Here is a 57,198-nt window from a genome sequence, read left to right as displayed (position 1 = left end):
GGTGTGGGCCTCGCCCAGACCGCTCCGCAGATCGGCGGCGAACCGTCCGAGGTCGAAGCGTTCGACATGGCCGCCGAGCCGGTAGTCGCGGGGCGTGGGCGCGTACAGCACCACCGTGTGCCCGGCGGGGATGCCGAGCCGCTCCCGGACCGCCGCGCCGGCGTCCGGACCGGCGTTCACCAGGACGTCGTTGCGCGGACTGCCGGTGCGCAGCGAGGTGAAGCCGCACGGGTACGCCCTGCTCCACACCAGCTCGGAGTGGCGGTTGGCGACCAGGCCGTGGTCCCAGCGGTCCGCCCGGCGCAGCAGGCCCGGCACGTCCACGCCGAGCCGGGCGCCCGGCTTGTGCAGCAGATCGGCGCCCATGAACTTGAGCGGCGTGCCCTGGTGGGTGTGGATGTGCACGCTGCCGGGCCGCTTGGTGAGGGGGCCGGGCCAGCCGACGTTGTTCACGAAGTACGTCGCCCGCGCGGCCAGCCGCAGATGATCGGGCGAGCCCGGTGTCACGTACTCGACGCCCGGCGGCAGCGCCGCCGCGCGCTCCGGCCGCACCACCCACACGCCCCGGATGTGCGGCGCGAACTCCCGGGCGGCCTGGTAGACGGCCGCCGGGTCCCCGAGCACGCCCCGGTGCGAGAACGCCGAGTACAGGGCCAGGTTCGGGTCCAGCGGCAGCCGCTCCTGGACCAGCGACCAGCCGCGCCCGATCAGCTCGGCACCGGCCGCGCGGACACGCCCCGCGCGTACGCCGAGCGCGTCACGGACCCAGGCTGCCTGCCGCCGGGTCCGGTAGGCAGCCCAACCGCCCTCCAGCACCCGGTACTCGGGGGCCACGGGCTCGTCGTCCGACCGGTGCTTCCGGTACAGCCCCGCCGTCCGCCGGAAGAACTCGGCCCGCTCGCCCGGCGGCACCCGGTCCGGCTCGGCGAGGATCTCCAGACAGTGCGCCGCCATCCGGTCGCGCAGCGACGGCCGCAGACCCGCCGCCTCCGGCCGGGAGTCCAGGAGACCGAAGACCCGCTCGTACTGGTCGTGCACGTCGAAGTGCCCCCGGCCGGAGATGGACGGGCCGGTGCCCCGCCGCCGCTGCCGGTGCGTCACACAGATCCGGTCCAGCGTGGCGATCCGCCCGGCGTCCAGCAGCACGGGGAGCGTCCAGGGCGTGTCCTCGTGGCGGCCCGGCGGGAAGCGGAAGCCGTGCGCCTCGACGAACTCCCGGCGGTAGGCCTTGTTCCACACCACCGTCGGCAGGTCGAGGACCTCCGGGTGCTCGGCGACCGTGAACGTGCCCTCGCCGGCCGAGACCAGGAGGCGCGCGTGCGCGTCCCGGCGCGTCTCGCCCCACCCGTACGCGCGGACGTGGTCGAACAGCAGCACATCGGGGTCACCGGCCTCGTCCAGCCGGTCCGTCAGCGCGCGCAGGGCGCCCGGCGCGAACGTGTCGTCGCCGTCCAGGAAGAGCACGAAGTCCCCGGTGGCGTACGGCAGTCCGGCGTTGCGGGCGCGGCCGGGGCCCACGTTCGCGGGCAGATGCAGCACCCGTACGCGCGGGTCGCGCGCCGCGTACGCGTCGAGGATCGCGCCGCCGCCGTCCGACGAGCAGTCGTCCACGGCGATCACCTCCACGTCCCGGTACGACTGCTCCAGGACCGAGTCGAGGCACTCGCGCAGAAAGCCCCGGACCTCGAAGACGGGGACGATGACACTGAAACGGGGCATGTCCGTCAGCTCCTCACGAGGGTCGCGGCGGCGGGCGAGGAGGCGTGCGCGGCGGCGTGCGCGAGGGGCGCGGCGTCGGGGGCGGGCGCCGGGGTGCGCTCGGCGAGCGGCACGACGGGCGGCAGCGCCTCCGGCCGCTCACCGAGGAACACCCGCCGTACGACGCGCTCGGCCGCCCGCCCGTCGTCGAACTGGCAGAACCGCTCCCGGAAACCGGCCCGCAGGGCGTCTGCCTCCAGGTCCGTGTACGAGCCGTCGCGGAACAGGTCCGCCAACTCCCGCTCCGTACGCGCCACATGACCGGGCGGACCGGCCGGCAGATCGAGGCAGACGCCCCGGGTCTCCCGGTGGACGTCCCAGCCGTCCGCGAGGATCACGATCGGCCGGTCGAGGTTGGCGTAGTCGAACATCAGGGACGAGTGGTCGGTGATCAGCGCGTCGGCCGCGAGACAGACCTCCTCGGTGGAGGGGTGCCCGGTGACGTCGATGATCCGGCCGCCGCTCCTCCTGGCCGTGCCGCCGGGGTCGTGGAGGTGGCGGGCCCGCAGCAGCACCACGAACTCCTCGCCCACCGCCGCGCAGAACGCCTCCGGATCGAGCCGGGCCGTGGCCTGGGCGGAGGCGGAGGCGGAGGCGGGCGTGGGGGCGGGGGCGGGGGCGTACAGGAGGGCTTTCTTGTTCTCGGGCACGCCCAGTTCACGTCGGGCGCGCGCCACGTCCTCGGCCGTCGCCGTGCAGTAGACGTCGTTGCGCGGAAGGCCGTACTCCAGCTGCTCGTACCCGCCGGGGAGGGCCCGCTCCCAGGTCTCGGTCGTGTGCCGGTTGGCGGAGAGGCCGAAGTCCCAGCGGTCCACACGCCGGAAGAGCGCGGTGAAGCCGCCGGACGTGGCGGCCACCACCGGGTACGGGGACCGGTCCACGCCCGTCGCCGTCAACGGGGTGCCGTGCTGGGTCCGCAGCTGGACACCGCGGGGGCGTTTGACGATCCCGTCCGGGAAACGGGCGTCGGTGCCGGTACCGTCGGTGCCTGTGCCTGTGCCTGTGCCTGTGCCTGTGCCTGTGCCTGTGCCGAGGCCGGCGTCGAGGTCCGTGTCGTCCACGAGGAACTTCGCGCGGGCCAGCGCCCGCCAGTGCTTCCGGCTGCCGACGACGGCGTACTCGACGTCCCCGGGGAGACCGTCCACCGCGTCGGGCTCGACGAGGAACACCGAGCGCAGCCGCGGGGCGAGTTCCCGTGCCTTGGCGTGGAGCGCGGCGGGGTCGCCGGTGACGCCGTCGCCCCGGCGCGCGCGGTACACCACGAGATCGCGGTCCAGTGGCAGACGGCGCTGGACGGCGTACAGGGCGCGGGTCAGGGGCGCGCGGGGCCGGGGGAGCGCGGCCAGGGCGCCGGCCGCCGCCCGGCCGGCGGCGCACAGGACCCGGAAGCCGGCGTACGAGCCGGTCGCGAGCAGTCGGTGCTGGACGCCGAGGGTGCCGCCGGGCGGCTGGAAACCGGCCGGGCAGTGCTGGCGGTAGAGATGCGTGGCACGGCGGAAGAAGGCGCGGCGTCGATGGGCGGGCAGCCGCTCCGGGTGCGCGGCGCCGTGCAGCACGACCGCGAAGAGCCGCGCGAACAACGCCTCCGACACGCCCTGTTCGGCCGCGGCCCTGGCGAGCACCAGCTCCACCTGGTCGAGCAGTTCGAGCTGGTGCTCACCGGGCGTGTGCAGCCGGCTGCCCTGCCGGCGCAGCAGATGCCGTACACAGACCGTGTCCCGCAGCTCGGCCGTACGGTCGGCGGCGAGCGCGACCAGGCCGCTCCAGCCGAGGTCGGTGAAGTGGCCGATGGGGAAGGTGAGTTGGCGCTCGGTGAGGAAGTCCCGGCGGTAGGCCGCGCTCCACGCCGGGGCCTGCGGGCCGGACGGGCGCACCACGGTCGTACCGCCCTCCCACCAGTGCGCCCGTTCATGCGCGAAGTACAGGACATCGGGGTCGCCGGCCTCGCGCAGCCGGTCCGTGATCGCCTGCAGCGCGCCCGGCGCGAGCGTGTCGTCCCCGTCCAGGAACAGCACGTACGTACCGTGCGCCGCGGCCAGCCCCGCGTTGCGGGCGGCGCTCAGGCCTCCGGCGGGCGGGGACTCCACGGGGGCGACCCGGGTGTCCCTGGCGGCGTACGCGGTGCCGACGGCTCCCGCCGGGGAGTGCGGGGCGTCATGGACCGGGATCAGCTCGAAGTCACCGAACGGCTGTCCGAGGACCGACTCCAGAGCGAGGGGCAGCCGCCCTTCGACACCGTGTGTGGGGACGATGACGCTGAAGCGGGGCATTCTTTCCTTTCGGGGACGCGTATTTCGTCTGCGGGTGAGTGGGGGCTTCTCGCGCAGTTCCCCGCGCCCCTTAAAAGCACGGGGGTGCGCCCGGGTTGCCAAGGGGCGCGGGGAACTGCGCGAGAAGCCCCCACCGGACCCGCGGATGCGGGTCGAAGGGGCGCAGTCCCTGGTGGATGGGATGGGATGGGTAGGGGCGGCGGGGGCGAGGAAACGCCTACGTCCCCAGCACATCGTCCGCGCCGCCCGGATGGGCCGCCGCGGCGGACGGGACGGGGTGGCGGTCGGCCGGCGGGACGAAGTCGACCGGGGAGGTGTCGCCCAGGACCACCCGCCGCACCACCCGCTCCGCCGCCCGCCCGTCGTCGTACGGGCAGAACCGGTCCCGGAACGCCGTCCGCAGCTGCGCCGACCGCGACCCGCGCCAGTGCCCCGTGGCGAAGATGTCGATCAGCTCGTCCTCGCTGCGGGCGACCGCGCCCGGCGGGAAGGACCGCAGATCGAAGTACGTCCCGCGCGCCGCCTCGTACGCCTCCCAGTCCTCCGCGTGGATCACGATCGGCCGGTCGAGGTTGGCGTAGTCGAACATCAGGGACGAGTAGTCGGTGACCAGCGCGTCCGAGGCGAGGCAGAGGTTCTCCACACTCGGGTGGTCGGTCACGTCCAGCAGCCGGCCGTGCGCCAGATCCGTCAGCGGCGAGTCGTACGCGTGATGGGCGCGGGCCAGGATCACGAAACGCGGCCCGAGCTTGCGCAGCACCCGCTCCAGATCGAGGTGGGCGCGCTGCGAGTGCCGGTAGTCGCGGTGGGTGGGCGCGTACAGGACGGCGACCGCGCCCTCGGGGATGCCGAGGTGCTCGCGCACCCGGGCCACGTCCGTCGAATTGGCCCTCAGGAACACGTCGTTGCGCGGGGAGCCGTATTCGAGGGTCGTGTACGCGGACGGGAACACCCGCTCCCAGACCAGGGTGGAGTGCCGGTTGCCCGACAGGACGAAGTCCCACTGGTCGCTGCCGCGCAGGGCCGCCGCGAAGTCCGTGCCGCGCGCCGCCGCCGGCCGGTCCTGGAGGTCCAGGCCCATGTGCTTGAGCGGAGTGCCGTGCTGGGTCTGGAGGAGGACCTGACCGGCCCGCTTGACCAGGCGCCGGTCGAAGTCCGTGTTGTGCACGAGGTACTTGGAGCGGGCGAGCGCCGTCCAGTACGCCATCGAGTCGGGCAGCACCCGCCGGGTCGCCACCGGGAGCGTGTGGTGGTGCTCGGGGCGCGCGACCCACGCCGTGCGCATCGTGGGGACGTATGTACGGAACGCGTTCTCCAGCGCGGCCGGGCCGCACACATAGCCCCGGCCGTCGTACGCGCCGAACACCGCCCGGTCGGCCCGCAGCGGCAGCAGGCGCTGCACGCGGTAGTGGACCCGGAGGCCGCCGGCGCGCAGCAGCCGGGCGAGGCCCCGCACCAGGCGGCCGGTGCCCCGGCCCAGCCGGGCCAGGGCCCACAGTGCCCGGTACGTACGCGGGCTGCCCAGCCGCAGGAGCGCGTGCCGGACCCGGGCGCGGGCGCGGATGGGGGCGCCCGGCGTGTGATAGCGGGCGCAGTGCGCGCGGACCGTGCGCAGGAACTCGGCGCGCGCCTCGCGCGGCAACCGGTGGCGCTGGGAGAACACGGAGGTGAGGTGGTCGAGCATGCGCCGGAACAGCACCGGGCGCCACTGCGCCAGCTCCGGCCGCTCGTCGATGTACGCGAACACCCGGTCGTACTGCCCGAACACGTCGAAGTGGCCGCGGGTGGTCGCCCCGAGCAGGCTGCCGTGGCGGCGCCGGCGCTGGTGGACACAGACCCGGTCGAGGGTGGCCACGGACTCGGCGGCCATCAGGACGGGGTACGTCCACGCCGTGTCCTCGTAGACGCCGGACGGGAACCGGAAGTCGTGGTCCTCGACGAACTCCCGCTTGTACGCCTTGTTCCACACCACCGGGCGGATGTTCAGCAGGCCCGGACGGTCGTCGAGGCGGAACGGGGCCGGGCCCTGTTCGGTGAGCCGGGGGTCGTGTGCGACGCGGACCGGCGCGCCCGACCAGGAGGTGCGGGCGAAGTCGTGGACGAGGACGTCGGGTTCGCCGGTCTCCTTGACGCGGTCGGCGATCGCCTGGAGCGCGCCCGGCGTGAACGTGTCGTCGCCGTCGAGGAAGAGGAGGTAGTCGCCCCTGGCGTACTCCATCCCCTTGTTGCGGGCGGCACCCGGGCCGGCGTTCTCCCGCAGGCGCACGGTCCGCCGTACGCGCGGGTCGCGCGCGGCGGTCTCGTCGGCGATCGCGCCGCAGTTGTCGGGGGAGGCGTCGTCGACGACGATCACTTCGAGGTCGGTGAAGGACTGGGACAGCACGGAATCCAGGCATTCGTGCAGGTACGCCTGAACCTTGTACGCGGGAACGATGACACTGAACCTGGGCAAGGAGGACATCCATGGGTCGGCGCGGGCATACTGCCCGGAAACGGCCGATGGGATGATTTGGTTACGGTGCGTGTTCCATACGGGGGATTTCTGGGGGAGTTGGGGGCGTGCGGGTGTGTAATTCGGGTGCGGGTGCGCGGGGGTTGCTCGCGCCCACGCGGCGGAGCCGCACATCGATACAGCCCCGCGCCCCTGAACGGCGGGGGCTGCGCCCCCTGCCGTTCAACTCTTGAGTGCCCGGTGCCTACTTCACCGCCCCAGCCATCACCCCCGACACGAACTGCCGCTGGAACGCGAAGAACACGGCCAGGGGGATCACCATCGAGATGAACGCGCCCGGCGCCAGGATCTCGATGTTGCTGCCGAACTGCCGTACCTGCTGCTGGAGTGCGACCGTCAGCGGCTGGGAGTCGGAGCTGGAGAAGACCAGGGCGACCAGCATGTCGTTCCAGACCCAGAGGAACTGGAAGATGCCGAGGGAGGCCAACGCCGGTGCGGCCAGCGGCAGGACGACCGTCGCGAACAGCCGTACCTCACCGGCCCCGTCCAGCCGCGCAGCCTCCAGCAGCTCCCGGGGGATCTCCGCGAAGAAGTTCCGCAACAGGAAGATCGCGAACGGCAGTCCGAAGCCCACGTGGAAGAGGACGACCCCGATGATGTCGCCGAAGATCCCGAGGTCCCGGAAGAGCCCGGACAGCGGGATCAGCGCCACCTGCACCGGCACCACCAGCAGCCCCACCACGAGCATGAACCACCAGTCGCGGCCCTTGAAGTCCAGCCAGGCGAAGGCGTATCCGGCCATCGCGCCGATCAGGACGACCAGCAGGGTGGCCGGCACCGTGATCCAGATCGTGTTGAAGAGGGCGTTCGTGATGTCGTCGTTCTCCAGGAGCGACTGGTAGCTCTTGGTGGTGAGTTGGGCCGGGGCGGAGAACACCTTCCACCACCCGGAGGTGGCGATGTCCGTGGGGTCGCGGAACGACGACACCAGCAGCCCGAAGGTCGGCACCAGCCAGAACAGCGCCACCAGCAGCAGGAACACACGCAGTGCGCCCCCCGCCGCGCCGCTCGCGAGCCGGGAGGCGACGGAGCGTTTCCCGACGGTCGTGGGGCGTTCGGCCGTGGGGCGTTCCTCGACAGTCGTCACCGCTGGCGCTCCTTCCTGAGGCGCCGGATGTTGACCCACATCACCGGCAGCACGAGCAGCAGCAGGACCACACCGATCGCGCTGCCGAGACCGAAGTCGCCCCCACCGCCGTACGACACCAAGTACAGCTGCAGCGCGAGGACGTTGGCCTCGTCCTGGGTGGGCTGGGGCGCGATGATGTAGACGAGGTCGAACACCTTCATCACATTGATCATCAGCGTGACCAGGACGACGACCAGGACCGGCGCGAGCAGCGGCACGGTGACCTTCCGGAACACCTGCCACTCGTTCGCCCCGTCCACCCGGGCCGCCTCCAGCAGATTCCGGTCGACCCCGGCGAGCCCCGCCGCGATCAGCACCATCGCGAAGCCCGCCCACATCCAGATGTACGAGCCGATCACGGCCGGGGTGACGAGGGTCGGGCCGAGCCAGTCGATACCGTTGTAGGGCGCCGCGAAGTTCGAGCCGGGCAGCCTCAGTCGGGCCCCGTCGGCGGCTTCCGGCAGGCTGAACGTGCCGTCGGCGCCGCTGCGCGCGGTGGCGACGACCTTCCCGTCCTTCACCGCCTCGACCTCGACGCCCTCCAGAGCCTTCTCGCCGGGGTCGATCACCCCCTTCTCACCGCCGCCGCCCAGCTTGAAGTCCAGCCAGACCGTGCCGGTGACCTTTCCCAGCTCGGGGGGCGCGGCCTTCGCGTCCTGCGGGGTGCCCGGCAGCCGGTTCGGGGCGATGCCCACCAGCGGGAGCCGCTTCGAGTCCCCGTACCGCACGGTCCCCTCCGTGGTGAACGACCCGCCGCCGGACGCCTTCAGATCGCTCACCTGGGCATGGGGCCGGGCCTTCGGATACACCGACTCGTCCACGAACACGTCGTGCACGGACGTCACGACCGCGTTGGCGACGCCCTGGTCCGGATCCTGCTCGTACACCAGCCGGAAGATGATCCCGGCGGCCAGCATCGAGATCGCCATCGGCATGAAGACGATCAGCTTGAACGCCGTTCCCCAGCGCACCCGTTCGGTCAGCACCGCGAAGATCAGCCCGAGCGCGGTGACGAGCGCCGGGGCCACCGCGACCCAGATCGCGGTGTTGCGTACGGCGACGAGGGTGGAGTCGTCGGAGAAGATGTCCGCGTAGTTGTCGAGGCCGACGAAGCCCGAGCCGTCCGCGTCGAACAGGCTCCGCCAGATCGAGTACCCGATCGGGTAGACCACGAGCGCGCCGAGCAGCACCAGCGCGGGCAGCAGAAACAGCACCGCCACCCACAGCCGGGTCCTCGTCACGCTCTTGCGCGATGCGGCGGGGGGCGTCGGCGTCGCGCCGGCGCCCCCCGCCGTCTTCGTCACGGCGGACGGCATGAGGCGGCCGTCAGCCGTTCCCGTAGGCCTTCGCCGCGTCGGTCTCCAGCTGTTTCTGGGCACCGGCCACGTCGTCGGGGTTCTTCAGGAAGTCCTGCAGGTCCTTCCACTCGCCGACGCCCTGGGTGCCGCCGAACGCCGCCGGGGCCTGGTCGGACATGTCGAAGCGGAAGTCGTCGCCCGCCGCGAGCAGCGCCTTGGCGATCTCCCGGGTGACGTCGTCCTTGTAACTGGCCTCGTCCATCTCCTTGTTGGGGGAGAGGAAGCCGCCCTGCGCCGCCCAGATCTCCGCCGCGTCGGTCGAGGCGAGGAAGGTGAGCAGCGCCTGCGCGCCCTCGCCGTCCTTCAGCGCCACGGCCGCGTCGCCGCCGGTGACCACGGGGGAGTCGTCGCCGACCGCCGGGAACGGGAAGACCTTGGCGTCCGTGCCGATCTTCGCGTCCGTGTCACCGTTGACGGTGACGGCCACGAAGTCGCCCTCGAAGACCATCCCGGCCTGGGTGTCCCCGGCGAAGGTGTTGGTGATCGACTTGATGTAGTCGGTCTGCAGCGCCCCGGAGGAGCCGCCCGCCAGCAGATCGTCCTTGCCCCACAGCTCGGCGAGCGTGGTGAGGGCGTCCCTGACCGAGGGATCCGTCCACTTGATCTCGTGCTTGGCCAGCTGGTCGTACTTCTCCGGGCCGGCCTGCGAGAGGTACACGTTCTCGAACCAGTCGGTGAGCGTCCAGCCGTCGGCGCCGCCGACGGACACGGCGGGCGTACCGGCGTCGGAGAGCGTCTGCGCGGTCTCCAGGAACTCGTCCCAGGTCTTGGGCTCCCCGGTGATCCCGGCCGCCTCGAAGGCCCCCGCGTTGTACCAGACCAGGGACTTGTTGGCGGCCTTCGCGTAGACGCCGTACTGCTTGCCCTCGTACGCGCCGAGGTCCTTCCAGCCGGCCGAGAAGTTCTTGTCCAACTGGGCCTGGGCATCGGCCCCGAGCGGTTTCACCCAGCCCTTCTCGGCGAACTGGTGCAACACACCGACCTGCGGCAGGAACGCGACGTCCGGCGGCTTGCCGCCCTCGATCTTCGTACCGAGGAACGTGGAGGTGTTGTTGCCGGTCGGTACGAACGTCACCGAGGCGCCGGTGCGTTTCTCGAACTCGTCCAGCACCTTCTGGAAGTTGTCCAGTTCCGGGCCGGTGAAGACGGCCGCGACCTCCAGCTTCTGGCCGTCCAGCTTGGGGAGTTGGACGCCGGCCTCCTTGCCGCCGGTGCCGGTGTCGCCCTCGTCCCCGTTGTCGTCGTCACCGCCGCCGCAGGCGGTGAGGGAGAGGGCGAGGACGCCTGCGGCGAGGGCCGCGAGGGCGTTGTGCGTGGGGGGATGGGCCCGCTTGTGCGGGGTGTTGGGCTGGTGTGCTGTACGAAGCGTGCGAAGAGTGCGACGAATGCGGTGGATGTTGCGCATCACTGACCCCGTTCTCCGTGCGTCGTCGAACGTAGAGCGCTGTCCCGTGCGCTCTGGTCTACGCCGGGTGGGAGGGGGCGGCAAGGGCGCCTGCCGGGTGTACGTCTTGATCGTGACCGCGTCGTGACCATGGAGTGGGGTCGGGGGCCGGGTGCCTGATCGCCGTGGGGGTGCCTCGTCGTCGGCGGGTGACCGGTCCGTCGTGGTCGCTCGCGACGTTCCCCGCGCCCCTTGAGGGGCCTGCGGCCCCCTCCCCGCTGCCGCTCAGAGCAGGGACGGGACCTCCGTCGCCGAGACCTCCCTGGCCGCGCGGTCCAGGGCGCTGGCCAGCAGCGCCAGGTCGGTGGGGCCGTTGCCCAGCTCGCGGACGGGGCGGCGGGCCGGCGGGTCGCCCATGCGGGCCCAGTCGAGCGGGACGACGGTCGGCCGGAGGGTCGCCGTACGCGGGATGCGCCCCGTGACGCGGCCCGCCTGGAACGCGGTCGTACGCTCTCCCTCGCCCAGCAACTCCCCCCGCCCGGGAGCCGGTTCGTCCGGCCCCGGCACGGGCGCGCTCAGCACGACCCGCCCACCGGCCGCCCGCCCCAGCTCACCCTCGCCCGTACGCCCACCGGCCCCGGTCGTGGCGACCAGATGCACCCCGAGCCGCTCGCCCTCCCGGGCCACCGCCTCCAGGGCCCGTACGACCGACCCGGCCGCCGGCCGCCCCGTGGAACCCAGCGGGGGCGACAGCAGGGCGTCCAGGTCGTCGACGATGACGACGAGCCGGGGCAGCTCCGAGGCCGGGCTCTTCCCGGCCGCCCTCCTGCCGTCCTGGTCGGCGCTCCTGCGGCTCGCCGCCGGCCGCAGCCGCAGCGTGGAACTGGAGGACGAGTCGAGATCGGCCGCCCCGGCCGACCCCGCCTGGGCGGCCCCGGACCCCGAAGCCCCCGCCCCCGGGGCTCCCGACGCCGCCGAACGCTGCGGGACGATCCGCCCGGAGACCGCGCGCCGGGTGTGCCACTCCCCGAACCCCAGCCCGCCCAGCAACTCGTACCGCCGCTTCAGCTCGGAGATCAGCGACTGCGCGAACTCCCGCATCCGGACCGGGTCGTTGGCCGTGAGATGCGTCCCCACATGGGGCAGGTCCGTACAGACCGCGAGCCCCTCCCCGGTCCGCGCCCCGCCGGTCCCGGCGGCGCCACCTGCCCCGCCGTCCCGTCCGTCCACCAGGGCGATCCCCAGCCGGTCGGGCCGCTCGGCGGCGGCCAGCGACGCGGCCACGGACCGCAGCAGCTCCGTACGGCCGCTGCCGACCGGCCCCTCGATCAGCAGATGCGGGCCCTCGGCGACGAGGTCCACGGAGACCGGCCCGCGCGGGCCCGCGCCGAGCACGGCCCAGGCCCGCCCGCCGAGCGCCGTCGTGTCGTCGGCGGCGTCCGCCCACCGGGCCATCAGCGACGCCGGGGTGGCCCGCGCCAGCCCCAACTCGTCCAGCAGCCGCGCCGATTGCGGCAGCGGAGCCGACACCCGCGCCTGCCGGTCCCCGGCCGCCCCGTCCGTCCGCAACGGCGCCAGCGCCCGCGCGAACCGCTCCGCCCAGGCCGCCGACACCGCGTCCAGCGTGGCCACCGTGCCGTGGTTCAGCAGTCCGGGCGCGTCGTCCGCGTCCAGCGCGGGGATGTCCCGGGTGCCGGGATGCGTCCGCTCGTCGGCACCCGAGCGCGCGCCCCCCGCGAGATCGATGTGGGTGTGCGTACGGCTCGACGAGGCACCGGCTTCCGCACCGCGCGCGTGACCGGCGGAGGAAGCGGACGAAGAGGCAGCCGGGGAAGCGGAAGAAGTGGGGGAACCGGAAGAAGTGGGGGATGCGGAGGACGCGGTGCGTGTGGCCCCTGTGCGACCCGAGCCGCCTTGTCCCGTGCCCCCGGGGCCGCTCCTCGTGCCGTGTCCGGCGGAGGTGACCCGCAGCAGCCGCAGCGCCGTGGCGACATCGCCGCTGAGCAGGGCGACGGCCCCGCACGCGCGGAACGCCGGTGAGAACTCGCAGGCCGCCGTGTACGTCTCCGTCACCGGCGACGCGGGCGACGCCGACTCCGTCTCGGCCAGGCACACGACATGGATCCCGGCGAACGGCCCCTCCTGCGCCAGCCGCCCCACGGCCTCCCGCACATCGGCGCCCCCGGGGTCCCCGTCCACGATCACCACCGTGTACGGCCCGTCGAAGCCACTGCCCGCCGGTCCGTCCTCCCGGGCCCACGACGGCCGCCGCACGGCCCGAGGCCCGGAGGAACCGGCTTCGGCCCCACCCGCCGTACGCCCGCCGCCCGTGCCCGCCGTGCTCCCGGGCGCGTGCCCGGCCGTGTCCGCCGCGTGGTCCTCGACGCGGCGCAGCAGCTCGTCCAGCCGGGCCGTCGTCTGCTCGCGGTCGTAGGCGAGCAGGAGACGGCAGTCCTGGCCGTGGGCGGGTCGGAGATGGGGGAGCCAGCCGAGCCAGGACCAGTCGGCGGCGCGCTCCTGGGGGGTGCGGGAGCGGTCCGCGCTGATCAGGACCAGTTCCAGGGCGTCGGGGGAGTGCAGCGCGGCGAGCTGGGCCACGACCGCGCGGGTCAGCCCCATCAGCCGGGGGCGCGGCCCGGCCAGCCCCAGCGCGCCGACCTCCCGCAGCCCGGTGGTCACCGGCACCGCCGGCAACAGCCCCGAGCCGTCCGGCGCCGCCCGGTCCGTCGTCCCCAGCCGCACCGTCAGCGCCTCCGGGTGGCCCGGCCCCCGCTCCCACAGCCGGGCGCCCGGCCCCAGCGCGGTCAGCAGCAGCGCGGCCGGATCCGGCCAGGTCTCCGGCTGCCGCTCGCCACCCGCCGGGAGCACCGAGGCCATCGCCCCTCGCTCGTCCTCGTCGTACTCCGCGTCGTACTCGTACGGGTCGTACTCGGCCCCCGCCTGCGCCCGCCCCCCGGCCAGCCGCCGGGCCCAGGCCCCGAACCCACCCCGTTTACGCAGCCCACGCGGCACGTCCGTCCCCCGAAGAGGGGTGCCCTTGCGCGTACCGGACTCGACGGGGCCGTACGAGTCGTCGTCGCCCCGGGGCTCACGGCTGCCCCGGGTCTCGCGGCCGTCCTGGGTCTCTCGGGTGTCGTCGGCGCGGCCATGGGCTTCCGCCCGGCCCTCGCCCGGCGCGCCCTCGTCCACGGGCCCCCGACGGGCAACGGGCACCGCTCCCCGCCCGGTGGCGGGCGCCGGCACCCCCGAGCCCCCGGCTGTTCGTCCCGACGTCCGTCCCGACGTCCGTTCCGCTGCTTGTTCCGTTGTTCGTTCCGACGGCGGCTCCGACGTCCGCTCGATGCCGGGTACCCCGCCCTGCCCCGGCACGGTCCGCCGCTCGGCACGACCGCGCTCCGGATCCGCAGCCCCACGAGCCGCTCCCCCGGAGCCAGAACCGGAGCCAGAACCGAATCCGGAGCCGAAGCCGCTCTCGGCCCCCGCACCCCCGACCGCCACCCGGACGTGGCCCTCTCCGTCGGGTGCCGTCGTGATTCCGCGGGCCCCGGAGGACGAGGCCAGGCGGAGGGCGGACTCGCCGATGCGGAGGAGGGCGCCGGGGGCCAGACGGACCGGGCGGTCGCCGACGCGGGTGCCGTCGAGGGTGGTGCCGTTGGTGGAGCCGAGGTCGACGACGGAGACCCGGCCGTCGCCGGCGAGGGTGACCGCGCAGTGGAGGCGGGAGACGTCCGGGTCGTCGAGCGGGACGTCGGCGTCGGCGGAACGGCCGATGTGGATCTTTCCGCCGTGCAGCAGATGGACACCGCCCGCGTCGGGGCCGGCCACGACATGCAGCTGCGCGGCGGCCTCGTCGACCTCGGGGCCCGATTCGGCGGGGGCGCCCAGGGAGAGCACGGCGCCGTCGATCAGGGGCGGCTCGCCCAGGGTGCAGCGCTGGGCGTCGAGGCGCTCGGCACCGGCGTACAGCACGACCTGTCCGCCGCCGACCTCCCGGCCGCGTTCGAGACGCTCCGCGCCGCCGCCGCCGTCGCCGACGGCGGAGGCGAGGCCCGAGGCCACGGCCGCCAGGGCCGTCCCGGCGGGCGCCGTGACCAGCACGTCGCAGGCCGTGGCACGTCCTCGCGGCTCCGAGGGCGGTCCCAGCGGGTCTACGACGGTCAGCCGGATCTGCATCGCCGTCAGCGGTCCCTTCCGCGCGGGCACCCGCGACGACGAGGACGAGACCGCGCGGTCCCCACCGCGGACTTCCCCCACCACGCACGGGCACGTCGGCCAGTAGCTGGAGGCATCCTCGCACCTGCCACTGACAACACGCCCGCCGCCCACCGTCAAGTGATCTTGATTGGTCGGCTCTGCCCCCAAAAGTGCCTGACCAGTGCCCAGTAGTTGATCACTTGAGATCGGTCACGTCCGTATCGCGGCCGTATTCGGGATCGCTCACGTCCGCATCCGGAACCCCGTACACCCCCGCACGGCAACCAACCGCCCATGGGGGAGCGTCTTTCCACCGAACGCACACGGGTGCCCGTACGTGCTCAAGCCACAGCAAGCGGACAGAGTGGGCAGGAAGAGTCGGGAAGCGAACAGCCCGGTCCCGTGGACGGCCGCACTACAGTGGTCGGAACGTCCGCAGGACTCCAGGGCGTGACCAGGCAAGCAAGCAGCAGGGAGCGCATGACGTGCGGCCGGTAGGGAGCAAGTACCTCCTGGAGGAGCCCATTGGACGCGGCGCCACAGGCACTGTCTGGCGCGCCCGCCAGCGGGAGACCGCGGGAGCCGAGGCGGCCGTTCCCGGCCACCCCGGCGAGACCGTGGCGATCAAGGTCCTCAAGGAAGAACTCGCGAGCGACGCGGACATCGTGATGCGGTTCCTGCGGGAGCGCTCCGTGCTGCTCCGGCTGACCCACCCGAACATCGTCCGGGTGCGGGACCTCGTCGTCGAGGGCGATCTGCTGGCCCTGGTCATGGACCTGATCGAGGGCCCCGACCTGCACCGCTACCTCCGGGAGAACGGCCCGTTCTCGCCGGTCGGCGCGGCCCTGCTCACCGCCCAGATCGCCGACGCGCTCGCCGCCAGCCACGCCGACGGCGTCGTCCACCGCGACCTCAAGCCCGCGAACGTGCTGCTCAGGCAGGGCGGCGGCGAGATGCACCCGATGCTGACGGACTTCGGCATCGCCCGCCTCGCCGACTCCCCGGGCCTGACCCGGACCAGCGAGTTCGTCGGCACACCCACGTACGTCGCCCCCGAGTCCGCCGAGGGCCAGCCGCAGACCTCCGCCGTCGACATCTACGGCGCCGGCATCCTGATGTACGAACTGGTCACCGGGCGCCCGCCGTTCAACGGCCAGTCGGCGCTCGAAGTCCTGCACCAGCACCTCAGCGCCGAGCCGCGCCGCCCCTCCACCGTCCCCGACCCGCTGTGGACGGTCATCGAGCGCTGCCTGCGCAAGAACCCGCACGAGCGGCCCAGCGCGGTCAACCTCGCCCGCGCGCTCCGGATCGTCGCCGAGGGCGTCGGGGTGCACGCGAACTCCATGCAGATCGCCGCCGCCGAGGGCGTGGGCCACATCCTCGCCCCCGACCCGGCGCCCGCGCAGGTGCCGGGCGCCGCCCCGGACCCGTTCGGTTCGGCCGACGCGACGCAGGTGCTGCCGCACGGCGCCGGCGCGTACGACCCGAACGGCGCGACCAGCGTGCTCCCGCACACCTCGGGCCCGGCCGGCTCGGGCGACCCCACGACCGTGCTCCCGCACACCTCCGGCGCCGACCCGACGTCCGTCATGCCGCCGGCGCCCTCGCACGACCCCGGCGGCCAGCAGCCCGAGCAGCCGCACCCCTGGCAGAACCAGCTCCGCGCGGCCCGCGACCGCAACGAGCAGACCCAGGTCCAGTACCTCGACCCCGACGAGGACCCGCTGCGCCGTCGGCCGCAGCGGCAGGTCAACCGGCCGCAGCAGCCTCCTCAGCAGCCGCCGCGACAGCCGCAGCAGCGCCGGCAGCAGCGGGCGCCTCAGGGTGGTGGGCCCGGCCCGGGGTACGGCCACCCGCAGCAGCAGCAGTACGCGCCTCCGCAGCAGCCGCAGCCGCAGCGTCGGCAGCCGGAGCGGTATGCGCCCGCGCCGCAGCCGCAGCAGCCCGCGCCCCGGCCTCAGCGGGAGCCTCGGCCGCCGCGCGAGCCTCGGCAGCGCAGCGCCAACCCGATGCGGATCCCGGGGCTCGGGTGCCTCAAGGGGTGCCTGTTCATGATCGTCCTGCTCTTCGTGGGTGGTTGGCTCATCTGGGAGTTCACCCCTCTCCAGGGGTGGGTCGGCACCGGCCAGAGCTGGTGGGGCCAGCTCTCCGACTGGGTCGGCGAAGTGGGCAAGTGGGTCAGGGAACTGGACAACGGCTCAGGGCAGTAGGGCGCCCACCGGCTCGGGGGTGCGGGTTCGGTCGGCGGGTGCGGCTCCGGTGGGGCTTCTCGCGCAGTTCCCCGCGCCCCTTGGGTTACCCGGGCCCACCCCATGCTTTTCAGGGGCGCGGGGAACTGCGCGATCAGCCCCCACTCACCCGCAGTCGCCAACGCAATCGACCTCCCACCCCCATTCGCGCACCCCGCACCCAGGCGGAGCCCTACGCGGAGCCCCACGTTGGGGACTTGTCGACATCTGAGGGGTGATTTCCGCCTCGGCGGTGAACGTTGGGGCCCGGGGCGCGTAGCTTTGTCGCCAACACGCGGCCTGTAGGAGCAGTCTTGGGACGGAAGATCGGAAGCCGGTACACCGCGAACCAGATTCTGGGGCGGGGCAGCGCCGGCACGGTGTGGCTGGGTGAGGGCCCGGAGGGCCCCGTCGCCATCAAGCTGCTGCGCGAGGACCTCTCGTCCGACCAGGAACTCGTCGGCCGCTTCGTCCAGGAGCGCACCGCGCTGCTGGGCCTCGACCACCCGAACGTGGTCTCCGTCCGCGACCTCGTCGTCGACGGCAACGACCTCGCCCTCGTCATGGACCTCGTCCGGGGCACCGATCTGCGCACCCGTCTCGACCGGGAGCGGCGCATGGCCCCCGAGGCGGCGGTCGCCATAGTGGCCGACATCGCGGACGGCCTGGCGGCGGCGCACGCGGCCGGGGTCGTCCACCGGGACGTCAAGCCGGAGAACGTGCTGCTGGACATGCAGGGCCCGCTCGGCCCCGGCGGCGCCCACCCGGCCCTCCTCACCGACTTCGGCGTCGCCAAGCTGATCGACTCCCCCCGCCGCACCCGCGCCACGAAGATCATCGGTACGCCGGACTATCTCGCCCCCGAGATCGTCGAGGGCCTGCCGCCCCGCGCGGCCGTGGACATCTACGCCCTCGCGACCGTGCTGTACGAGCTGCTGGCCGGGTTCACCCCGTTCGGCGGCGGACACCCCGGCGCCGTACTGCGCCGCCATGTCACCGAGACCGTCGTCCCGCTGCCCGGCATCCCCGAGGAGCTGTGGCAGCTGCTCGTCCAGTGCCTCGCCAAGGCGCCGGCCTCCCGGCTGCGCGCGTCCGAGCTGGCCGCCCGGCTGCGGGAGCAGCTGCCGCTGCTGGCGGGCATGGCACCGCTGGACGTCGACGAGCCCGGCACCGAGTCCGGCGACGGATACGAGGAGGAGCCCGCCGAGACGGAGGCGCCCCGCGAGCGGGTACGGCGGGGGGCGGTGCCGCTGGTGCCGGGGGCGAAGCCGGACTCCAACCGGGACACCCATACGTCGATGCGGGTGCCGGGGCCGGACGAGCTGGCCGGGGGTGCGCGGGGGACCGCGCGGGTGCCCCGGGCGGCGGGGGCGCCGCGGCCCGGTTCCGCGCGGAACCGGGGGAGCGGGGCGGTGCGGCGGCGGCGGATCACGTTGGGGGCGGCGGCGGTGGCGTTGATCGCGGCGGTGGGGGTCGGGGCGTGGGCGGCGACCTCCGGGGACGAGGACGGTGGGGCGCCGTCCGACACGAGGAATTCGGCGCCGGAGAGTCCTTGACCGGGCGCCTTGTAGCTCGGGGGTGCGGGTTCGGTCGGCGGGTGCGGGTCCGGTGGGGGCTGGTCGCGCAGTTCCCCGCGCCCCTGAAAAGCGGGGGCTGCGCTCCGTGCTTTTCAGGGCCGCAGGGCCTGTGTCTTTCAGGGGCGCGGGGAACTGCGCGAGAAGCCCCACCCACCCGCGGCCGAAGAACGCACCCGGCGGAGCCGTTAGGCTGGGGAGCGTGGCAGTCGTCGATGTATCCGAAGAGCTGAAGTCCCTCTCCTCGACCATGGAGTCGATCGAGGCCGTTTTGGACCTCGACAAGCTGAGGGCCGACATCGCCCTGCTCGAGGAGCAGGCAGCCGCGCCGTCCCTGTGGGACAACCCGGACGAGGCGCAGAAGATCACCAGCAAGCTCTCCCACCTCCAGGCCGAGGTCAGGAAGGCGGAGGCGCTGCGCGGTCGCATCGACGACCTCGGTGTCCTCTTCGAGATGGCCGAGGAGGAGGACGACCCCGACACCCGCGCCGAGGCCGAGTCGGAGCTGACCTCCGTCAAGAAGGCGCTGGACGAGATGGAGGTCCGTACCCTCCTGTCCGGCGAGTACGACTCCCGTGAGGCCCTGGTCAACATCCGCGCCGAGGCCGGTGGCGTCGACGCCGCCGACTTCGCCGAGAAGCTGCAGCGGATGTATCTGCGCTGGGCCGAGCAGAAGGGCTACAAGACCGAGGTGTACGAGACCTCGTACGCGGAGGAGGCGGGCATCAAGTCCACCACCTTCGCCGTGCAGGTGCCGTACGCCTACGGCACGCTCTCCGTCGAGCAGGGCACGCACCGGCTCGTGCGGATCTCGCCCTTCGACAACCAGGGGCGCCGGCAGACCTCGTTCGCCGGGGTCGAGATCCTGCCCGTGGTGGAGACGACCGACCACATCGAGATCGACGAGTCCGAGCTGCGGGTGGACGTCTACCGGTCCTCCGGGCCCGGCGGACAGGGCGTCAACACCACCGACTCCGCGGTGCGGCTGACCCATATCCCCACCGGCATCGTGGTCTCCTGCCAGAACGAGCGGTCGCAGATCCAGAACAAGGCCACCGCGATGAACGTCCTCCAGGCCAAGCTGCTTGAGCGGCGCCGCCAGGAGGAGCAGGCCAGGATGAACGCCCTCAAGGGCGACGGCGGCAACTCCTGGGGCAACCAGATGCGTTCGTACGTCCTGCACCCGTACCAGATGGTCAAGGACCTGCGCACCGAGCACGAAGTCGGCAACCCCGAGGCCGTGTTCAATGGCGAGATCGACGGCTTCCTGGAGGCCGGAATTCGCTGGCGCAAGCAGCAGGAGAAGTAGGGGCGCGGAATTCGGCGCTTTGTCGACAAGGCAACTGCCTTCCCCGGGAAGGCGGTTGCCTTGTCCGTTGTCGCGTCTGTGCGGGGATGTCTGGGTCTTACGTCACACTCACATGTCGGTGACGAGGTCAAATGCGGTGAACGGGACATCGCGTACGCAACGACCTTGACGTTGCTGCGAAAACTGGGAAGGGTGGCGCGTGGCATGCGCATTACTGGGGCGCATGTGAACCGGGGGACTTCGACCCAACCGACTGCTCCCGTTGATCGCGGCCCCGGGCGCTCTGCTCCAATCACTGATGAGCTACTGGGGGTAGCAGCCATATGACGAAGAAGACGCGGATCCGCGTGGCGCGAATAGCCGCGGGTGCTGTGATCGCCGCCGGCGCGTCACTGACCGCCGCGGGTGCCGCTTCCGCGCTGGACCTCGGTGTCGGCGTCGGTGTCAGCACCGACGACGGCGGTTCGGTCGAGGCCGATGTCTCGGTCCAGACCGGCAACGACATCGAGGGCACCAGCATCGGCGCGTCCGACGGTGGGACGACCGCGGACGGTGGCACCACGACCGACGGCGGGACCACCACGGACGGTGGCACCACGACCGACGGTGGCACGACCGCGGACGGTGGCACCACGACCGACGGTGGCACGACCGCGGACGGTGGCACCACGACCGACGGCGGGACCACCACGGACGGTGGCACCACGACCGACGGCGGCACCACCACGGACGGCGGGACCACGACCGACGGCGGGACCACCACGGACGGCGGGACCACGACCGACGGTGGCACGACCACGGACGGTGGCACCACGACCGACGGCGGCACGACCACCGACGGTGGCACCACTTCCAGCGGTTCGAGCTCCAGCGGTTCGAGCTCCAGCGGTTCGAGCTCCAGTGGTTCGACCTCTGGCGGTTCCACCGACGGCGGTTCGAGCACCGGCGGTTCCAGCTCCGACGGCGGCTCCACCACCGGTGGCACCGACCCCGACGGCGGCAACGACGAGAGTGTCCAGCAGGAGGGCTCCTCGGCCCTCACGGACACCGGCTCGGAGACCCAGGCCCAGGGCGCCGGCAGCGGCGAGCTGGCCGAGACGGGTGCCGCGGAGACCACGTTCCTGCTGGTCGGCGCGGCCACGATGATCGCCGGCGGCATCGGCTTCCGGCTGCTGCCCCGGCTGATGGTCGGCCGCGACGCCACCGCCTGACCGTAGACGTGTAGACGTACATGAGGCCCGGGGCAGCCAGCCCCGGGCCTTTGTCGTACCTCCGCCGTACCTCTGTCGTACCTCGGTCGTGCCTCTGCGCCGCTCTCCGCCCGCTACGCGGTCTGGTGCGCCAGCAGCGCCACCGCCGCTATGAGGATCGCCAGGAGGGCGATCAGCGTCATGGGGCTCAGGCTCGCGAACGGGTTCTCCTGCTGGAGCCGCTCGCGACTGGCCCGGCACACATGGCAGCGGCCCTCGGCGACGGGGGACGCGCAGTTCGCGCACACCAACCGGTCGTACGTCATGCGCCTCGCCCTCCTTGCAATGGCCTCACACATACCTCAACGGTTCGCGGAACCGGACCGTTCCTCCACACCACTGTGCCAGGTTCCTCCGGAGGTTGCGCGGGGGCCTCGGAAAGGGGTGGGTGCGGTTGTCGGAGGGCCGCGGGTCGGTGGGGGCTGGTCGCGCGGTTCCCCGCGCCCCTTGTTCGGGCTGCGCCCTCACCGGGGCCCGCTTACGGCGCGGTACAGTCTCGTCCATCCATTCCCGACGGCTTGTGGTGCATCCGTGATCCGATTCGACAACGTGTCCAAGGTCTACCCCAAGCAGACCCGCCCCGCACTCAGGGATGTGTCCCTGGAGGTCGAGAAGGGCGAGTTCGTGTTCCTCGTGGGGTCCTCCGGCTCCGGAAAGTCCACGTTCCTGCGGCTGATCCTGCGCGAGGAGCGGTGCAGCCAGGGGCAGGTGCACGTCCTCGGCAAGGATCTCGCGCGCCTGTCCAACTGGAAGGTGCCGCAGATGCGCCGCCAGCTCGGGACGGTGTTCCAGGACTTCCGGCTGCTGCCGAACAAGACGGTCGGCGAGAACGTCGCCTTCGCCCAGGAGGTCATCGGCAAATCGCGCGGCGAGATCCGCAAGTCCGTGCCGCAGGTGCTCGAACTGGTCGGCCTCGGCGGCAAGGAGGAGCGCATGCCGGGCGAACTCTCCGGTGGTGAGCAGCAGCGCGTGGCCATCGCGCGGGCCTTCGTGAACCGGCCCCGGCTCCTCATCGCGGACGAGCCCACCGGCAACCTCGACCCGCAGACCTCCGTCGGCATCATGAAGCTGCTCGACCGGATCAACCGGACGGGCACCACCGTGGTGATGGCGACCCACGACCAGAACATCGTGGACCAGATGCGCAAGCGCGTCATCGAGCTGGAGAAGGGCCGCCTCGTCCGCGACCAGGCACGCGGCGTCTACGGCTACCAGCACTGACCGCCCCCGTCCACGAAAGGCTCAGCGAGACGCCATGCAGGCCCAGTTCGTCCTGTCGGAGATCGGTGTCGGTCTCCGCCGCAATCTCACGATGACCTTCGCGGTCATCGTCTCCGTCGCACTCTCCCTCGCCCTGTTCGGCGGCTCGCTGCTGATGAGCGACCAGGTCAGCCAGATGAAGGGCTACTGGTACGACAAGGTCAACGTGTCGATCTTCCTCTGCAACAAGAGCGACGCGGAGTCCGACCCGAACTGCGCCAAGGGCGCCGTCACGACCGAGCAGAAGAACCAGATCAAGTCCGACCTGGGCAAGATGGCGGTCGTCGAGAACGTCGCCCACGAGTCCCAGGACGAGGCGTACAAGCACTACAAGGAGCAGTTCGGCGACTCCCCGCTGGCCAGCAGCCTCACCCCGGACCAGATGCAGGAGTCGTACCGGATCAAGCTGAAGGACCCGGAGAAGTACCAGGTCATCGCGAGCGCCTTCAACGGGCGTGACGGTGTGCAGTCGGTGCAGGACCAGAAGGGCATCCTGGACAACCTGTTCCGGCTCCTCGGCTATCTGAACCTGGCGGCGCGCGGTGTGATGGCCGTCATGCTCGTCGTCGCGCTGCTGCTGATCGTCAACACCGTGCGGGTCTCGGCGTTCAGCCGTCGTCGTGAGATCGGGATCATGCGGCTGGTGGGCGCCTCGGGCTTCTACATCCAGGCGCCGTTCATCATGGAGGCGGCCGTCGCCGGTGTCATCGGCGGGGTGATCGCCTGCGCCTTCCTCGCGCTCGGCCAGTACTTCGTGATCGACAACGGCGTATCGCTGTCCCAGAACCTGCCGTTGATCAATTTCGTCGGCTGGGACGCGGTCCTCGTCAAGCTCCCGCTCATCCTCACGGTGAGCTTCCTGATGCCGGCGCTCGCGGCGTTCGTCGCGCTGCGCAAGTACCTGAAGGTGTGACGCATGCCCCTGGGGCCGTACCGGCAAGGGCCGGTGCGGCCCTTCGCGTTGTCCTAGACTCGCCGACATGTCAGGCCGCGACCTGTTCTCCCAGCCCCGCCGCATCCGCCGCGGGGCCGCCCTGACCTTGGTTTTCGCGAGCGTCCTCGCCACGGGCGCGGCGACCGGCTCCTTCGACCCGCCGCAGGGCGGCACGACCGCCGTCGCCAAGCCCTCCCGCTCCGCCCCGGCCGACAAGGAGCAGGACGTCGCCGACGCCGCCGCCGAGGCCATGGCCGAGGGCGAGTCCCCCGTGGAGGCCGCCGAGCGGGCCGTCAGCCGCAGCGGCGACCGCTGGGGCGCGGTCTACTCCGAGGGCGAGTACGAGCAGTTCGAGGAGGCCCTCGACGGCGAGTACACCGGCGTCGGCCTCTGGGCCCGGCTGCGGCGCGACGGCCACGTCGAGGTGACCCGGGTGCAGGACGGCTCGCCCGCCGCCCGCGCCGGGATCCGCGCGGGCGACCGGCTCGTGCGCGTCGACGGCGAGAAGGTGGACGGCCGCCCGGTCACCGAGGTCGTCTCGTTACTCCGCGGCGACGCGATCGACGAGGGCACCGGGAACACCGGCACCCCCAAGAGCGCGACCGCCGGTACGAGGGTGTCGCTGGAGCTGGAGCGTGGCACCCGGACCTGGTCCGAGACCCTGCGCCGGGCCCGCCTCTCCACCGAGGACGTGACCGTCAGCCGTACCGCCGGCGGGGTCGGCGTCATCACGGTCGACGCGTTCACCAAGGGCTCCGGCGATCTCGTACGAGCCGCCGTCGAGCAGTCCGCCGACGCCACCGGCTTCGTCCTCGACCTGCGCGGCAACTCCGGCGGTCTGGTCTCCGAGGCCGTCACCGCCGCCTCCGCCTTCCTCGACGGCGGCCTCGTCGCCACGTACGACGTCAACGGCGAGGAGCGGGCCCTGCACGCGGAACCCGGCGGGGACACCACCAGACCCCTGGTCGCGCTCGTCGACGGCGGCACGATGAGCGCGGCCGAGCTGCTCACCGGAGCCCTCCAGGACCGGGGTCGCGCGGTCGTCGTGGGCTCCCGCACCTTCGGCAAGGGCTCGGTGCAGATGCCGAGCCGGCTCCCCGGCGGTTCCGTCGCCGAGCTGACCGTCGGCCACTACCGCACCCCCTCCGGCCGGGGCGTCGACGGCCGTGGCATCACCCCCGACCTCGAAGCCGACGAGGACGCGCTGCGGCGGGCCGAGACGGTGCTGACCGGCCTCGGGCAGTGAACCCGCACCGCCGTCTTCGCCGCTCCCGTTAATCGGCTTCCCGGGGACCCCCTCCGTAGTGCGAAAATGGACGGCACTATGAGCAAGGGAATGTACGTACCGAAGGAGTCCCAGCCCAAGCAGGGCGGGGCGGCCGTCAAGGGCCGGGACGGCGAGAAGGGCGGCAAGAAGAAGATCGTCGCCCAGAACAAGAAGGCCCGGCACGACTACGCGATCATCGACACCTACGAGGCCGGGATCGTCCTCATGGGGACCGAGGTGAAGTCGCTGCGCGAGGGACGGACCTCGCTGACCGACGGCTTCGTCCAGATCGACCGGGGTGAGGCATGGCTGCACAACGCCCACATCCCCGAGTACCACCAGGGCAGCTGGACCAACCACTCCGCGCGCCGCAAGCGGAAGCTGCTGCTGCACCGCGAGGAGATCGACAAGCTGGAGGCCAAGGCGCAGGAGACGGGTCACACGATCGTGCCCCTCGCCCTGTACTTCAAGGACGGCCGGGCCAAGGCGGAGATCGCTCTCGCGCGCGGCAAGAAGGAGTTCGACAAGCGGCAGACGCTGCGGGAGAAGCAGGACCGGCGGGAGTCGGACCGCGCGATCGCGGCGGCCAAGCGGAAGCAGCGCGCATAGCCCGGCCCAGCCTACGGCCCGGCCGGGAGGAATACGGTGGCATGCGCTCGCGTTGGTCACGTACGATGGCAGCGCACCTCACAGCGGGTGCGTGAAGCCCTTTCGAGGGTTTGAAAACACAACATGGGGATGATCGGTTTCGACAGCGGATGTCGAGGCAGGGGAAGCGTGTCGAGGAAGCGGCCATGATCTCGTAAACCACAGGCCGAAAAAAATAATCGCCACTATCAAGAGCGATTCTCCGCAGCAGCAGTTCTCCCTCGCCGCCTGATCTCAGGTAGCTAAGAGACTGCTCCTGCACTAATGGAGTGTCAGCCCGGGGCTGTTCCCGACCCGGATCCTGGCATCAGCTAGGGGACTAAACCTTGATCCCGGTCACGGGGTGAAGAGGGAAAACAAACAGTGACTGAGCCCGTCGGCGACTTGTTCGCGTGATCGCCGGGGCTGAGAAAATCACAGCGAACTGCACACGGAGAAGCCCTGGTTCCGCACCGTTGGACGCGGGTTCGATTCCCGCCATCTCCACAATTCCCATGTGGGCGAGGCCCCGTTGCCGTACGGCAACGGGGCCTCGCCATGTCTCACCCCGCTGCCCGGCGGGCCGTGCTCGCGCGGACCGTCAGACGGGGCGGGAGCAGGGTCGCATCGGGGACGGGGGTGCCGTTCAGCTTCCTCATCAGGAGGGCGACCGCCTGTTCGCCGACCTCCGCCGCCGGGATGGCGATCGAGGTGAGGGGGACGCGGAGGCTCGTGGCGTGGGTGTCCGGGCAGAGGGCCGTGAGGGACAGGTCGGTCGGGACGCGCAGCCCCAGGTGTTCGAAGGCGTCGACCAGGGGGCCGAGGATCGCCTCGTTGTGGATCACCACGCCGGTCAGGGCCGGTTGTTCGCGCAGGAGGCGTTCCGCCACCGCGCGGGCCGCCGCCGGGGTGGCCTCGCAGGGGTGGACCGTGGAGGACATGCCGTTGCGGGTGGCGGCGGAGGTGAAGCCCTGGACGACACGCTGGGCGAAGGAGGTCTGGCGGACATAGACCTCGGGCGGGGAGCCGATCAGCCCCACCACACGGTGGCCCAGACCGGCCAGATGCTCCACGCACAGCTCGCCCGCCGTCCGGAAGTCCAGGTCGATGCAGGTCAGACCGGTGGGGTCGGCGGGAAAGCCGATCAGCACCGACGGGCGGTCCAGCGAGCGCAGCAACGGCAGCCTGGGGTCCTGGAGTTGGACGTCCATCACGATCAGCGCGTCCACCAGGGCCGAGTCCGCCACCCGGCGCAGCCCCTCCTCGCCCTCCTCCTGCGTCAACAGCAGGACGTCGTGGTCGTGCGCACGGGCCGAGGTGACCGCCGACACGGCGAACTGCATGACCACCGGCACATCGATCCCGGCCCGTAAGGGCACCACCATCGCCAGGACGTTGGACCTGCTGCTCGCCAGGGCGCGGGCGCCCGCGTGCGGACGGTAGCCCAGCTCGCGGATGGACGCCTCGACCCGGGCCCGGGTCTCCGCCGAGATCGGGCGCTTGCCGCTCAGCGCGTACGAGACGGTGCTCGGGGAGACGCCCGCGTGCCGGGCCACGTCCGTGATCCTCACTGTCACACCGGCCTCGATTCCGCGGGGTTCGACTCCCGGTGCTCCCGGCGCTCCCCGTCCTCCCCGTCCAGCCCGTCCAGGTCCATCGTCAGGAAGCCCGTGCCCGCCGCCGCCCGGACCGTGCGCCCGCCCGCCGCCAGCGCCCACGGCGCCCTCGGCCCGCCGCACGACGCCCGCAGTACGTTCCCCTCCCGGACGACCGTGAAGGTCACCTCGCCCACCGGTACCGTCACGCGGTCGCCGTGCGCGAGGCCGTACGCGTGCAGGGTGACCCCGTCGGCGTGGTCGTAGTCCGGGCGGTCCGTGACCGCGCCGACCGGGACGACCGCGCCGGGGCGCACCAGCAGGGGCACGCTCATGAAGTCGTGGCGCTCGCGGACCCAGCGGGGGCCGGTGACCGTGCCGCCGTCGCCGTCCGGGAAGCGGGTCCAGACGCCCTCGGGGACGTAGTACGTGACCTCGCCCTCGTCGCTGAAGACGGGGGCCACCAGGAGGTCGGGGCCGAGCATGTACTGCCGTTCCAGATGCGCGCAGCCCGGGTCGTCCGGGAACTCCAGCACCATCGCGCGCATCATCGGCAGGCCCTCGGTGTGCGCCGTGCGCGCGGTCTCGTGGAGGTAGGGCATCAGGCTCAGCTTGAGCCGGGTGAACTTCCGCAGGACGTCCACCGACTCGTCGTCGAAGAGCCAGGGCACCCGGTACGACGACGAGCCGTGCAGGCGGCTGTGCGAGGAGAGCAGGCCGAAGGCGATCCACCGTTTGAACAGCGCGGGGGTCGGGGTGCCCTCGAAGCCGCCTATGTCATGGCTCCAGAACCCGAAGCCCGACAGCCCCAGGGACAGGCCGCCCCGCAGCGACTCGGCCATCGCCTCGTACGTCGACTCGCAGTCGCCGCCCCAGTGCACGGGGAAGCGCTGGCCGCCGGCCGTCGCCGAGCGGGCGAACAGCACGGCCTCGCCCTCGCCCCGGTGTTTGCGCAGGACGTCGAAGACCGTGCGGTTGTAGAGGTGGGTGTAGTAGTTGTGCATCCGCTCCGGGTCCGTGCCGTCGGACCAGACCACGTCCAGGGGCACCCGTTCGCCGAAGTCGGTCTTGAAGCAGTCGACGCCCTGGGCGAGCAGCGCCTCCAGCTTCGACGCGTACCACTCGCGGGCCGCCGGGCTGGTGAAGTCGACCAGTGCCATGCCGGGCTGCCACAGGTCCCACTGCCACACGCTGCCGTCGGGGCGGCGCAGGAGATGGCCGAGGGCCCTGCCCTCCGCGAAGAGCGGGGAGCGCTGGGCGATGTACGGGTTGATCCAGACGGAGATCCGCAGGCCCCGGCGTTTGAGGCGGGCCAGCATGGCTTCCGGGTCCGGGAAGACGCGGGGGTCCCACGCGAAGTCGCACCACTGGAACTCCCGCATCCAGAAGCAGTCGAAGTGGAAGACGGAGAGCGGCAGCCGGCGCTCCCGCATGCCCTCGATGAAGGAGGTCACCGTCTCCTCGTCGTAGGAGGTGGTGAAGGAGGTCGACAGCCACAGGCCGAACGACCAGGCGGGCGGGAGCGCCGGGCGGCCGGTGAGGGCCGTGTACTTGCGGAGGATGTCCTTCGGGGTGGGGCCGTAGACGACGTAGTACGTCAGCCGCTGGGTCTCCGCGCTGAACTGGACCTTCGACACGGCCTCCGAGGCGACCTCGAACGACACCTTGCCGGGGTGGTCGACGAAGACGCCGTAGCCCGCGTCGGTGAGATAGAACGGCACGTTCTTGTAGGCCTGTTCGGTGGCGGTGCCGCCGTCGGCGTTCCAGATGTCCACCACCTGGCCGTTCTTGACCAGCGGGCCGAAGCGCTCGCCGAGGCCGTAGACGGAGGTGCCGACGCCCAGGTTGAGCTGTTCGCGCAGGTGGTGGGCGCCGGACGCCTCGCGCATGATGCCCATCGACTTGGGGCCGCTGGTGGTGAGAGTGCGGCCGTGGGCGAGGAAGTCGACCTGCCAGGGGCCGGTGCGCGCGACCCGGACCGACAGCTCCCCGGCGGTGAGGGTGGCGTGCTCGTCGTCGTAGGAGGCGTGCGGGGTGAACTCCTGTGTGGTCAGCTCGAATCGGGGGCCGCGGGGCCGTTCGCCCTCGAAGTGGGTGAAGGTCACGCCGATGACGTCGGGCATCGGGGCGTGGGCGCTGATCGTCACGACCGGTCCCTTCAGCAGGTCGCCGCGGTGGCGGACGGGCCGGGTCGGGGCGTCGATCCGCAGGGCGCCGCCGCCGTCCGTGACGGTGACGTCGAGAACCTCGGCCGGATACGCCGCGGTGACGCCCTCCCGGAGCAGCCAGTAGCCGTCGGTGAACTTCATCGGGGCTCCTCCCGGCCGAGGCGGTCGAATCGTTTCGACGAGGAGTGTCGAAGCGCTTCGACGGAAGGTAAGGGTGAGCTGACGGTGCGTCAATGGGCGGGACGGGAATTCGTGCGGCGTTCGACAGGGTGAACGGGTGGGTGTCGGAGGGTGGTGGGCAGCGAGGCGATCAGGAGCGCGAGTGCCGCGGCGGCCACCGGAGCCGCGAAGCCCGCCGTGCCGGGGCCGTGTTCCGCCATCCAGCCGCCCACCGCCGAGCCGCCCGCTATGCCGCCGAGGAGGCCGGTGACCGCGAGGGTCATGCCCTCGTTCAACTGGCCCTCGGGGGTGCGCTGTTGGACCAGGGACATGGCGGTGACCATCGTGGGGGCGGTGGCCGTGCCGGCGAGGAGGAGGGCCGGGGCGAGGAGCAGGAGCGAGCCGGTGGTGGTGGCGGTGAGCCAGGGGAGGGCCATCAGGGCGGTCATCGCGGCCAGACAGCGGCGGAAGCGGGGCTCGGCGGGCCCCGTCACCCGCAGCGTGCCGTAGGCGAGGCCCGCCGCGCAGGAACCTGCCGCCTGGAGGCCGAGGATCGCACCGGCCGCGGAGGCGTGGCCCCGGGCGTCCGCGTAGGCGATGGTGACGACCTCCAGGGAGCCGAAGACCGCGCCGGTGGCGAGGAAGACGGTGAGCAGGGGCGCGAGGCCGGGGCTGCGGAGGGGGGACCTCGTGGTCGTACGGCCGGTGGGGGGTGGTTCCGTGGCGCGCTGGGTGGCGAGGACCAGGACGCCGGTCATGCAGAGGAGGCCGCCGATCAGGGTGCCGGCCTCGGGGAACAGGGTGGTGCAGAGGAAGGCGGCGGCTACCGGGCCGAGCATGAAGCAGAGTTCGTCCACCGCCTGTTCGAAGGAGTTGGCGGTGTGCAGGGCGGCCGGGTCGTCCTTCAGGAGGTGGGCCCAGCGGGCGCGGGCCATACCGCCGGTGTTGGGGGCCGTGGCGGTGGCCGCGTAGGAGGCGAACAGGGTCCAGTCGGGGGCGTCCCGGTGGACGCAGGCGATCAGGGAGAGGGCGCCGAGGAGGGCGGCGGCGGTGGCGGGTACGGCGACTCTGGACTGGCCGTGGCGGTCGACCAGGCGGGCGGTCCAGGGGGCGACCAGGGCGGTGGCGGCGAGGCCGGTCGCGACGACGGCGCCGGCGAGGGCGTAGGAGTGTCTGGAGCCGGAGATCATCAGGATCGCGCTGATGCCGAACATTCCCATGGGGAGGCGGGCGAGGATGCCTCCGGCGGTGAAGCGGAGGGTGCCGGGGTTCTGGAAGAGGGTGCGGTAGGGGGTTGTGGCGCCTGAGGGGGTGGGGGTGCTTCGGCGGGTGCGGGTTCGTCGCGGCTGGTCGCGCAGTTCCCCGCGCCCCTTGGGTTGGCGGGGACGGAAGTCGGCTGCCACGAGTGTGTCGGCGGTGACGGTGAGCAGGGGCATGTGCTGCTTGTCGGTTTGGGAGTGCGGCATACGGCATACCGTCGCCCGGGGCGTGATCCACCGTCCAACACCTACTCCGTCGCCATTCACGCACCCCGGTTGTAAGTTCGCCGGATGTCCACTGTCCCGTACGCCGTCGATTCCCGGCTTCTGCGTTCGTTTCTCGCCGTCGCCGAGGAACTGCACTTCACCCGGGCCGCCGCTCGACTCTTCGTCGCTCAGCAGGCGCTCAGTCGGGATGTGAAGCGGCTGGAGCGGGAGTTGGGGGTGGAGCTGTTCGTGCGGAGCACCCGGCAGGTGGGGTTGACGGGGGACGGGGAGCGGCTGGTGCCCCATGCGCGGCGGGTGCTGGAGGCGCAGGAGGAGCTGGTGGCGGCGTTCCGGCAGGCGCGGCCCCTGCTGGTGGATCTGAACTCGCCGGGGCTGGCCACGGGGGTGCGGGTGCTGCGGCGGGCCCGGGAGATCGTGCCCGAGCTGGAGTTGATGGCGCGGTACGAGAGCGGGCTGACGTACGCGGCGGCCGAGATCCTCGCCGGGCGGCTGGACGTGTCGTTCGGGAGGTTCGCGGGGCTCGAACCCGGGGTGCGGGCGCGGCTCGGACAGCAGCCGGTGCGGTACGAGCCGATGACGGTGATCCTGCCCGAGGACCACCGGCTGGCCGCGCTGGACGCCGTACCGCTGGCGGAACTCGCGGGTGAGCGGGTGTACGCGGGCGCCGGGAATCCCCGTACGCCGGAGTGGACGGATCTCGCGGCGCGGCTGTTCGAGGGGCGGGGGATCGAGATCGCGGCCCCCGCCCCCCTGGCCGTAGGGGAGGAGGAGTTCCGGCGGGTCATGGCGAAGACCAGGTCGCCGGTGTTGGCGGTGGTGGATTTTCCACCCATGCCGGGCACCGTGGCGCGGCCGATTGTCGACCCCGTGCCGTTGTCACCTGTGTCTCTGGTGTGGCGGGAGGGGCTTCGGCATCCCGGGCTCGACGCGTTGCGGCGGGCCGCTGGCGAGTTGGCGAAGGCGGAAGTATGGCTATCACATCCGGAGGACGGGTGGATTCCGGCCAGAGATGCACTCATCATGATGACCTTCACCTGACATCCCACACGTAGACATCTCTCCCACCCCTACATTCGGGGCCCGGGAGCGTGTGAGGGGCGGGGCGCCCCGGATCGGGTGGGGGCCCGGTCCGGTACAGGAAAGTGCGACCGCCCGGCATCGAACACGCACCCGGAACGATCCCGTGGGGGGAAGTGCGTGCACGTCGATAACTGGCCTGGCGGCAGTCGGCCCAACGGCAGTCGGCCCAACGGCAGCCGGCCCAACGGCAGCCGGCCGAAGGGCATTCAGCCGCAGGGCTTTGAGTCGCGGGGCCTTGAGTCGCAAGGCTTTGAGTCGCAGCGGACCGGTGGTGAAGGTGAAGGCCCCGGCCGAGGCCGTGGCGGTGGCGGTGGCGAGGTGGTCTGGCCCGAGGCCGCCGGTAGAACGGGGGCCGTGCCCCGGCAGCCGGGTGTCGTTCCGGCGCCCTGGGAGCAGCCCGATCAGCCGGGCCGTAATCACGATCCGCACGAGGTGACCGTGCAACTCGACGGTGTGGGGCGCGAAGTGGACGAGGGATCGGGCCGGCACGCCGGCAAGGACGGGGACGCGGCGGGTGCCGTCCAGGACTCCGACGGGCCGGTGTTCGTCGACGAGTCGGGCCGGCGCCGGAACCTCTACCGGAAGCTCGGTATCGCCGTCGGCACCGCCTGCGCCGCGTACGCCGTGGTCATCGTCGGCACCCTGGTGTCCGGCAACTCGGACGCGCCCTGGCTGCCGGTGCCGATGCAGAAGGACGACAAGCCGGCGGGCCGGGTGGACACGCCCCCGCTGCCGGACGAGTCGGACGACCGGACCGACGAGGCCGACGGCTTCGTACCGGACTCCGGTCCGGGCGGCGGTCGTACGGGGGCGTCGTTCTCGCCCGGCGGCAAGTCGCCGACCGGCTCCTCGGGCCGGGCCAAGCAGCCGGAGAAGTCCGCGAGCGCCGAGCCGTCGGCCAAGCCCAGCGCCGGTGCGACGCCGGGGCCGAAGCCGACCGCCGGGGTGAAGGACCCGGAGCCGTCCGCCTCGGCGCCCGAGCCGCCGAAGGTCGACCCCAGCCCCTCGGCCTCGCCGCCGGCCTCGCCCTCGCCCTCCGAGACCGGCTCCGCCGGCCCCGCTCCGGGCTCCGGCGGCTCGGACAACGTCGCCGGTGGACCGGCGTCCCCGGCGCCCGTCCAGTCCGTCGAGCCCGACCCGTCCACGCCGGACGGCTCGCCGAGCGCGCAGGAGCCGTCCGGCCCGCCCAGCTCGCAGAGTCCGCAGAACCCGGAGAGCCCCGCCTGATGACCCGCTCCAAGCGCGGCGGCACGCCCTCGCGTGCCGCCGCCAATCGCCATACCCGCTCGTCGCGTTCGGCGCCCGCCTCCGAGAGCGGCAGCACCACCGGAACCACCGGAACCACCGGAACCACTGGCCCCACCGGCGCCACCCGCAGCACAGGCACAGGCACAGGCACAGGCACCGGCACCGTGAAGCGCTCGCGCAAGGGCGCGAAGAAGCGTTCCGCGCGGCGGCGGGTGCCGCTGCGCCAGGTGCTGCCCTGTGTGCTGCTCCTCGCCCTGATGGCCATGCTGATGCTGCGCGGATACGTGCACAGCGAGATCCTCGCGGACCACCGCGTCGGGCCGCTCGTCTCGAACGACGAGGTGCCGAAGAAGATACTGAAGGGCGGGCCCGTGATCGACACCCGCTCCGGCCGGCAGATCGCCCTCGACGTCCCCGACTACGAGCTGGTGCTGACCTTCGACGACGGGCCGGACCCCAAGTGGACCCCCAAGGTCCTCGACATGCTGAAGAAGCACGACGCCAAGGTCGTCTTCTTCATCACCGGCACCATGGCCTCCCGCTACCCGGACCTGGTCCAGCGGATGGTCGACGAGGGCCACGAGATCGGCCTGCACACCTTCAACCACCCTGATCTCTCCCTCCAGTCCAAGGACCGCATCGACTGGGAGCTGTCCCAGAACCAGCTCGCGCTCGCGGGCGCCGCGGGCATCCGCACCTCGCTGTTCCGGCCGCCGTACTCGTCGTTCTCGACGCGCATGGACAACCGGACGTGGCCGGTGACGCAGTACATCGGCAGCCGCGGCTACATCACCGTCGTCAGCGACACCGACAGCCAGGACTGGAAGCGGCCCGGTGCCGACGAGATCATCCGCCGGTCCACGCCCGAGCGCGGCGAGGGCGCGATCGTGCTGATGCACGACTCCGGCGGCGACCGCTCGCAGACCGTCGCCGCGCTGGACCGCTACATCGCCGGGCTCCAGGTCAAGGGCTACAAGTTCGACACCCTGACCGGCGCCCTGAAGGCCCCCAGCGCGCACACCCCGGTCACCGGCCTCGGCCTGGTGAAGGGCAAGGTCTGGGTGACGCTGGTACAGGTCTCCGAGAAGACGACGAGCGTGCTCGTGGTCGCCCTCGCCGTCGTCGGTGTCCTCGTCCTCGCGCGCTTCGGGCTGATGCTGGTCCTGTCGCTCGTCCACGCCCGCAAGGTCAGGCGCCGCGATTTCCGCTGGGGACCGGACGGGCCCGTCACCGAACCGGTGTCGGTGCTGGTGCCCGCGTACAACGAGGCCAAGTGCATCGAGAAGACGGTCCGTTCGCTGGTGGCGAGCGACCACCCCATCGAGGTGCTGGTCATCGACGACGGCTCCAGCGACGGCACGGCCGGCATCGTCGAGGAACTGGGCAAGGACCTGCCGGGCGTCCGTGTCGTACGGCAGCTCAACGCGGGCAAGCCCGCCGCCCTCAACCGGGGCATCGCCAACGCCCGGCACGAGATCATCGTCATGATGGACGGCGACACGGTCTTCGAACAGGCCACCGTCCGTGAGCTGGTGCAGCCCTTCGCGGACCCCCGGGTCGGCGCGGTCGCGGGCAACGCCAAGGTCGGCAACCGGGACACCATGATCGGTGCCTGGCAGCACATCGAGTACGTGATGGGCTTCAACCTCGACCGCCGGATGTACGACATCCTGCGCTGTATGCCGACGATCCCCGGCGCGGTCGGGGCGTTCCGCCGCACGGCCCTCGAACGCGTCGGCGGGATGAGCGAGGACACCCTCGCCGAGGACACCGACATCACCATGGCCATGCACCGCGACGGCTGGCACGTCGTCTACGCGGAGAACGCCCGCGCCTGGACCGAAGCACCCGAATCCGTCCAGCAGTTGTGGTCCCAGCGCTACCGCTGGTCGTACGGCACCATGCAGGCGATCTGGAAGCACCGGGGCTCCCTCTTCGACCGGGGCGCCTCCGGCCGTTTCGGCCGGGTGGGCCTGCCGCTGGTCTCCCTCTTCATGGTCGTGGCGCCCCTGCTGGCCCCGCTCATCGACGTCTTCCTGCTCTACGGGCTGGTCTTCGGGCCGACCGAGAAGACGATCGGCGCCTGGCTGGGCGTCCTCGCCGTCCAAGTGGTGTGCGCGGCCCTTGCCTTCCGGCTCGACAAGGAGCGCATGACCCATCTGATCTCGCTCCCGCTCCAGCAGATCCTGTACCGCCAGCTCATGTACGTCGTCCTGCTCCAGTCCTGGATCACCGCCCTCACCGGCGGCCGGCTGCGCTGGCAGAAGCTGAGGCGGACGGGGGCGGTGGGGCTGCCGGGCGCGCCGCAGGGGGCGGCCGTGCCCCAGCAGCAGTCGGGCGAGCCCGCGGGTGAGCGGAGGCCGGTCGGATGAGCACGCTGACGCAGGACTCCGCGCCCCAGACCCCGTCGGCCCCTCAAGTCACGGGCCGGGACCGGTACTTCGACTTCCTCCGGGCCCTCGCCATCTTCCGGGTGGTGCTCTACCACCTCGCCGGCTGGAGCTGGCTGCCGCTCGTCTTCCCCTCCATGGGCGTGATGTTCGCGCTCGCCGGCAACCTCATGGCGCGCTCGCTCAAGCGCCCGGCGGCGGACGTCATCAGGGGCCGGCTGCGCCGACTGCTGCCCCCGGTGTGGCTGCTGGGCGTCGTCGGCGTGACGGGGATGATCGCCCAGGGCTGGGCGCCGGACCCGTACTGGCACCCCCTGTGGTGGTGGTTCCACCTCGCGTTCTGGATCCTCCCGATCAGCGAACCGCCGTACGCCGACGGACTGCCCGGGGTGCAGGGCCTCATCGGCGCCGACTGGGCCGTGCAACTGGCCGGCCCCCTCTGGTACGTCCGCACCTACATCTGGTTCGTCGTCCTCTCCCCGCTGCTGCTGCGCGCGCTGCGGAAGCTGCCGGTGGTGACGGTCCTCGCGCCGATCGCGCTGTGCGGGCTGTTGGAGCTGGGTCTGTCGGCGCCGCTGCCGGGCGAGCGCCTCGCCTCGGGGCTGACGGACTTCACCACCTTCGGCGCCTGCTGGATCCTCGGCATGGCCCACCAGGAGGGCATCCTCAAGCGCCTCCCGAGGTACGTCGTGCCGTCCGTGGCCCCGGCGGTCGCGCTGGTCGGCCTCTGGTACGCCCTGCGCCACGACTACGGCCCCGGCCACGACCTGGACGACATGCCGTTCGCCCAGTCCCTGTGGTCCGTCGCCGTGGTGGCGCTGCTGCTGCACTTCAGCCCGTCGTGGCCCGAGTGGCCGCCCCGGCTGCGCCGCTGGGACGGGGTGATCGCCTTCCTCAACTCCCGCGCGGTGACGATCTATCTCTGGCACACCACCTGCATCATGATCGCCGCCACGCAGTGGGACCGGCTGTGGAGCGTGCCGTTCCTCGAACAGCACACGCCCTGGCTGCTGGAGAGCATCTGGCCCGTGCTGGTCCTGACCTGGCTGCTGGTCGTCGCCTGCGTCGTCGCGTTCGGCTGGGCGGAGGATCTGGCGGCGCGGCGGAGGCCGAGGTTGTGGCCGAAGCGCGCGGATCGTGGGGGTGCCGGGGGGAGGTCCTGACGCGGCCGGTCGGTTGCGGGCGCTCGGTCATGTATTGACCCCGTAACCAACCGGGATACGCACTTGCGTACGACTGAGCGAGTGGTGGATGTTGGGCTGGCTTGAGGCAGGTGTTCCGCGCACTTCTCGCCTCGCCGAAGCGACCCAAGGAGTGACACCCGCCGATGACTCAGCCTCCCGGCCAGCCGCCCTACGACGGGTACGGCGCCCAGCCGCCGCAGCAGCCGCCGTACCCTGGGGCGTACCCGCCCCCGGGCCAGGTCCCCGGCCAGCCGCCGAACCCGTACGCGACGGCTCCGCAGCAGCCGTACGGGGGTGGGCAGCCGCCTTACGGGGCCCCAGGCGCGCCGGGGGCTCCGGGGGCTCCGGGGGCTCCGGGTATGCCCAACTACGGTCCCCAGTACGGGGGTTACCCGCCCCCGCCGCCGCCCTCCGGGGGTAACGGCGGCAAAGTCGCGCTGATCATCGTGGCCGCCGTCGCGGCGCTCGCGGTGATCGGCGGGGGTGTCTTCCTGCTCACGAGCAACTCGGACGACTCCGACACGGCCAAGCCCGGCCAGAGCGTGTCGGCGTCGGCGACCGAGTCCGAGAGCCCGTCCGAGGACGCGTCGGAGGAGGCTACCGAGGAGGCCACCGACACGCCCGACGGCGGTCTGGACGACGGCGGTGCGAGCGTCGCCCCCGCCAAGGGCGTCGAGGGCCAGTGGCAGGACGACGAGGCCCGCACCCTGACGATCGGCGCCGAGCAGACCGCCGGCGAGGCCAAGGGCCAGCACCCGCTGTCCTACATCGACATGGTCGGCGGCAAGGGCATCATGACCGGCGTCGGCAAGTACCGCGACGACAACAACTTCCGCATGGCCCTCACCCCCATGGCCTCGGCCGACGTCAGCGACGACGACATCACCTTCGCCACGGTCCGCCGCTCCGGCGACGACGTCGTCATCACCTGGGAAGAGGGCGGCACGGACACGCTCAGCTATGTGGGCGAGTCGTCGAGCTGAGCCCCTGGCTCTTGAGGGTCTGTATGAGGGAGTTGAGGGGGAGCGGGGTGGTGGTGAGAGCGATGGCGGGGGTGTCGCTCTCGCGGAGGAGTATGTGTCGGGTGGGGGTGGCGGCGAGGTTGACGCAGTTGGAGGCGTCGCCGCAATGGGTGGCCTTCTGCCAGTGAAGTCTGGGCATGTCACTGCCTTTCACAGGTGGTTGGCGATGCTCCGGCTTTTGAGGGTCCGTATGAGGGAGCGGAGAGAGGCCGGAGTGGTGGTGAGGATGGCGGTGGGGTCGTCGCTCTCGCGGAGGTGCAGTTTGAGTTCGGTGCGGCTGGCGGCGACGTAGACGCAGTTGGCGCCGTCAGGGCTGTAGCTGGACTTCTGCCATTTGTGGTCGGACACTTCCGGGCTCTCTCAGATCGTCTGGATGAGGCGATGGAGCAGGTCGCGGGAGTCGGCCGGCTTGAAGGCTTTGACTTCCATCCCCTCCAACACGGAACGGTACTTCTCCAACTGTGCCGCGCCGTCAAGGAATTCGCAGCCATGGTGAGTGTCCAGCTGGACAGTGTCGAGCTGAGGGACGTCGCCTGACAGATAGTCGATGGACTGTCCGTTCCCGGGGAATGAGCCGCTTCCCATAGGGATGATCCGCACGGTGACTCGATCGAGTTCGCTCATGTCCAGCAGGTGCCGGAGCTGGGCGCGGACAGTGGCGGGGCCGCCGTATCCCATGTGGAAGGCGCACTCGTGGATCACGGCTGTGTATGGGGGCGGGTTCTGCCGGTGGAGGACGCCCTGGCGCTTGATCCGATGGCTGAGCCTGTGCTCGATCTCGTACGGCCGCAGAGGCGGTACCGCCTCTTTGAACAGGGCGCGCGCGTGCTCGGTAGTCTGGAGGAGCGCGGGGATGTGGATGACCAGCGCCGCGCGCAACTCGGTGGCGTAGTGCTCCAGTTCCGCGAGATCGATCAGGCCGACCGGTAGGTGCTCCCGGTACTCGTCCCACCAGCCGCGCGTACGGCCGCCGGTCATCGCGGCCAAGGCGTCCACGAGTGCCGGGTCGGCGCAGCTGTACGCGCGGGCGAAGGTGCGCACACGGTCGGCGCTGACGGCGTAGCGACCCGCTTCAATGCTGCTGATCTGAGCCTGCTTGACACCGAGCAGCTCTGCGGCGGCGCTGGACGTCAGCCCCGCGTGCTCCCTCAGTTTGCGCAGTTCGGCACCCAGGCGCTGCTGGCGCAGGGTGGGGGTGCTGGGCGGCACTGGGCCCTCTCTCGTCTATGCCATGCCTCTGTGGTCACCCACAGGAGGTAATTGTGAACTCTAGCGCTTGATCGATGTTAATTCTCACATCGTCTCCGCTACGGTGAACCCGTACCCACCAACTCGCCCCGCCCGTAAGCCGGAAGCGCACCACCCCAGGCATGCCACCGCCGGGCCGCGGTCGTTGAGTGAACCGACTTCTCTCCCTCCCGGGGGTATCCGTGGTCACCGTATCGCCGCTCGGCTCCCCTTCGCCGCCGTGCTGGGACTACGTCCTGCGCCTGCCCCGGGATCCGCGGGCCGCCCGCGTCGCCCGGCTGACCGTGCGGGCCGCGCTCACCACGCACGGTATGGACGGACTCCTCGATGTCACCGAACTGCTGACCTCGGAGCTGGTCACCAGCGCGTACCGGCACACCTACGGCCCCTCGTCCCTGCGGCTGGTCGCACTCGGAGAGGGTTGGCTGAGGGTCTTCGTGTGGGACGCCAGCCCGCACATCCCGCCCGCACCCCCGCTTCCCGTCCCGACGGACGGCGAGGGTGGGCGCGGTCTCCTCCTGGTCGAGCGGTGCGCCGACCGGTGGGGGTGCTGGCCGATGGAGGGCGGGAGTCTCGGGACCGGGGGAGGGAAGCTGATGTGGTTCGAGCTGGGTGGGGCGGAGGGGGGCGTCCCTATGCGTGGCTGTCTGATTACAGTAGTGGTAGTAGCCTGAATATATTTAGGCTAAAGGGAGTCCGGCTAGGGATGACCGGCCAGGAGGAGGGCGAGCGCATGAGTATCCCGAAACCGTCTGCCGTTTTCGGCCGTACCCACGAGTGGGAGGAACTCGCCCGCTTCTGCACCGACCCCGCGGCAGGCCTGCGTATCGGTGTCGTGCGCGGTCGGCGGCGCCATGGGAAGTCCTTTCTGCTGGAGCACCTGTGCCGAGCCGTCGACGGCGTCTACACCCTCGCTCTCCAGCAGAGCCGAGCCATGGCTCTCGACCGTTTCGCCGACAGCCTGGCGCGGGCGAGCGGCTTCCGGATCGGGCGGTTCGGCTCGTGGGTCGAAGCCCTGGACGCCGCGGCCGACGTCCTCACGAGCCGTGGCGACCGGACGACACCTCCGCTTCTCGTCCTCGACGAGTTCCCGTACCTCGTGACGCACTCCCCGGAGCTGCCGTCCGCGCTTCAGGCGCTCTACGACCAGCGCGGCCCGTCCTCGGGGAAACCTGCCCTGCGGATCATTCTCTGCGGCTCCGCGATCTCGACCATGTCGACGCTGCTCGCCGGCGACCAGGCCCTGCGCGGGCGGGCGGTGATCGACATGCGGATCGGCCCCTTCGGGTTCCGGGACGCGGCGGAGTACTGGCGAGTGGCGGACCCCGAGACGGCGTTTCTCGTGGACGCCGTGCTCGGGGGAGCGGCCGGATACCGTGATGTCGTCGGGGACCCGCCCGAGCCCGGAGAAGAGGGCTTCTACGCGTGGCTCGCCCGCAGCGTGTTCAACCCCTCCCACATCCTCTTCACCGAGCCCGAGTACCTGCTGGCCGAGGACCCCCGGATAAGCGATCGCGCGATCTGCCACGCCATCTGGGAGGCGGTGTCGTCCGGTGCCGCGACGCCCACCCAGATCGGTGGGCTCGTCGGAATGGACGCCAAGTCACTGACGTACCACCTCAACATCATGAAGGCGGCGGCCTTCATCCGGCACGAACAGGACATGCTCCTCCAGCGCAAGCCGATCATCACGGTCGCGGACCCGATCGTCCGCTTCCACGACCTGATCGTCCGTCCGAACCTCGTCGACTTCGAGCTGAGGGAGGGCCGGGCGGCCTGGGAACGGTCCCGCGAGACCTTCTCCTCCAAGGTCCTGGGTCCCCACTTCGAGGACATGGCCCGCCAGTGGACACTTCGCCACGGGCGCGAGCGCGGCCTCGACGACATCGGCCAGGTCGGCACGACGACTGTCGCCTGTCGCGAACACCGGGGCCACGAGGTCGACGTCGTCGCCCTCAGCCGTACCTCCCGCCCCCGCGACAAGAGTGCCCGGATCACGCTCCTCGGCGAGGCCAAGGCGACGAACAAGCCCCGAACAGCTGCCGATCTGAGCCGACTTGAGCACATCCGCGACCTCCTGTGCGCCCAAGGGTGGGACGCGGACGACGCCGCCCTCGCCGTCTACGCGCGAAGCGAGCCCGCGCACGGCCTGACCGAGGCCGTGCGGGAGCGTCGCGACGCGCATCTGGTGGGGCTGAGGGACCTGTACGGACCTACCGTGATGTCGTCGCCGACCACACCGTGACCGCCAGGGCCGCGCAGGATGTCAGGGCGGCCAAGGAGGGGAGGGGCCAGCGGGAGCGTTCCAGGGTGTCGAGGCGGTCCTCGTGGTCGGAGAGGGTCTTGTCGGTCTGGTCGGCGCGTTGGAGGAGGAGGGCGAGGTCGCCTCGGGTGGTGGCGAAGCCGACGTCCACGGCGCGGCGGAGGCGTTCCAACTCCAGGGCGACCGTGGCGCGTTCGTCACTGCTCACCATCGGCGCTCCCTGCGGGCCCGGTCCTGAGCCAAGGGGGGAGGAGGCGCTCCACCGACGGTGTGGACATCAGGCGGCTCAGTGCCGTCGCCGCCGCCACGAGGGTGGCGTAGAAGGGGAGTTGGGCCACCCCGGGGGTGTCGGCCAGCAGCGGGAGGGCGGTCGCCACCGCCAACAGCGCCTGGAGCGCCGTACGCAGGGCTCTGCGGTTCGAGTCGGTCATGGTCGGTTCACGGGTTCCTTTCAGGTGCGGGGGACGCGGAGCTTCGCCCAGCTCGTGGCGCCGGGGACGCCGTCCGCGTCGGAGCCGGAGTAGCCGAGCTTGTGCTGCCAGGCGGCGTACGAGCGGCGGTCGGCGGCGGTCCAGGACGGGCCGGGGCCCACCTCGTACCGGCCGCAGCCCTCGGCGACCAGCCGTCTGCCCATGGCCGTGACGATCGCGCTGCGGCGGCCGGCGGTGAAGAACGCGGCGCCCGGGAAGGGTTCGTACACGGGAGAGTCCGGCTGGGTGCCTCCGGCCGGGGTGACGGTCAGGCGCTTCGTGATTCTCGTGCGCATGCCCGCCATCGAGAACGTCGGGTCGATCTTGCGGGTCGTCCACTCCTTGTGGCCGATGACCCGGCCGGCGCCCCAGCCGTGGGCGCGGCACACCGCCGCCGCGACCCTCTCCACCGCCGCCAGCTGCGCGTCGGGGTACGGGTCGCGGCCGTTGCCGAGGTTCTCGATCTCGAAGCCGTAGAAGTGGGCGTTGCCGTCGACCGCGTCCGCGCCGGGGCGGGAGGGGATCGCCGTTCCGTGGCGTACGGCGTCGTAGGCGGCCGTGGAGCCGCGGCCGGCGTGGTTGGTGCGGCCGTAGCCGACCAGGTGGACCGTGCCGTCCTTGGCGATGACCGCGATGCAGAGGGGGCCGGGGAGGTTCGTCATGCCGGTGCGGCACAGGGCGACGCTGTTCGAGCCGGCCGTGTGGTGCAGCATCACGCCCTGCGCCGGGCCCCAGGCGCCGACGGCGTTGCGGTTGTGGGTGGACCAGTTGGAGTGTTCCTTGAGCGTGACGCCTTCGGCGCGCAGGGCCGCCTCGAACGCGGCGGCGGAGAGGGGTGTGGCCATGGGCCTGGTTCCTTTCGGGCAGAGGGGGTGGGCAGAAGGGGAGGGCAGACGAAAGCCCCGGTGCGCCGTGCGGGGAGCGGCGTACCGGGGCTGCTGTGAACGGGATCGGCGAACGGGATCGGCGAACGGGATCAGTGGACGGGGTCGACCCTGATGAAGCGGTTGTCGTAGGCGACCGTGTTGGCGGTGGGGGTGGCGACGGAGGACCAGTAGGTCGGGGTCGCCGAGTACACCGTGCCGGGGGCGAGGCCCGTGACGAGGAACTGGCTGGTGACCGAGGAACGGTCGGTGTTGTAGACGTTCGCGGCCCGGTCGATCGTGGACGCCAGGTATACCGAGCCGTCCGAGACCTTCCTGATCGTCGCACCCATGTACCCGTTGGCGGCGACCGAGTTGTGCATCCAGCAGCCCACGGTGACGATCACCCGGCCCGTCGTCGGCGCCGTGAACGCGGCCACCACCGGGTCGCCGACCGCGCCCGTCAGCGTCTCCGCCGGGGTCGTGGACGTCGTCGTACCGGCGTCGTTGTTGTAGAGGAACACCGGGACGGCGCCCACCGGCAGCCATCCGGCGCCGGTGTGGTGGGTGAGCTGGCCGGGGGTGTCGAGCCAGGCGACCATGCCGCGGGCGGGTGTGGTGACGACGGTGTCGCGCTGGGCGGCCGTGCCGAACCGCATGACCGAACGGCCGTCGACCCCCTCCGCCAGGGACTGCAGATGGAGGGGGAGGTCGGCCGTGTCGGTGGGCTGCGGATAGGGGAGGCCGTTGAGCGGGGTGTAGGCGGTCATCAGGCGCTCTCCTCCGTCATCGTGGCCGTCCCGGCGTCCGGGTCGCTCTCCTCGGGCGCCGGTGTCTCCTCGGCCACCGTGCCGATCTCGCCGGTCGCCTCGGGCGCGGACGCCTCCTCGCCGTCGACCGGCTCGGCCGCGCCCGTGCCCTCCTGCGGATCCGCCCCCGGAACGCCCTCGGTGACGGTCACCGCCACCGGCTCGGCGAGCACCACCGCGGCGGCCTCGTCCCTCGCGTCGAAGTACGCGGTCAGGCTCGTCGCCACGGCGGAGGCCAGTCGCAGCAGTTGCTCCTCGGCCAGCACCACCGGCACCGTCTCCGTACCGCTCTCCGTACCGCTCTCAGTACCGCTCTCCGTACTGCTCTCCGTACTGCTCTCAGACATGTGCGGACTCCTTGATCTCTCCCCAGGTCAGGCCGGACGCGGTCAGGGCCGCGAGGGTCGGGAAGGCACTGGTGACGGAGGCATACGTCGCGAGGGCGACGGCCACCGGGCTGCTCGGCGCGTCCGGGGTGAGCCCGGAGTCGGCCGGGAGGGCGCCGGCGTCGACACCGCGCAGGGTCAGCGTCTGCTGGACCCCGCCGTCGGCGGCGGCCGAGGTACGGATGCCGACGACCCAGGCGAGCGTGTTGAGGGCGGCCCCGGTGGTGTCCACCACCCGCACGACGTCGCCGAGTTGGATCCTCGGGTCGTACAGCACGTCGACGTCGCCGATGACCGGGACGGGGAGTACGCCGGCGGCCCGCATCGCCCTGGCGAGGGCGAGCGCGACGCCCGCGTCCTGCACCCAGTCGGTGGACTCGGCGGTGTACTCCTGCCGTCCGTAGAACCTCTCGCTGGCGACCCCGTCCGGGTCCGGGGCCGAGGCGGTCGGGGCCAGCAGGGCGATCGCCTGCCGTTCCACCGGGTCGGCGGAGGGCTTGCGGGTCTCCAGGTAGAAGGACGGGGTCCCGGTCTTCGTCGCCGTGTAGAGGGTCCTGGTGTCGCGGTTGCTGAAACGGACGACCAGATAGCCGTCCTCACGGCGGACCATGAGGTCGACCATGCCCTTGACGGCCGTCGTACCGGCCGCGGTGGTGGCGAAGCGGACGTTCGTCCCCGGGGTGATGATCGTGTCGTCGTCCGTCGTCGGCGGGTCGATGTCGTACTCGTCGTCCGACAACAGGTACTTGACGGTGGTCGTCCCGGAGGCCGCGATGGCGCGGACCGCCTGGTCGGTGAGCGTGGTGCCCACCGCGGCGGTGATGCCCGTCCAGTCCTTGTACGGCTGGACGCAGTAGTTGCGGCAGGCGTCGATCTCCTCGGTGGCGGTCAGGGACGCGATCTCCCGGACGCTGGTGAGGGTGAGGTCGGCCGTCGTCGGCCGCAGGGCGAAGCGGCTGTAGTTCTTCCAGCGGAAGACACCGCGCTCGTCGATCTCGGCGGTCGACATGCTCGCCTTGGCGATCTGTGAGATCACCTCCCACTGCGAACCGGTGACCCTGGGCAGCGTGTACAGCGGCAGGACGACATCGTCGAGTTCGACGTTCTTCGTCCAGCCGTACGCCGTCCCGGTCTGGGTGAACTCGTTCTGCTCGGGCATGCCGGACACCCCGCTCGTGACCTGCACGCACTCGGTGGGCATCTCGGTGATCAGGGTGATCGCCTGTAGCTCCGCGGGCTTCTGGATCGCGGTGGCCTGGTCCAGAACGCTCACCCCGCCGATCAGCTGGGTGCCGTCGGGGGCGGTCAGCCGGGGCTGGATGGTGGTGCCGGTGCTCGTGCACTCGAAGTAGGCGCCGATGTGCCAGACACCCTTCAGACCCAGATAGCCTCGCTGGGTCTCACCGCGCCAGGACCACTGGCTGAACCAGCCGCCGGTCGCCGAGTCGTCCATGGAGACCAGACGCACCCACTCCCCGGCGAAGTCGACCTCCAGCTTCAGCTGACCGGTGGTCGCGCCGTTGCGGTTCAGCTCCAGTTGGAGGACGACCTTGTCGCTGTTGGTGGGCTTCACCGCGGCGGGGTCGGGATCGGGGTCGATGTCGCCGTACGAGACCGCGTTGTTCACCCACAGCTCGGCGAGGATCCGGCAGGGCGCGGTGGCCGTCCCGGGGACCGTGATCCGGCTGCGCGGAGTCCAACTCGCCGTCAGCTCACCCGACTTCGGCACGAGGGCCATCTCGTGCGGGGCCGCCGCGCGGCTGAAGACGTAGTCCTTCGCCGCGGGCACGCTCGCCGGCTGCCCGTAGGGGACGCTGAACCCGCCGTGCAGCGAGGCGTACAGCAGGGTGAGCGGCTTGCCCTCCTCGAAGTCCGGGTGGCGCGGCGGCGGGCAGGCGTACAGGCCGCCCTGGCGCAGCAGTTCGGAGACGCACCAGGTCGCGGACGACATCGGCCGGCTCAGCCGGAACCCGGCGTCCGGCTTCGGCAGCACGGCCGGACCGCGCAGCCTTTCGGCCCCGTCCAACGCTGTGACCTGCACACTGTCGGTGCCCGAGGAGGCGGAACGGGTGCGCACGGTGCCCCGGAAGGCGGGCAGCCGCGCACCCCCGACCCCGCTCTCGTGGACGACGGACTGACCGGGCCGTACGACGTCCGCGGTCGACCGGGGCGCCCACGGCGAGTACATCTCCGGCGCCGGCCTGCCCGCCGTACCGGAGAGCTGGACCTGCAACTGGGCGGCGGACGAACCGGAGAAGGCGCGCATCGCGGCCGGGAGGTCGGTCGCGTACGACCGCTCCACCTGCCACGACTGCACCTGCGCCGATACGTCCTTGCCCCCGAGGCGGGTGGTGTGGGTGGTGGTGCGCTCACCGGCCGCGAGCGCGGACTCGGTGGCGTCGTCAGCCGGCTGCACTGGACACCTCCACGAGGTCGAGGCCGAAGTTGCGGAACGGGAGCGGGCGGCCCGGGGTGTCGCTGTAGCCGGTCACGGCCATCGGCGGCAGCCCGTCGCCGGGGACGCCCTCCGCCGCCGTACCGCCGTACGTCAGGCAGGCACCGGCGAGGGAGTACGCGCCCGCCGTGCCCGGCCTGGCGGTCGGGGTGACGAACGCGGCGCCGGCCGGGGCGGTCCCGGTGACCAGGGGGCCGGTGGCGGAGACCGTGCTGAGGTAGGTGCCGGTGGGCCCCTTGAAGTCCAGGCCGACGCTCTCCGTGCTGAGCGCGGCGATCGCGGTCGGCGCGCGGAAGGAGACCTGGAGGCCGGGCGAGACCGGGAAGTTGCCGACGGTGCCGGCGCAGCGCCAGGCCACGGCGCTGTTGACGTCCGCCGCGGTGAAGGTGAACGCGCCGGCGGCCGTGGTGCTCTCGGTCACCGCGCCGGTCGAGGTGGTGAACCACTGGGCGAGCCCGGTGATGTCGGTGGCCTTGGCCACACCCCGGCCGAGGGCCTGACCGGCGGTGAGGACGTTGCCGGAGGCCGGGTCCACGAGGAACACGGTCGGCGCGAGCGAGCTGTCCGCGCGCCGGGCGATCCGGTCGAGCGCGCGGGCGTGCGCCGGCGGCAGCAGGTCCCAGGACAGCTTGACGCGGCGTACGGGGGCGAGGTTGCGGGTGACGGTGACCCGGCCGCCGAGCGACTTGAACTCACTGACGCCCAGGTCGGCGGTGCGGTCGAAGGACTTGGCTGCCTGATCGATCTCGTACATCGAACCGGGCGGGCCGATCCAAAGGTTTCCCATGATCTCCCCTGGTGGGTGTGGGCGGGTGGGCGGGTAGTCGGATGGGCGGTGGGCGGAGGCGGGCATGAAAAAGCCGATGGCGGCGGCGGACTGCCGAATGCCATCGACTGCTGCTGGACTCCGGGGGGTTCGTGAACTCCGTCGGTCCGTGGGCTCCGGGGGGCGTGGACTCCGTCGGTCCGTGGGCTCCGGGGGGCGTGGACTCCGTCGGTCCGTGGGCTCCGTGGGGGTTACCGCCGGGCGAGCTGCCGCTGGCCGAGGAACACCGCGCGGGCGATCTCCTGGGAGTCGACCTGGAGGACGACGGGGCGGTCGGCGAGGCGCTCCACGGCGGAGGCGAGGGTGCGCAGGCCCCCGCCGGAGCCGAGCATCCGCTCCAGCTTGGACAGCGGGATGACCGCCTCGTGCTCGCCGGCCTCACCGAGCAGCGCGAGCGTGCCGCCGGAACGGGCCTGCACGATGCCGCCCTTGGCGAGTTGCGGGACGGGGAGGGTCGGCAGGTTGAACTGGAACCCCTTGCCACCGATCACCGGTACCCAGTCCGGCACCTTGATCTTGACCCGGTTCAACGAGCCGATCAGCGCGTTCAGGCCCCGGATCAGCATCCGCGACGGCAACATGAACCCGTTGACGACGCCCTTGAAGAGCGGGCCGAGCATCTTCGCCGCCGACGACGAGGCACTCTTGATGGCACTCCAGGCGGCGACCAGGCCTCGCTTGACCAGGGCGGCGACCTTGTCCATGTTGACGAACTTGGCGATCAGCGGCCCGACGAGGGTCATGATCAACCCGAACGGGTTGGCCGCCATGGCCAGGTTGAGCCCGCGCTGGGCGACCGAGGCTCCCTTGAGCCCCTTGCCCAGACTGCCCATGGACTTCCCGCCCTTGTCGGCGTTCTTGCCCGCCTTGCCCACGGACTTCTCCACGGCGTCGGCCTGTTGCTTGACGCCCTGCAGAGCGGTCTTGGCGTTGTTGGCGGACGACTTGAGCTTGTCGAGCGAGGACTTCAGCTTGTCGGTCCCGGTCCGGGACTTGGTCAAGGCGGTGTCGGCCTGTCCGAGGGACGACTTGAGCTGGGTGACACCGCTGTTGCCGCCCTGCGCGCCCGACTTCAGTCTGCCGAACGAGGCCCCGGCCTTGTCCGTGCTGTTCTTGATTCCGGTGACGGCACGCGAGGCGCCGTTCACCGAGTTCTGGATCCGGGTCAGACTCGTCTGACTTTCCCGCATCTCACCGGCGAACCTCTTGATCTGGGCGGATGCGCCGGACAGGGAATTCTTCAGGCCCATGGAAATACCTCCTTGTCGAAAAGGGGTCAGGACAGGGCGGCCACAAGTCGGTTGACCCTGTGCTCCAGTTGGTTGAGCACGGTGGCGGCGTCACGTAGTTCCCGGACCTCACGGACCGGTCGTGGGCGGGCCTGGCCCTCGCGCTGCACGCCGGACACCATGCTGTTGATCTTCCGGTCGGCACCCGCGGCGATCCGCTTGCCCTCGGTCGCGGAACGGTCGGCCCTGTCGGCGGTCTCCTGGGCCTTCTTGATGCGCTTGTCGTGGTCGGCGATGATTCCACCGCTGTCCGCGGGCCAGTCGCCGAGGAGTTTGTCGATGCGGTCCTTCAGCTGGGTGGAGAGAAGACCGACCTTCCTGTCCTGGATCTCCTGGTAGTCGAAGAGGGTCTTCTCCATGTTGAAGATCTTGAAGCCGAAATTCGCCCCGACGAACTCACCGACGATTCCGTTGATCTCCGGCTTCGTGATGTTGGTCGAGTGGGCGACTGTGACAAGTTCGGCCTTGATGGTGGCGATGTTCTCCTCGGCGTAGTTCAGCCGTGTGCCGATGTCCTCGTAAACTCCCATGTCTGCTCCTGAATGCGGCTGCCCCCCGCGGTCGAACCACGGAGGGCAGCTTGCGTGTGTGGATGCGGATCGTTGGTTTCAGGCCACGTCGACCTTCCATTCCCCCGGTGCCTGGATGCGCACGAAACCGGGACCGGGAACGGTGACGGTCCCGCGGGTGGATCCTTCTCGTTCCAGCCGGACTTCCGCACCGTCCTCGAAGGCGAAGAGGCTGAATTCCGAACGGAACCCGTACTTGTGGTTCGAGAAGTCGAAGCGGAGCCGGCCTTCTCCACCCCGCCAGGTGAAGACCTCGGCCCCCGTTCCGGTCACTCGCCCCTTCAACGGGCGGAGCGCGTCGTCGGATATCCGGTCGAGGTTCCAACGGGCGACGCCGCTCGCCCCCCGTCCTATCCGTTCCACTTTGACATGGGTGTACCGGCCGGGCAGGACGAACATATGGGGAGCGGTTCCGAACGTCTGGAACAGGGCGGGGTCTTCTTTCTTCGTCGCCGGTGTGTCGATGACCGGTTTGATGAAGAAATCGGTCAACGGGCCACGTGACCGCGCGACCAGAATCGCCGGACTGCCTGTCGGCCGATGGACCGGAATCTCCCTGCTCTGCCAGCCGCTCACCGGAAATCCCTCGAAGCTCACTCCTGCCCCCTCACGGCGCGACAAATATGCGATCGGAGGGTAGCAGGAGGCCGATTGGAGAAAACTGAGAACAAGGGCTCGCCAACGTGCGTGGGACGGTCTCGGGGGTGCGACTCACGGGCGTCACGGCCATGGGGGCGGAGATGGGCGACCACCGGCAGGGCGTTTTCGCTCTGTCCCGGAAGTCCAGAATTGTGCCCCCGGGTGCAAATAGCACCTCAACCGTCTTGCGGTGAAATGTACTTTATTCACGACTTGCATACGTGACGAACACAGCTTCGTCGAGTATTCTCCGCTTGCCCGAAACTCGCAGCTCAATGTCGTTTTGGCGGAGTTGCTGACGGAGGGGCGCCGGTTCTGCCGGTACGGGGATGAATGGCCTTCTTCGGAGGGCGTGACGGGGGTAGTGCGTGGACGGGGAGCGCGGTACTGAGGTTGAGGCGGGTGGGGCGGCTCCGGATGTGGATGTCGCGTTACTCGTCGACGAGTTGGTCAGGCTGGTGCGGGCGCACGGCGGTTCGGAAGTCGTGCTGTTCACCGCCGCCGAGATGGAGCGGCGGGAGTTCGCCGCCTATGCGCATGGCTGGAACGACGCCCTGGCGTCGTTGCCTCCGCAATTGCGGCGGCCCGAACTGACGCTGCTGGAAGGCGGCGTGATCATTCCGTTTCCGGGGGAGCCGGACGCCGGCGGCGCCGAGGGCGCCCGTCAGGGGGAGCCCGAGGAACCCGCTCCGCCGCCTCGAAAACGGCGGCCCCGATTCGTCGAGAAGAGCGCTCGATCGAAGTCGCCGACCATCCCGAAGCTCGAACGTGGGTCATCCCGGCGGCCGGACCGCCGGGATTTTTTTGACCATTGACACGTGCGCCCGCGTCCGAGCCACCCAGCAGTGCCGTCCGGTAGATCGTCGTCCTACAGGTCGTCGTCCGAGGGGTGCGGGCGCGCGGTCGGCGGGTGCGGGTGGGGATGCGGGTGCGGGGGTGCGGCCGGCGGGGGCGTCTGCTGGGGGAACGGGAGGATCTTGCCGCCGGGGTCGCGGTGGGGCGCCGCGGACCGGCTTCGCTGTTCCTCGTGTTCGCCGCGGTCCCGCCACCCCTGTCCGTACGCCCTGAACTCGCGCTTCTCGATCTCGGTCCGGGTGGTGACGACCAGGTCCGCCGGGACGGCCCGCTGCATGCGTACGGCAAGGACCTGCCGGAGTTCGGCCTCGGCTCGATCCAGCTCGACGCCGCCCCATGCCTCGCCCTCGTTGTTCGTCACTCGGCCCCCACTCCCGCAGACTCCACACATGTGCTTCGAACATATGCTCGATAACTCCTCGGAGGATACCCGAATCGCCTGTGGCGGCCAGGGCGAACAGGGGGGCGGATATCGGCCACGCCTCCGTGGGGTTCGGCCGCGGCTCACGCCACCTCGTACGTCCCGTCGATCCGGACGATGTTCCCGTTCGCCCAGGCCGTTCCGAACAGACCACCGCTCCCGAGCTGGGAGAGCGCGGAGGACGAGGTCGAGCCCGGACCCCACAGCGAGTAGATCGTCGCGTTGCTGGTCGCCGTCGGCTGGCAGGTGATCAGCCCGCGGCCCGTCGCGCTGGTCGCCACCCCGCGGTGCTGGGGGTATCCGCCCATCGCCCCCGCCTTGACGGGGTACGCGAAGTAGTAGGCGCCGCTGCCGTACGTCGTCGTCGAGCCGAACTGCGCGAGCAGCGTGAAGTGGCAGGTCTTGCCGACGATCGCGTACCTGCCGGTCAGGCTGCCGTTCCCGATCGCCGGGTTGGTCGTCTCGGCCGTCCAGACCGGGGTGTACGTGTTCCAGGCGCCCATCGCCACCCACGCCGAGCCGGTGTAGTAGCTGAGCGTGCCGGGGCTGGTCAGCCAGGCGACCATGCCGGTGGCCGGCGTGGTGATCGTGGCGTCCCGTTCGGCGGCGGTCGCGTACCGCAGGACCGTCCGGCCGTCGATGCCCTCGGCCAGGGACTGGAGGTGCAGGGGGAGGTTCGCGGTGTCGGTGGGCTGCGGGTACGGCAGCCCACCGAGGGGTGTGTAGAGGGTCATGGGACGGGATCACTCCTCGGGTCGGGTCAGGTCAGGTCAGGTCAGGTCGACTCAACTCAACGGAAGAACTGGGCGAGTTCGATCGCCGACGGATTCCGAACCGGCTCGGCGGCCGAGGACGCCGATGGCGATGGCGATGGCGATGGCGACGGCGACGGCGAAAGCGACGGTGACGGCTCCCCGTCCCCCGGCAGTGGGCGCGGCACCGGCGTCGGGTACTCCAGCGGGTCCGCGTCCTCGTCCCGGTTCACCGTGGCGAACATCCAGTTCGCCTCCGCGAGCTGGTCGACGACGGACGCCAGCAGGTGGTCGGCGACGGACCAGTGGGCGGCCTCGCCATGGATGTCCTGGAGGGTCGCGCTGTCGCGTGGCAGATGCCTGACCAGCACCGCGAGCCGGCGGGAGGAGAGCCGGCCGCGGTGCCAGTCGAGCAGGTCCACGCCGTAGTGGCGGAGCAGGTCCGCTTCGAGGGCCTCGGCGTGTTCGTCGACGAACACGCCGAGGCTCAGCCTTCCCCCAGGCCGAGCCCGGTCTCCTTGCCGTACGCCTCCATGATCGCGGCGATGTCCTGCATGGTGACGTCGAGGCGGTCGAAGCGCTCGTACTGGGCGTCGCCCAGGAGCGCGCGCAGCAGACCGTCCACGTCGTTGTCGTCGAGGTCGCGCAGGGTGCGCGCGGTCTTGCGGGTCAGCTCGGTGGGGAGCGTGAACGTGTCCCCCTCGACGGTGAAGGACCAGGCGCGACCGAGCGCCTCCTGCCGCTGGGCACGGGCGGCGCCGACGTCGAATGCCATGGAGCTACTCCTCTTGGTGTGGTGAAGACGAAGGGTGAGGACGAAGGGTGAGGACGAAGGGTGAGGACGAAGAACGTGCGAGAGGTACCGGGCGGGGCCGGGGGAGGGGGAGGTCCCGGCCCCGCCCGGTGGGGGAGGGTGGATCAGGAGGCCGTGCCGTACGCCGGGTCCTTCATCAGGAAGGTGGCCAGCGGCTTGGTGTTGTCGACGGCCAGCGCGGTGAAGGTGACACCGAGCTTGATGGAGGCCGTACGGGTCAGGGACAGCTCCTCGGTCTCGGTGACCTGGCCGCGCGAGACGACGAAGCGGTACGTGATGTCCGTACCGTCACTGAACTCGATGCCCAGCGCCTTCTCGTTGAACTTCGGGTCGGCGGCCAGCTCGTACTTGTAGACGCCGGAACCGGTGGTGGTCTCCGCGACCGCGTCACCGCCCATGAAGAACGGCAGGGTGTCCTCGTTCAGCTGGAGCAGCTGGAACTTCACCGTCAGGTCGCGGTCCGAGTAGATGAACCGGGCCGGGGACACGGACTGCCAGGTCTCGACCGGGTCGAGCTTGTCCTTCTTCGCCAGCTTGATGCCGTCCTGCGAGGTGTAGCCGAGGTCCTTCCAGCCGGACCCCCACGCGGAGGTGACATCGGTCGGCGCGGTCGTCCCGACCGGCGCGACCAGAATCCGCCCGGTACCGGCGACACGGATCTCGTTGGCGTTGCTGCCTGCCATGCGTAACTCCTTGGGAGAGGTGAGATGAAGCGCCCCACAGGGGCGCGGGGCTGTGTTTGACATGCGGCTCCGCCGCGTGGGCGTGATCAGCCACATCGGACCCGCACACGCGAACCGACCTGACCGACCGGGTTATTAGGCGGACCGGCCCCGAGGCGGAGCCCTACGCGGAGCCCTACAGGGGGCGGATGTGCAGCCGGATCGTCGCGTAGTAGCGATTCGCCGCGGCCCGGTTCCAGTCCGGCAGCCAGCGGGGCCCGTCCGCCTCGACCACGTCGGAGACGACCGCGCCGCCGTACGACGTCCCCCGCAGCGCGAGTACCGCGGAACGAACCGTCAGGGCCAGCGTGTGCGCCGCCGTCTTGGTCGGCCCGTAGACCTCGAAGTCCACGAGCGGCTGGTCGAGACGCAGGTCGTCCACCCAGGCCCCGCCGGCGCGGGAGACCAGGACGACCCGCTGGGTGCCGTCGAACCCGCCGGGCGGCACGTTGTCCACGGTCGCGGTGGAGAGTTCGGGGCGGTCGGTCAGGAAGTCGACGACGAGTCGTTCGACGTCCGGGAAGGTGACCGTCGGATCGGCCACGGTGAGACCTCCCTTCTGTGTCGGAGGTGTGCGTCGGAGGTATGCGAAACGGCGGGGCCGTGTCCCTGGGGGCACAGCTCCGCCGCTGCACCAACTGTGACACGTTGCGAGCGCGCGCGCAACTACGAGTTTTTGTGAAGCCCCCGAAACGCACATCGCCCCGTCACACCAAGTGGTGTGACGGGGCGATGTGGTCCCGTTCTAGCCGCGACGTCCACGCCCCCGCGTGGCCCGCTCCGCCGCGAACACGTCCTCCAGCCGGTAAAGATGGGTCCGCCCCTGCCGCCCGGCGGCCTCCAGATGGCCCAGCTGAACCCATTTCCGTACGGTCGCGGGGGCCACCCCCGCCTCTGCCGCCGCGGCGGCTCCGGTCACCAGCGCGGGGGACGAACCGCTCGGGCCCGCGAGGGAGTTGCCCATCAGGCGGCACCCGCCTCGGCCGTACCCCCGCACTCGTCCACATCGTCGACCAGCGCGGCGATCTCGTCCGCGTCGGCCCCCGCGTCCGCCGCGAGCTGCGCCCAGCCGGTCTCCGTCCAGCTGTGCCGGTGGGCGGTGTTGTCCGCGCACGGGCACTCCTCGTCGACGCACCGGCACCCGGGGTTGACGCACAGGACCGTACGCCAGGCCGGCATGGCCCGCAGCGACACCGAATCGCACCACGGGCAACGGCCGTTGACGCGGACCAGGGTCTCGGGGTCGCCGAGCGTACGGCCGCAGCGGCGGGCCATCCGGCGGCACTCGTCGAGGACGTGCCGGGCGAGGAGGGGGTGTCCGGCGACGTCGTCCAGCAGGGCGGCGATCCGGCCGAGCCGCCGCGGCACGTCCGCGCGCGGGGGCCGGCCGAGTCCGAGCTTCTCCCACACCGCCTCCTCCAGCTCGACCACCCCGTCGGTGATGTCCCGTACGGCGTCGGAGACATGGAGGCGGATCGGGGCGGCGCTCTCGCCCAGGGGGGCGAGGCCGTGCCGCTCGCCGAGCAGCGCCTCGGCGCGCTCCACGGTGTCCCGCTCGCCGAGGGCGCGGAGCGCGGCCGGGCCCAGCGGCGGGCGGGAGCGGGTCCCGGTGCCCGGCCGACCCGGGGCCAACTCGTGCAGCAGCTCGGGGAACTGGCGGCGCAGGATGTCGATCCAGCGGGCGGCGCGGGCGGTGTGCTGGGCGGCGAGGCCTGAGGTCATGGTGGACACACTCCGATCTGGGGCCATCAGAAGCCCTTCGAGCGACGGAAGCCGGTCGGTGACGGATGCCGACCGACGGCAACCAAGAGCTGGGGCGGCGGCAACTGAAGGGAAAGAGGAGTCTCCTGTTGTTGCGAGCCCGCACACAGCTTCACATGTTGCGATCTCGCGCGCAACGGAGATCGGGGATCACCTCGACGGAGGGGAGGGGGTTGCGTCGAGAATCGGCCAAAGGCCGGTTCGGGGCGGATCGAGGTGGCGGCCGGGGCGGGAGCGAGGTCGGAACAAGGCCGGATTGACGAAGGGCCCTCACTGAACCTTTACTCGTGCGTGCGCGCAACTGCATAGTTCGCGTGCGCACGACCGTTAAGGTGGGGGTGTAGCCGAGGGGAGCGTCCACGACATGAAGAGCGATGCCGAGCACATCGACGAGTTCGCAGCCTGGATCGAAGGCGTGATGCGGGCGCGTGGGTACGACATCGACAGCCCGCGCGGCGGCGGCAAGACCAAGCTCGCCGAGGACGCGGGGGTGCACCGGGCGGCCATCACCCGGCTGCTGCAGCGCCAGAGCATGCCCGACCTGGAGACGATGCGGGGTCTGTCCCGTGCGCTCGGCATTCCCGTGCGGGATGTCCTGATCCGATCGGGCAAGCTGACCGAGCAGGACCTGCCGCAGGCCCCGGCGCCACCCGAGACCGGCACGGTTCCCGGCGGCCACACGCTCTCCGCCGACCAGGCGGCGACCGCCCTCGGCATCCCGGACCACCTCCGGGCGGCCTTCGTGCAGATCACCGAACAGCTCAGACTCGGCGCGCCCGCGGGCCCGGCGATCCCGGAGGCGGGCGCGGACGGCCAGGCGGGCACCTGAGTCGCCTCCGGTACCGCGCAGGAGGAAGGGGAGGGGGCTCGGGCCGGTGGTGAGCACGGTGGCGGGGGCGTCGCTCGGCGGGTGACGCCCCGGCCCTGCTGACCGCGCTCTCCGCCCTCCACCGCCCCTGCCCTGCCTCCCGCGCCGTCACGTCCCGGAACTCGACCGACCGTCACATCCCGCTCAGGCTCACAGACCCGTGCCGCCGGACGCGTCGATGCACTGGCCCGTGATCCAACGGGCGTCGTCCGAGGCGAGGAAGGCGACGATGTCCGCGACGTCCGCCGGCTGTCCCATGCGGCCGAACACGGACAGCGACGCGTGGGAGGCCTCGTTCTCGGGTGTGGACCAGCGCTGCTTGTTCAGGTCCGTCTTGACGAAGCCCGGTGCCACGGAGTTCACCGTGATCCGGCGGGCACCCAACTCCTTGGCGAGCGTGCGGGTGAGGGCGTCGAGCGCGCTCTTGGCCATGGAGTACGCGAGGGAGGAAGGGAAGCTCACACGGGTGGCCGCCGAACTGATGTTGATGATGCGGCCCGCCTCCCTCAGCCGTGGCAGACCCTGCTGCACCAGGAACAGGGGTGCCTTGGCGTGTACGGCCATGAGGCGGTCGAAGTCCTCCGGGGCCACGTCGGCCACGCCGCCCCGGATGTTGAAGCCCGCGTTGTTGACCAGGATGTCCAGGGCTGTCGGCTCGCCCAGTTCCTCGAGACCGGCGTCGAAGCGCTCGTAGAGCGTGCGGACGTCATGGGGCACTCCGAACGGGGCGTGCACGGGGAAGGCGCGCCCACCCGCGTCGGTGATCCGGTCGACGGTTCTTCGCGCCGAGGCCTCGTCGCTTCCGTAGTGCACGGCCACGAGCGCGCCGTCCGCGGCCAGACGGCAGGCGGTGGCCCGGCCGATGCCTCGCCCCGCACCCGTGACCAGAGCCGTTCTGCCCTTCAGCGCAGCCATTGTCTTCCCCCGTGTTCGCTGTGACAGCGGTGTCTCGATCGGACTCGTCAGGAAGTTTCCCGTACGGCCTCGTGCGCGGCGGCGTGGGCCGACGTACGCGACGAGCTCTCTCCAGCAGGTGTTGAAAAAACCGCATGACCGGTTTAATAATGAGCCGGGTGATGCTCCCGTCACCCGACATCCTCAGGCCCGCATCCGTGCGGCTCGACCCAAGGTGGTCCCAGTGGCCTTTCGGCATGTGCGTCTGATCGCGGTGAACATCGACGGGGTTCTGCTGAACGACACCTTCAGTCCGGTCTTCCACCGGTTCGTGGTCGGCCGTGGCGGCGTCTACACCGCTGAACTGGAACGGACCGTGCTGTCGCAGTCGCAACTCCGGGCCGCCGCGGCCCTGGGCGGGCCCGGGGCGGTGCCCGAGGAGGTCGTGGAGGCGTACTTCCGGGAGCGGGAGGAGTACCTCCGGGAGCATCCCGTGCGGGTCCTCCCGGGGGTCGGCGGGCTGCTTGAGCGGCTGCGCGCCACCGGGGCGTCCCTGGTCTGTTACGGCGGCCTGGAGCGGACCCACTTCGACCGGTATCTGGCCCCGTTCGCCGCGTACTTCGACGGCCCCGGGTACGTGTGCACCAACGGATTCCGTCCGGGGGTACGGGAGATCGCCGAGGACATCTTCGGACTGCCCTGCGACGAGACGCTGTTCATCGACGACGTGGCGCGTGTGGCCGAGGTCGCCCAGACGCTGGGAGCGTCCTTCATCGGACATCCGACCAGCTACGTCCACAGCTTCCAGCGGCAGTTGATGCGCGAGGCCGGGGTGCGGCACGTGGTCGGGTCGCTCGACGGGATAGACGAATGGCTGCTGAGGACCGTGGAGGCCGAGGCCGAGGCC

General features: G+C 71.4%; 51 protein-coding genes and 1 other RNA gene (2 of these 52 running past the window's edge). 19 read left to right on the top strand and 33 right to left on the bottom strand.

Going from position 1 to position 57,198, the window contains the following annotated elements:
- The 7 genes from F9278_RS18235 to F9278_RS18205 form a co-directional block, all read right to left on the bottom strand.
- Positions 1–1,719 carry the 5' portion of a bifunctional glycosyltransferase/CDP-glycerol:glycerophosphate glycerophosphotransferase gene (locus tag F9278_RS18235; RefSeq protein WP_152169322.1) on the bottom strand. Its footprint begins 510 nt before the window's first position, so only the first 1,719 of its 2,229 coding nucleotides appear in the window; its start codon is at positions 1,717–1,719; the stop codon falls past the left edge of the window.
- A gap of 5 nt (positions 1,720–1,724) precedes the next feature.
- Positions 1,725–4,028, bottom strand: a complete 2,304-nt coding sequence (locus F9278_RS18230) for a bifunctional glycosyltransferase/CDP-glycerol:glycerophosphate glycerophosphotransferase (RefSeq protein ID WP_152169321.1) — start codon at positions 4,026–4,028, stop codon at positions 1,725–1,727.
- Between the two features lie 217 nt (positions 4,029–4,245).
- Positions 4,246–6,489: a bifunctional glycosyltransferase/CDP-glycerol:glycerophosphate glycerophosphotransferase gene (locus F9278_RS18225; RefSeq protein ID WP_152169320.1), complete on the bottom strand. Its 2,244-nt coding sequence runs from the start codon at positions 6,487–6,489 to the stop codon at positions 4,246–4,248.
- A gap of 235 nt (positions 6,490–6,724) precedes the next feature.
- On the bottom strand, positions 6,725–7,627 hold the full coding sequence (locus F9278_RS18220; RefSeq protein ID WP_152169319.1) for a carbohydrate ABC transporter permease: 903 nt from the start codon (positions 7,625–7,627) through the stop codon (positions 6,725–6,727).
- Positions 7,624–8,985 (bottom strand): carbohydrate ABC transporter permease, encoded by a 1,362-nt coding sequence (locus tag F9278_RS18215; protein WP_404818910.1) that lies wholly within the window; start codon positions 8,983–8,985, stop codon positions 7,624–7,626. Before F9278_RS18215 ends, F9278_RS18220 begins: the two co-directional genes overlap by 4 nt.
- A 10-nt stretch (positions 8,986–8,995) precedes the next feature.
- Complete coding sequence (locus tag F9278_RS18210) at positions 8,996–10,432, bottom strand: ABC transporter substrate-binding protein (RefSeq protein WP_152169317.1); 1,437 nt, start codon at positions 10,430–10,432, stop codon at positions 8,996–8,998.
- Positions 10,433–10,696: 264 nt separating this feature from the next.
- Positions 10,697–14,584: an FHA domain-containing protein gene (locus F9278_RS18205; RefSeq protein ID WP_152173931.1), complete on the bottom strand. Its 3,888-nt coding sequence runs from the start codon at positions 14,582–14,584 to the stop codon at positions 10,697–10,699.
- 506 nt (positions 14,585–15,090) lie between these two features.
- Between F9278_RS18205 and F9278_RS18200 the strand changes: the two genes are divergently transcribed.
- The 4 genes from F9278_RS18200 (at position 15,091) to F9278_RS18185 (ending at position 20,927) form a co-directional block, all read left to right on the top strand.
- The gene (locus F9278_RS18200) at positions 15,091–16,815 is read left to right on the top strand and encodes a serine/threonine-protein kinase (protein ID WP_152169316.1); all 1,725 of its coding nucleotides are present in this window, start codon (positions 15,091–15,093) and stop codon (positions 16,813–16,815) included.
- 332 nt (positions 16,816–17,147) lie between these two features.
- Positions 17,148–18,389 carry a serine/threonine-protein kinase gene (locus F9278_RS18195; protein ID WP_152169315.1) on the top strand — a complete coding sequence of 414 codons (1,242 nt, stop codon included), beginning with the start codon at positions 17,148–17,150 and terminating at the stop codon, positions 18,387–18,389.
- Positions 18,390–18,609: 220 nt separating this feature from the next.
- Positions 18,610–19,716: a peptide chain release factor 2 gene (gene prfB / locus F9278_RS18190; protein WP_152169314.1), complete on the top strand. Its 1,107-nt coding sequence runs from the start codon at positions 18,610–18,612 to the stop codon at positions 19,714–19,716.
- Positions 19,717–20,039: 323 nt separating this feature from the next.
- Positions 20,040–20,927, top strand: coding sequence for a hypothetical protein (locus F9278_RS18185; protein WP_152169313.1), 888 nt, complete (start codon positions 20,040–20,042; stop codon positions 20,925–20,927).
- A 113-nt stretch (positions 20,928–21,040) separates the two neighbouring features.
- Here F9278_RS18185 and F9278_RS18180 read toward each other — a convergent pair whose 3' ends face one another.
- The gene (locus tag F9278_RS18180) at positions 21,041–21,232 is read right to left on the bottom strand and encodes a hypothetical protein (RefSeq protein ID WP_005486830.1); all 192 of its coding nucleotides are present in this window, start codon (positions 21,230–21,232) and stop codon (positions 21,041–21,043) included.
- A gap of 265 nt (positions 21,233–21,497) precedes the next feature.
- Here F9278_RS18180 and ftsE point away from each other — a divergent pair, with 265 nt between their 5' ends.
- The 5 genes from ftsE to ssrA all read left to right on the top strand — a co-directional run bounded on the left by ftsE (position 21,498) and on the right by ssrA (position 25,564).
- Complete coding sequence (gene ftsE / locus F9278_RS18175) at positions 21,498–22,187, top strand: cell division ATP-binding protein FtsE (RefSeq protein ID WP_152169312.1); 690 nt, start codon at positions 21,498–21,500, stop codon at positions 22,185–22,187.
- Between the two features lie 34 nt (positions 22,188–22,221).
- The gene (gene ftsX, locus F9278_RS18170) at positions 22,222–23,139 is read left to right on the top strand and encodes a permease-like cell division protein FtsX (protein ID WP_152169311.1); all 918 of its coding nucleotides are present in this window, start codon (positions 22,222–22,224) and stop codon (positions 23,137–23,139) included.
- 67 nt (positions 23,140–23,206) lie between these two features.
- Positions 23,207–24,406, top strand: coding sequence for a S41 family peptidase (locus tag F9278_RS18165; RefSeq protein ID WP_152169310.1), 1,200 nt, complete (start codon positions 23,207–23,209; stop codon positions 24,404–24,406).
- A gap of 90 nt (positions 24,407–24,496) precedes the next feature.
- Entirely contained in the window at positions 24,497–25,036 is a 540-nt protein-coding gene (smpB, locus tag F9278_RS18160; RefSeq protein ID WP_152173930.1) for an SsrA-binding protein SmpB, read from the top strand.
- A gap of 125 nt (positions 25,037–25,161) precedes the next feature.
- Positions 25,162–25,564: a transfer-messenger RNA gene (gene ssrA / locus F9278_RS18155) on the top strand.
- A 53-nt stretch (positions 25,565–25,617) separates the two neighbouring features.
- On the opposite strand, the gene F9278_RS18150 is transcribed toward ssrA, so the two are convergent.
- The 3 genes from F9278_RS18150 to F9278_RS18140 all read right to left on the bottom strand — a co-directional run bounded on the left by F9278_RS18150 (position 25,618) and on the right by F9278_RS18140 (position 30,442).
- Positions 25,618–26,631, bottom strand: a complete 1,014-nt coding sequence (locus F9278_RS18150) for a LacI family DNA-binding transcriptional regulator (RefSeq protein WP_152169309.1) — start codon at positions 26,629–26,631, stop codon at positions 25,618–25,620.
- On the bottom strand, positions 26,628–28,958 hold the full coding sequence (yicI, locus tag F9278_RS18145; protein ID WP_226966795.1) for an alpha-xylosidase: 2,331 nt from the start codon (positions 28,956–28,958) through the stop codon (positions 26,628–26,630). The genes F9278_RS18150 and yicI overlap by 4 nt, the downstream gene beginning before the upstream one ends.
- Before the next feature lie 89 nt (positions 28,959–29,047).
- Positions 29,048–30,442 (bottom strand): MFS transporter, encoded by a 1,395-nt coding sequence (locus F9278_RS18140; protein ID WP_152169308.1) that lies wholly within the window; start codon positions 30,440–30,442, stop codon positions 29,048–29,050.
- 84 nt (positions 30,443–30,526) lie between these two features.
- Between F9278_RS18140 and F9278_RS18135 the strand changes: the two genes are divergently transcribed.
- From F9278_RS18135 to F9278_RS18110, 5 genes are all read left to right on the top strand, one after another.
- On the top strand, positions 30,527–31,501 hold the full coding sequence (locus tag F9278_RS18135) for a LysR family transcriptional regulator (RefSeq protein WP_152169307.1): 975 nt from the start codon (positions 30,527–30,529) through the stop codon (positions 31,499–31,501).
- Positions 31,502–31,897: 396 nt separating this feature from the next.
- The gene (locus tag F9278_RS18125; RefSeq protein ID WP_226966794.1) at positions 31,898–32,770 is read left to right on the top strand and encodes a hypothetical protein; all 873 of its coding nucleotides are present in this window, start codon (positions 31,898–31,900) and stop codon (positions 32,768–32,770) included.
- Positions 32,771–33,048: 278 nt separating this feature from the next.
- Positions 33,049–35,163 (top strand): glycosyltransferase, encoded by a 2,115-nt coding sequence (locus tag F9278_RS18120; protein ID WP_404819014.1) that lies wholly within the window; start codon positions 33,049–33,051, stop codon positions 35,161–35,163.
- Positions 35,160–36,344, top strand: a complete 1,185-nt coding sequence (locus F9278_RS18115) for an acyltransferase family protein (RefSeq protein ID WP_152169305.1) — start codon at positions 35,160–35,162, stop codon at positions 36,342–36,344. Before F9278_RS18120 ends, F9278_RS18115 begins: the two co-directional genes overlap by 4 nt.
- Positions 36,345–36,508: 164 nt before the next feature.
- Complete coding sequence (locus tag F9278_RS18110) at positions 36,509–37,348, top strand: hypothetical protein (RefSeq protein WP_152169304.1); 840 nt, start codon at positions 36,509–36,511, stop codon at positions 37,346–37,348.
- Here F9278_RS18110 and F9278_RS18105 read toward each other — a convergent pair.
- The 3 genes from F9278_RS18105 to F9278_RS18095 are packed head-to-tail and all read right to left on the bottom strand — an operon-like array spanning position 37,320 to position 38,596.
- A complete protein-coding gene (locus tag F9278_RS18105) occupies positions 37,320–37,526 on the bottom strand; it encodes a DUF397 domain-containing protein (protein WP_152169303.1) in 207 nt (68 codons plus the stop codon). The genes F9278_RS18110 and F9278_RS18105 overlap by 29 nt on opposite strands.
- Positions 37,527–37,537: 11 nt before the next feature.
- Entirely contained in the window at positions 37,538–37,735 is a 198-nt protein-coding gene (locus tag F9278_RS18100) for a DUF397 domain-containing protein (RefSeq protein WP_152169302.1), read from the bottom strand.
- A gap of 12 nt (positions 37,736–37,747) precedes the next feature.
- A complete protein-coding gene (locus tag F9278_RS18095) occupies positions 37,748–38,596 on the bottom strand; it encodes a helix-turn-helix domain-containing protein (protein WP_152169301.1) in 849 nt (282 codons plus the stop codon).
- A 221-nt stretch (positions 38,597–38,817) separates the two neighbouring features.
- Here F9278_RS18095 and F9278_RS18090 point away from each other — a divergent pair, with 221 nt between their 5' ends.
- Both F9278_RS18090 and F9278_RS18085 read left to right on the top strand, forming a co-directional pair.
- Positions 38,818–39,309 (top strand): ATP-binding protein, encoded by a 492-nt coding sequence (locus F9278_RS18090; protein ID WP_152169300.1) that lies wholly within the window; start codon positions 38,818–38,820, stop codon positions 39,307–39,309.
- 59 nt (positions 39,310–39,368) lie between these two features.
- Complete coding sequence (locus F9278_RS18085) at positions 39,369–40,880, top strand: ATP-binding protein (protein WP_152169299.1); 1,512 nt, start codon at positions 39,369–39,371, stop codon at positions 40,878–40,880.
- Here F9278_RS18085 and F9278_RS18080 read toward each other — a convergent pair.
- The 10 genes from F9278_RS18080 to F9278_RS18035 all read right to left on the bottom strand — a co-directional run bounded on the left by F9278_RS18080 (position 40,849) and on the right by F9278_RS18035 (position 49,162).
- Positions 40,849–41,109 (bottom strand): hypothetical protein, encoded by a 261-nt coding sequence (locus tag F9278_RS18080; RefSeq protein WP_152169298.1) that lies wholly within the window; start codon positions 41,107–41,109, stop codon positions 40,849–40,851. The genes F9278_RS18085 and F9278_RS18080 overlap by 32 nt on opposite strands.
- Positions 41,096–41,329: a hypothetical protein gene (locus F9278_RS18075; protein ID WP_152169297.1), complete on the bottom strand. Its 234-nt coding sequence runs from the start codon at positions 41,327–41,329 to the stop codon at positions 41,096–41,098. The genes F9278_RS18080 and F9278_RS18075 overlap by 14 nt, the downstream gene beginning before the upstream one ends.
- Positions 41,330–41,349: 20 nt before the next feature.
- Positions 41,350–42,213 carry a peptidoglycan-binding protein gene (locus tag F9278_RS18070; protein ID WP_152169296.1) on the bottom strand — a complete coding sequence of 288 codons (864 nt, stop codon included), beginning with the start codon at positions 42,211–42,213 and terminating at the stop codon, positions 41,350–41,352.
- A gap of 131 nt (positions 42,214–42,344) precedes the next feature.
- Complete coding sequence (locus tag F9278_RS18065) at positions 42,345–43,001, bottom strand: hypothetical protein (protein WP_152169295.1); 657 nt, start codon at positions 42,999–43,001, stop codon at positions 42,345–42,347.
- Positions 43,001–43,387, bottom strand: coding sequence for a hypothetical protein (locus tag F9278_RS18060; RefSeq protein ID WP_152169294.1), 387 nt, complete (start codon positions 43,385–43,387; stop codon positions 43,001–43,003). Before F9278_RS18060 ends, F9278_RS18065 begins: the two co-directional genes overlap by 1 nt.
- Positions 43,380–45,842, bottom strand: a complete 2,463-nt coding sequence (locus F9278_RS18055; protein ID WP_152169293.1) for a hypothetical protein — start codon at positions 45,840–45,842, stop codon at positions 43,380–43,382. Before F9278_RS18055 ends, F9278_RS18060 begins: the two co-directional genes overlap by 8 nt.
- Positions 45,829–46,668: a hypothetical protein gene (locus F9278_RS18050; RefSeq protein WP_152169292.1), complete on the bottom strand. Its 840-nt coding sequence runs from the start codon at positions 46,666–46,668 to the stop codon at positions 45,829–45,831. The genes F9278_RS18055 and F9278_RS18050 overlap by 14 nt, the downstream gene beginning before the upstream one ends.
- 230 nt (positions 46,669–46,898) lie before the next feature.
- The gene (locus tag F9278_RS18045; RefSeq protein ID WP_152169291.1) at positions 46,899–47,957 is read right to left on the bottom strand and encodes a hypothetical protein; all 1,059 of its coding nucleotides are present in this window, start codon (positions 47,955–47,957) and stop codon (positions 46,899–46,901) included.
- Positions 47,958–47,983: 26 nt separating this feature from the next.
- Positions 47,984–48,526, bottom strand: a complete 543-nt coding sequence (locus F9278_RS18040; protein WP_152169290.1) for a hypothetical protein — start codon at positions 48,524–48,526, stop codon at positions 47,984–47,986.
- 78 nt (positions 48,527–48,604) lie between these two features.
- The gene (locus F9278_RS18035; RefSeq protein WP_152169289.1) at positions 48,605–49,162 is read right to left on the bottom strand and encodes a hypothetical protein; all 558 of its coding nucleotides are present in this window, start codon (positions 49,160–49,162) and stop codon (positions 48,605–48,607) included.
- A 410-nt stretch (positions 49,163–49,572) separates the two neighbouring features.
- Here F9278_RS18035 and F9278_RS18030 point away from each other — a divergent pair, with 410 nt between their 5' ends.
- On the top strand, positions 49,573–50,019 hold the full coding sequence (locus F9278_RS18030; protein ID WP_152169288.1) for a hypothetical protein: 447 nt from the start codon (positions 49,573–49,575) through the stop codon (positions 50,017–50,019).
- 53 nt (positions 50,020–50,072) lie between these two features.
- Here the strand turns inward: F9278_RS18030 and F9278_RS18025 are convergent, their stop codons facing one another.
- From F9278_RS18025 to F9278_RS17990, 8 genes are all read right to left on the bottom strand, one after another.
- Complete coding sequence (locus F9278_RS18025; RefSeq protein ID WP_152169287.1) at positions 50,073–50,420, bottom strand: hypothetical protein; 348 nt, start codon at positions 50,418–50,420, stop codon at positions 50,073–50,075.
- Between the two features lie 143 nt (positions 50,421–50,563).
- The gene (locus F9278_RS18020; RefSeq protein WP_152169286.1) at positions 50,564–51,214 is read right to left on the bottom strand and encodes a hypothetical protein; all 651 of its coding nucleotides are present in this window, start codon (positions 51,212–51,214) and stop codon (positions 50,564–50,566) included.
- 56 nt (positions 51,215–51,270) lie between these two features.
- The gene (locus F9278_RS18015) at positions 51,271–51,711 is read right to left on the bottom strand and encodes a hypothetical protein (RefSeq protein ID WP_404818908.1); all 441 of its coding nucleotides are present in this window, start codon (positions 51,709–51,711) and stop codon (positions 51,271–51,273) included.
- Between the two features lie 8 nt (positions 51,712–51,719).
- The gene (locus F9278_RS18010) at positions 51,720–52,007 is read right to left on the bottom strand and encodes a hypothetical protein (protein ID WP_152169285.1); all 288 of its coding nucleotides are present in this window, start codon (positions 52,005–52,007) and stop codon (positions 51,720–51,722) included.
- 143 nt (positions 52,008–52,150) lie between these two features.
- A complete protein-coding gene (locus F9278_RS18005; RefSeq protein ID WP_152169284.1) occupies positions 52,151–52,729 on the bottom strand; it encodes a phage tail tube protein in 579 nt (192 codons plus the stop codon).
- Positions 52,730–52,904: 175 nt separating this feature from the next.
- A complete protein-coding gene (locus tag F9278_RS18000) occupies positions 52,905–53,312 on the bottom strand; it encodes a hypothetical protein (protein WP_152169283.1) in 408 nt (135 codons plus the stop codon).
- Between the two features lie 201 nt (positions 53,313–53,513).
- Positions 53,514–53,732, bottom strand: coding sequence for a hypothetical protein (locus F9278_RS17995; RefSeq protein ID WP_152169282.1), 219 nt, complete (start codon positions 53,730–53,732; stop codon positions 53,514–53,516).
- On the bottom strand, positions 53,732–54,490 hold the full coding sequence (locus F9278_RS17990) for a hypothetical protein (RefSeq protein ID WP_226966793.1): 759 nt from the start codon (positions 54,488–54,490) through the stop codon (positions 53,732–53,734). The genes F9278_RS17995 and F9278_RS17990 overlap by 1 nt, the downstream gene beginning before the upstream one ends.
- A gap of 403 nt (positions 54,491–54,893) precedes the next feature.
- On the opposite strand from F9278_RS17990, the gene F9278_RS17985 reads away from it, so the two are divergent.
- The gene (locus F9278_RS17985) at positions 54,894–55,358 is read left to right on the top strand and encodes a helix-turn-helix domain-containing protein (RefSeq protein WP_152169280.1); all 465 of its coding nucleotides are present in this window, start codon (positions 54,894–54,896) and stop codon (positions 55,356–55,358) included.
- A gap of 189 nt (positions 55,359–55,547) precedes the next feature.
- On the opposite strand, the gene F9278_RS17980 is transcribed toward F9278_RS17985, so the two are convergent.
- On the bottom strand, positions 55,548–56,312 hold the full coding sequence (locus F9278_RS17980; protein WP_152169279.1) for an SDR family oxidoreductase: 765 nt from the start codon (positions 56,310–56,312) through the stop codon (positions 55,548–55,550).
- Positions 56,313–56,535: 223 nt separating this feature from the next.
- Between F9278_RS17980 and F9278_RS17975 the strand changes: the two genes are divergently transcribed.
- Positions 56,536–57,198, top strand: the 5' portion of a protein-coding gene (locus F9278_RS17975; RefSeq protein ID WP_152169278.1) for an HAD family phosphatase. Its footprint extends 60 nt past the window's final position; the window shows 663 of its 723 coding nt (coding positions 1–663); the start codon lies at positions 56,536–56,538; its stop codon lies beyond the right edge, outside the window.

Origin of the sequence: Streptomyces phaeolivaceus (assembly GCF_009184865.1) — a bacterium.
Taxonomy (GTDB): Bacteria; Actinomycetota; Actinomycetes; order Streptomycetales; family Streptomycetaceae; genus Streptomyces; species Streptomyces phaeolivaceus.
This window is presented reverse-complemented; position numbering and strand designations above follow the sequence as displayed.

Bases quoted from the DNA above. Each gene is read 5' to 3' on its own strand.
- F9278_RS17990 (WP_226966793.1), bottom strand. From the start codon at position 54,490: ATGACCTCAGGCCTCGCCGCCCAGCACACCGCCCGCGCCGCCCGCTGG.
- F9278_RS18050 (WP_152169292.1), bottom strand. From the start codon at position 46,668: ATGGGAAACCTTTGGATCGGCCCGCCCGGTTCGATGTACGAGATCGAT.
- F9278_RS18005 (WP_152169284.1), bottom strand. From the start codon at position 52,729: ATGGCAGGCAGCAACGCCAACGAGATCCGTGTCGCCGGTACCGGGCGG.
- F9278_RS17980 (WP_152169279.1), bottom strand. From the start codon at position 56,312: ATGGCTGCGCTGAAGGGCAGAACGGCTCTGGTCACGGGTGCGGGGCGA.
- yicI (WP_226966795.1), bottom strand. From the start codon at position 28,958: ATGAAGTTCACCGACGGCTACTGGCTGCTCCGGGAGGGCGTCACCGCG.
- F9278_RS18080 (WP_152169298.1), bottom strand. From the start codon at position 41,109: ATGGTGAGCAGTGACGAACGCGCCACGGTCGCCCTGGAGTTGGAACGC.
- F9278_RS18140 (WP_152169308.1), bottom strand. From the start codon at position 30,442: ATGCCGCACTCCCAAACCGACAAGCAGCACATGCCCCTGCTCACCGTC.
- F9278_RS18185 (WP_152169313.1), top strand. From the start codon at position 20,040: ATGACGAAGAAGACGCGGATCCGCGTGGCGCGAATAGCCGCGGGTGCT.
- F9278_RS18115 (WP_152169305.1), top strand. From the start codon at position 35,160: ATGAGCACGCTGACGCAGGACTCCGCGCCCCAGACCCCGTCGGCCCCT.
- F9278_RS18105 (WP_152169303.1), bottom strand. From the start codon at position 37,526: ATGCCCAGACTTCACTGGCAGAAGGCCACCCATTGCGGCGACGCCTCC.
- F9278_RS18180 (WP_005486830.1), bottom strand. From the start codon at position 21,232: ATGACGTACGACCGGTTGGTGTGCGCGAACTGCGCGTCCCCCGTCGCC.
- F9278_RS18075 (WP_152169297.1), bottom strand. From the start codon at position 41,329: ATGACCGACTCGAACCGCAGAGCCCTGCGTACGGCGCTCCAGGCGCTG.
- F9278_RS17985 (WP_152169280.1), top strand. From the start codon at position 54,894: ATGAAGAGCGATGCCGAGCACATCGACGAGTTCGCAGCCTGGATCGAA.
- smpB (WP_152173930.1), top strand. From the start codon at position 24,497: ATGTACGTACCGAAGGAGTCCCAGCCCAAGCAGGGCGGGGCGGCCGTC.
- ftsX (WP_152169311.1), top strand. From the start codon at position 22,222: ATGCAGGCCCAGTTCGTCCTGTCGGAGATCGGTGTCGGTCTCCGCCGC.
- F9278_RS18110 (WP_152169304.1), top strand. From the start codon at position 36,509: ATGACTCAGCCTCCCGGCCAGCCGCCCTACGACGGGTACGGCGCCCAG.
- F9278_RS18205 (WP_152173931.1), bottom strand. From the start codon at position 14,584: ATGCAGATCCGGCTGACCGTCGTAGACCCGCTGGGACCGCCCTCGGAG.
- F9278_RS18215 (WP_404818910.1), bottom strand. From the start codon at position 8,985: ATGCCGTCCGCCGTGACGAAGACGGCGGGGGGCGCCGGCGCGACGCCG.
- F9278_RS18045 (WP_152169291.1), bottom strand. From the start codon at position 47,957: ATGGGCCTGAAGAATTCCCTGTCCGGCGCATCCGCCCAGATCAAGAGG.
- F9278_RS18165 (WP_152169310.1), top strand. From the start codon at position 23,207: ATGTCAGGCCGCGACCTGTTCTCCCAGCCCCGCCGCATCCGCCGCGGG.
- F9278_RS18070 (WP_152169296.1), bottom strand. From the start codon at position 42,213: ATGGCCACACCCCTCTCCGCCGCCGCGTTCGAGGCGGCCCTGCGCGCC.
- F9278_RS18210 (WP_152169317.1), bottom strand. From the start codon at position 10,432: ATGCGCAACATCCACCGCATTCGTCGCACTCTTCGCACGCTTCGTACA.
- F9278_RS18020 (WP_152169286.1), bottom strand. From the start codon at position 51,214: ATGACCCTCTACACACCCCTCGGTGGGCTGCCGTACCCGCAGCCCACC.
- F9278_RS18135 (WP_152169307.1), top strand. From the start codon at position 30,527: ATGTCCACTGTCCCGTACGCCGTCGATTCCCGGCTTCTGCGTTCGTTT.
- F9278_RS18010 (WP_152169285.1), bottom strand. From the start codon at position 52,007: ATGGCATTCGACGTCGGCGCCGCCCGTGCCCAGCGGCAGGAGGCGCTC.
- F9278_RS17995 (WP_152169282.1), bottom strand. From the start codon at position 53,732: ATGGGCAACTCCCTCGCGGGCCCGAGCGGTTCGTCCCCCGCGCTGGTG.
- F9278_RS18065 (WP_152169295.1), bottom strand. From the start codon at position 43,001: ATGACCGCCTACACCCCGCTCAACGGCCTCCCCTATCCGCAGCCCACC.
- F9278_RS18225 (WP_152169320.1), bottom strand. From the start codon at position 6,489: ATGTCCTCCTTGCCCAGGTTCAGTGTCATCGTTCCCGCGTACAAGGTT.
- F9278_RS18120 (WP_404819014.1), top strand. From the start codon at position 33,049: ATGGCCATGCTGATGCTGCGCGGATACGTGCACAGCGAGATCCTCGCG.
- F9278_RS18060 (WP_152169294.1), bottom strand. From the start codon at position 43,387: ATGTCTGAGAGCAGTACGGAGAGCAGTACGGAGAGCGGTACTGAGAGC.
- F9278_RS18085 (WP_152169299.1), top strand. From the start codon at position 39,369: ATGAGTATCCCGAAACCGTCTGCCGTTTTCGGCCGTACCCACGAGTGG.
- F9278_RS18040 (WP_152169290.1), bottom strand. From the start codon at position 48,526: ATGGGAGTTTACGAGGACATCGGCACACGGCTGAACTACGCCGAGGAG.
- F9278_RS18230 (WP_152169321.1), bottom strand. From the start codon at position 4,028: ATGCCCCGCTTCAGCGTCATCGTCCCCACACACGGTGTCGAAGGGCGG.